This window comes from Streptomyces sp. NPDC051217, from assembly GCF_044455465.1.
GTDB lineage: Bacteria > Actinomycetota > Actinomycetes > Streptomycetales > Streptomycetaceae > Streptomyces.
On record NZ_JBITEV010000003.1, the window covers coordinates 549,540 to 606,563 of the forward strand.

The following is a 57,024-nucleotide window of genomic DNA, read 5'->3' on the forward strand; positions in this document are numbered from 1 at the left end:
CGAGCACCACCGTCACGGCACCCCCCAAGGACCCGGCGCCCGCGCCGGAAACCGCCCCCGCGCGGGCGGGCGGGTGCCGTCGCCCTGGTGGACAGCGGGACGTACGTGTACGGCTCCGCCGGTCACATCGCGGGTGTGCTCGGCGAGTACCGCGACGCCGGGGTGGACGAGGTGATCCTCAACTGCGGTGGTGTGCTCTTCACCGAGGGCCAGGAGGCCGCGCTCCAGGACGCGCGGGAGATCGTCGAGGCGGTCCGGCGACGGGACGGCCGTGGCTGACCGGGCGGACGCTCCGGCGGACGCTCCGGCGGTCCCCGCGGCGGTACGGCCCGCGGGGGCCGCCGGGTCGGTGACCGTACGCGAGTACGGCACCCGGTATCTGCGGATCAGCGTGCGGTACCACGGCGACGGCCGGTTCAGCTGGCTGCGGGTACCCGGGCCTGCCCACGACGGGCCGCAGTTTCCTCCCTCGCCCGCGGTCGGCGCGGCCCTGCGCCGGGTGAACGCCGCCGTCGCCTCCGGTACGGGCGCGGGCTCCGGCGCCCGGCACGCGCTCGGTGAAAGGGCCGCGGCGTCCGAGGAGGGCGGCGGGCTGGTGTACCGCGTGCCCGGCGCCGTCTCGGTGGCCCGGCTGCTGCCGTCCGGTGACGAGACCGGCTACCGGCTCTCCGTACGGGCGCTGTCGGAGGTGGGGCGGACGCTGCGGCAACTGCACGACGTGCCCTGGGAGTTCACGGAGCCCGCACCGCCGCACCACGGCGTACGGCGGCTCCTGGCCTGGATCTCGGGCGCGCCCGACGAAGGGGAGGACGGCGCCCGGCTGCGCGTCCTGGCCCACGACCGGCTCGGCCCGCGCCTGTGGACCCGGCTGACCGACTGGGCCGAGGCAGCGCGTCAACCACCCGGCAGGGGAGGTGCGGTCCTGCTGCACGGCGCCCCCAGCACCGGCTGGCTGGTCCCCTCCCCTGCCGGTGACCACAGCGTCCTGCTCACCGGCGAAGAGGTCACCGGCGGCGACCCGGCACTCGACCTCGGCTGGATCCTCGGTGAGCTGCACGAGCTGCGTTCCGCCGCCACGCGCGGTCTCGGCGCGGCCGGCCAGGGCCCGCCCGTGGACTACCCGGCCGCGGCGCGCGCCCTGCTCGCCGGCTACCTCCGTAAGGAGGACGCCGAGGACACCGGCGCAGCGCTCCCGCCGGGCACCGCGCGCGCGGCCACCCTCCGACTCGCCATCCATATGCGGGACTTCGCGTCCTTCGTCGGCTGGCACGAGGATCTGCGCCGCTACGCCGACCTCCTGGCGGAGACCCTCGACGCGGACGGCGCCCCCACCCTCCGGTGGTGAGCCCGCGCCGTCACGCCCCCGCGACGGTGGCCGTCTCCTCCTGAGCCTCCGCCTCGGGCTCCCCCTCGCCGATGAAGCTACGCCACAGCCGCGCGTACGCGCCGCCGTGCGTGAGCAGTTCCGCGTGCGTGCCGTCCTCCACGACCCGGCCGTGGTCCAGTACGACCACCCGGTCCGCGCGCGCGGCCGTCGTCAGCCGGTGCGCGACGACCAGCGTCGTCCGCCGCCCCGAAAGCCGGTCCGTCGCCTGGTTGACCAGCCCCTCGGAGGCGAGGTCGAGCGCGGCGGTCGCCTCGTCCAGGAGCAGTACGTCCGGGTCGACCAGCTCGGCACGGGCCAGCGCGATCAACTGCCGCTGACCGGCCGAGAGATTACGGCCCCGCTCGGCGACCTCGTGCAGATAGCCGCCGTCCAGCGTCGCGATCATCTCGTGCGCGCCGACCGCGCGGGCCGCCGCCTCCACCTCGGCGTCGGTGGCCCCGGGCCGCCCGTACGCGATGGCGTCGCGCACGGTCCCCGCGAAGAGGTACGCCTCCTGCGGTACGACGCCGAGGCGGTGCCGGTAGGCGGTCATGTCCAGGTCGCGCAGGTCGGTGCCGTCCGCCGTGACGCGGCCGGACGTCGGGTCGTAGAAGCGGGCGACGAGCTTGACGAGCGTGGACTTGCCCGCGCCCGTCTCACCGACGAAGGCGACCGTCTGACCCGCCGGTATACGGAGGTTGATACCCATGAGGGCGGTCTCCTCCCGGACGGGCGCCCTGGTCGGTACGACGGCCTCGCCCGGGTCACCGGCGCCGCCGGCCTCGGCCGGACCACCCTCCAGGGTCCCGTACGCGAAGTGCACGTCCTCGAAGGCGATCTCGCCGCGCAGCGACTCCACGGCGAGCGGTGTCCTCGACTCCTCGGTGGAGGTCGGCTCGCGCAGCAGCTCCTGGATGCGCCCCAGCGAGACCGCCGCCTGCTGGTAGCCGTCGAAGACCTGCGACAACTGCTGCACGGGCGCGAAGAACAGCTCGATGTAGAGGAGATACGCGACGAGCGCGCCGGTCGTCAGCGTCCCCGACTCCACCCGGGCCGCGCCCACGATCAGTACGGCCGCCGCGGCCACCGACGACAGCAGCTGGACGAACGGGAAGTAGACGGAGATCAGCCACTGGCCACGCACCCGCGCCTGCCGGTAGTGGTCGCTGCGGTCCGCGAACCGCCGCGCGCCGTCCTTCTCGCGCCCGAAGGCCTGGACGATGCGAAGCCCGGACACGGACTCCTGGAGATCGGCGTTGACGACGCTGATCCGCTCGCGCGCCAGCTCGTACGCCTTGACGCTCTTGCGCCGGAAGAAGACCGTTCCGACGATCAGCACGGGCAGCGTCGCGAAGACCACCAGCGCCAGCTCCACGTCGATGACCATGAGCACGACGAGGATGCCGAAGAAGGTGACGACGGAGACGAAGGCCGTGACGAGTCCGGTCTGCAGGAAGGTGGACAGCGCGTCCACGTCCGTCGTCATGCGGGTCATGATGCGACCGGTCAACTCGCGCTCGTAGTAGTCGAGTCCGAGCCGCTGGAGCTGCGCGAAGATCTTCAGGCGCAGCGAGTACAGGACCCGCTCGCCGGTGCGGCCGGTCATCCGCGTCTCGCCCACCTGGGCCGTCCACTGGACCACCACGACGACGAGACCCAGCAGGGACGCCGCCCACACCGCGCCGAGCGCGAGCTGTTCCACGCCTTCGTCGATGCCGTGCCTGATCAGGACCGGCAGCAGCAGGCCCATTCCGGCGTCCACGGCGACCATGGCCAGGCTGGCGGCCAGAGGCAGTCCGAAGCCGCGCAGCAGGCGGCGCAGCCCGTAGGACGACTCGGAGGCGACGGCGCGGGCCTCGTCGATCGACGGGACGTCGGTGGCCGGGGGCAACGCCTCCACCTGCGCGAGCAGTTCGGGTGTCGCGCCGGGCGCCGCCGACTCCTCGGCGGGCGCCTCCTCCCGTTCCCACAAGGTGGGGGTGATGCCCCGTTCGGCGTCGAACTCGGCGTCCATCTCCTCCTGGACGGTGCGGTCGTCCTCGGCTGCCGTACCGCCGACGACGGCCGGGACATGGCCCGGTGAGACGCCGCCGAGCTCGTCGGGGTCCGTGAGCAGCCGCCGGTAGAGGGCGGACCGTTCCTGGAGTTCGTCGTGGGTGCCGATGTCGGAGAGCCGTCCTCCGTCGAGCACGGCGATACGGTCCGCGAGGCCGAGGGTGGAGCGGCGGTGGGCGATCAGCAGCGTCGTCCGGCCGGCCATCACCGAGCGCAGCGCCTCGTGGATCTCGTGCTCGACGCGGGCGTCGACGGCGGACGTGGCGTCGTCCAGGAGCAGCAGACGGGGGTCGGTGAGGATCGCGCGGGCCAGGGCGATGCGCTGGCGCTGGCCGCCGGAGAGGGTCAGGCCCTGTTCACCGACGGTGGTGTCGTAGCCGGCGGGCAGTTCGGCGATGAAGCGGTCGGCCTGGGCCGCGCGGACGGCGCGCTCGATCTCCTCGTCGGTGGCGTCGGGCTTGCCGTAGGCGATGTTGGCGCGGACGGTGTCGGAGAAGAGGAAGCTGTCTTCCGGTACGAGCCCGATCGCTGCGCGCAGTGATTCGACGGTCAGTTCGCGTACGTCGTGGCCGCCGACGAGGACGGCGCCGTGCGTCACGTCGTAGAAGCGCGGCAGGAGCAGCGAGACGGTGGACTTGCCGCTGCCGGAGGAGCCGACGACGGCGACGGTCTCGCCGGGGCGGATCTCCAGCGAGAAGCCCTCCAGGACGGTGCGGCCGTCTTCGTAGGAGAACGTCACGTCGTCGAACTCGACGGACGCCTCGACGTCGGCGGGGAGCTCCTTCGTGCCGTCCTCGATCGACGGCTCGGTGTCGATGAGTTCGAGGACCCGCTCGACGCCCGCGCGGGCCTGCTGGCCGACGGTCAGGACCATGGCGAGCATGCGGACGGGACCGACGAGCTGTGCGAGGTAGGTGGAGAAGGCGACGAACGTGCCGAGCGTGATCTGGCCGCGGGTGGCGAGCCAGCCGCCGAGCGCGAGCATCGCGACCTGCCCGAGGGCCGGTACGGCCTGGAGGGCTGGTGTGTAGCGGGAGTTGAGCTTGATCGTACGCAGTCGGCCCGCGAACAGCTTGCGGCCCGCGGCGCGCAGTTTGCCGGTCTCCTGGTCCTCCTGGCCGAAGCCCTTGACCACGCGTACGCCGGAGACGGATCCGTCGACGACTCCCGCGACGGTCGCGGCCTGCGACTGGGCGTACCAGGTGGCGGGGTGCAGCCGGGTGCGGCTGCGGCGGGCGATGTACCAGAGCGCGGGGGCGACACCGAGTGCGACGAGCGTCAGGGGCAGCGAGAGCCACGCCATGATCACGAGGGAGATGACGAAGAGCAGGACGTTGCCGATGGTCATCGGCAGCATGAAGAGCAGGCCCTGGATGAGCTGGAGGTCGCTGGTGGCGCGGCCGACGACCTGTCCGGTGGAGAGCTCGTCCTGGCGACGGCCGTCGAGCCCGGAGATGGTGCCGTACATCTCCGTACGGAGGTCGTGCTGGACGTCCAGGGCGAGACGTCCGCCGTAGTAGCGGCGGATGTAGGTCATGGCATAGATGACGACGGCCGCGGCTATGAGGAGGCCGGTCCACACGCCGATGGACCGGGTGCCGGTGCCTATGACGTCGTCGATGACGACCTTGGTGATCAGCGGGACGAGGGCCATGACGGCCATGCCGACGAGGGAGGAGCCGAGGGCGAGGATGACGTTGCGCCGGTAGCGCCAGGCGTAGCCGATGAGACGCCGGGCCCAGCCGCCCTTGCCCTCCCCGGCCTCCCCGGCCTGGCTCACGCCGGCTTTGTCGTCCTCGGCCCCGGTCACTCCCGCCCTGCCCGCGCCGGCCTCGCTCACACCGGCCTCGTTCACTCCGGCCGTGCTCCCGCCCGGCCTTTCGCGCTCGGGGTCTGTTCGCTCCGCCGCCACTGTCTGCCGCCCTCCGTCTGCCCTGCCGCTTGTCGGTACGCGGGCGTCCCCCGTGGACCCCCTGCCGGAAGGCATCAACGCGCCCACGTGCGGAATTCATCCCGCTGCAACAAATACCCGTCGCGGGACCGAGGCGCTCGCCGGAGGAACCAGGACCAACGCCGTAGTGCGTCTGGCGATGGCCTGTGCTACCGCGCGGCGGGCAGATGTGTCGGGGCGAACAGCTTCAGGAGCGCCGGGAGTACCACCACCGACGGCCCGGGGGCCGCCAGCGCCTTCGACAGGTCCTCACGCAGCGACTCGGGGCTCGTGCGGGCCGCCGGCACTCCGAAGGACTCGGCCAGCGCGACGAAGTCCGGGCGGGTCAGCTCGGTGCCCGTGGTCTCGCCGTAGGCGTCCTTCATGTACTCGCGCAGGACGCCGTAGCCGCCGTCGTCCACGATCAGCCAGGTGACGGGGAGGTCGTACTGCCGGGCCGTGGCCAGCTCGGCGATCGAGTACATCGCGCCGCCGTCGCCCGAGACCGCGAGGACCGGCTTCGTGACGTCGGCCGCCGCCGCGCCCAGGGCCGCCGGGAAGCCGTAGCCGAGACCGCCGGCGCCCTGGCCGGAGTGCATCGCGCCGGGCCAGGCGGACCAGGCCCAGTAGGCGAGAATCGTCATGTCCCAGAAGCTGGGCGAGGTGGCGGGCAGCGCGTCCCGTACGGCGGCGAGCACCCGCTGCTCCAGCTCCAGGTCCTGGGCGCCGATCCGCTCCCGTACCTTCGCCAGCACCGTACGGACGGCGTCCCGCGCGGACTCGGCGGCGGCCGGGGCGCTCCGTGCCGTCACCGACTCCAGCAGCGCGGACAGCGCCTCCCGCGCGTCGGCGTGGATACCGAGAGCCGGGAGGTTGGACTCCAGTTTGCCGAGGTCGGCCTCGATCTGGATCACCCGGCCGCGGGGTCGGAACGTGTAGTAGTTGGAGGACAGCTCGCCGAGCCCGGAGCCGACGACCAGTACGACGTCCGCGTCCTCCAGGAAGTCGGTGGTGTGCCGGTCCTCCAGCCAGGACTGGAGCGACAGCGGGTGCTCCCAGGGGAACGCGCCCTTCCCGCCGAAGGTGGTGACCACGGGAGCGGCCAGCTTCTCGGCGAGGGTCCGAAGCTTGCCCGCGGCGTCCGCCCGTACGACTCCGCCGCCCGCGATGATCACGGGGCGCTCCGCGTGCGACAGGGTGTGTGCCGCCACGGCGATGAGCTCCGGGCGCGGCAGCAGTTCGCGCGGGGTGGCGTCGACGGCGGTGACGAGCGGCAGCGTCGTCTCCTTCAGGAGGACGTCCTGCGGGATCTCCACCCAGACGGGTCCGTGCGGTGCGGTGAGCGCGGACTCCCAGGCCGCCGCGATCGCGGACGGGATCTGGGAGGCCGTACGGACGAGGTGGACGGACTTGACGATGTCGCGGAACGAGGCCTGCTGGTCGACCAGTTCGTGCAGATAGCCGTGCCGGCCCCGGCCGAGGCCCGCCGACGGGATCTGGCTGGAGATCGCGAGTACGGGCGAGGACCCCGCGGCGGCCTCCTGGAGCGCGGCGAGCGAGGTCAGCGCGCCCGGCCCGGTGGAGAGCAGCAGGGGGGCGACCTCGCCGGTGACGCGGCCGTAGGCGTCGGCGGCGAATCCGGCGTTGTTCTCGACACGCAGCCCGACGTACTCCAGGTCCGAGCGGCGCAGCGCGTCGAACATGCCCAGCGCGTGCTGGCCGGGCAGACCGAAGACGGTGGTGGCGCCGAGGCCGTGCAGCGTCTCGACGACGAGGTCGCCGCCGTTGCGCCCGGCGGGCGGGTTCAGGGCCTGTGCGGTCTGCTCGGGGGTGTAGCGGGGGATCTCGTGGTGGTGATCGTGTGTCACTTCGCGCGGACCTCCGAGATCTGGCGGGACATGATCGTGGTCAGTTCGTACGCGGTGTGGGAGGCGGCGACGGAGGTGATCTCCGCGTGGTCGTACGCCGGGGCGACCTCGACCACGTCCGCCGAGACCAGGTGGCAGGAGGCCAGGCCGCGGAGGATTTCGAGGAGCTCGCGGGAGGTGAGTCCGCCGGCCTCGGGGGTGCCGGTGCCGGGCGCGTGGGCCGGGTCGAGCACGTCGATGTCGATCGAGATGTACAGCGGGCGGTCCCCGATGCGCTGCCGCAGCTGGTCGGCGACCTCGTCGACCCCGCGCCGCATGACGTCGGCGGAGGTGACGATGCCGAAGCCCATGCGGTGGTCGTCGTCGAGGTCCTTCCTGCCGTAGAGCGGCCCGCGCGTGCCGACGTGCGACAGCGCCTCGGTGTCGAGGATGCCCTCCTCGACGGCCCGCCGGAACGGGGTGCCGTGCGTGTACTCGGCGCCGAAGTACGTGTCCCAGGTGTCCAGGTGCGCGTCGAAGTGGAGCAGCGCGACGGGACCATGCTTCTTCGCGACCGAGCGCAGCAGCGGCAGCGCGATGGTGTGGTCGCCGCCGAGGGTCATCAGGCGCGCGCCCGTTCCGAGCAGGTCGTCGGCCGCCGCCTCGATCGTGTCGACGGCCTCGTTGATGTTGAACGGGTTGACGGCGATGTCACCGGCGTCGGCGACCTGCGCGAGCGCGAACGGCGAGGCGTCCTGGGCGGGGTTGTACGGGCGCAGCAGGCGGGACGCCTCGCGGATCGCGTTCCCGCCGAAGCGGGCGCCGGGCCGGTAGGACACCCCGCTGTCGAAGGGCACTCCCACAATGACGATGTCGGCGACATCGGCCCCGACCTCGTCCAGCCTGGGCAGCCGGGCGAAGGTGGCGGGTCCCGCGAACCGGGGCACGCGGGAGGAGTCGACGGGCCCCCGCGGTCCGCCCTCCCGGCTCTCGGCCACGCCTGGGCCGGGGCTCTCGGGTCCTGCTGCGCTGTTCATCGTCGAGGCCTTTCGTGGTGCGTGTTCGGATCCAGCATGACGCAGAGCACTGACAGAGCTGTCAGCGCTGCCGGTAGTGACAGCTCCGCCCGTCCTGGCAGACCCGCCGGTATGGGCCGACGAGGCCCGTCCGGCGATCGGGAACGAATTGTTCACGGGGCGGAGCCGTGAAGCGGGGCCAGGCTCAGCCCGAGCTTCCCGCGGGGACGGTGGTCCGCCGGCCGTCCCCCTCGGTACCGGCGGCGCCCTCCGCGCCCTCCGCACCCTCCGCGTCCTCGCCCGCGAGGCGGCGGCGCCACGCGGCGAGCACGGCCGCGTCCGTCGGCTTCGTCAGGAGGCTGACGACCAGGTAGACCGCCAGCGAGGCGAGCAGCCCGTAGTAGATGGGCTCGTTGGCCAGGATGCCGTAGGACGCCATCAGGCCGATGACGGTCAGCCCGCCCACGATCATCGCGGCGAGCGCGCCCTGCACGGTGCCGCGCCTCCACAGGAGGCCGCCGAGGATGGGCACCAGCAGCCCGCCGACGAGCAGGTTGTACGCGACGGTCAGCGCGCCGACGACGTCGTTCAGCGCGATGGCGATACAGATGACGGCGAGTCCCATGACCAGGATGAAGGCGCGGTTGTCCTTCACCTCGTCCCGCTCCCCCACGGCGTCCGGCCCGGCCGGCCGCTGTCCGACGAGCCCCCGCAGCCGCGCCCAGATGTCGTTGTTGGCGACGGTGGCGCACGCGATCAGCGCGCCGGAGGACGTCGACATCACGGCGGCCAGCGCGGCGGCCAGCACCAGCCCCCGTACGCCCGGCGGGAGTTCGTCCTTGACGATGGTGGCGAACGCGTCGTCGGCGCTCGGCAGCTTCGGGTAGAGGACCTTGGCCGCGGTGCCGATGACGGCTCCGGCGATCGCGTAGAGGAGACAGTAGGTACCGGCGACGGTGCCGCCCCAGCGCGCCGTGGTGTCGGTGCGCGCGGTGAAGACCCGCTGCCAGATGTCCTGCCCGATCAGCATGCCGAAGGTGTAGATCAGCACATACGTGAAGATCGTCTCGCCGCCGATGCCCAGCGGGTCGAAGTACTCCGTAGGAAGCTTCGCCTTCATCTCGCCGAAGCCGCCCGCCTTGACGACCGCGATGGGCAGCAGGAGCAGCAGCACACCGATCGTCTTGACGACGAACTGCACCATGTCCGTCAGCGTGATCGACCACATGCCGCCGAGCGCCGAGTAGGCGACGACGATCGCGCCGCCCAGGATGATCGCGAGGGTGCGGTGCATGTCGAACAGGACGTCGAAGATCGTGGCGTACGCGATGGTCGAGGTGACCGCGAGCATCAGGGTGTAGGCCCACATGACCAGCCCGGAGATGATGCCGGCGCGTCCTCCGTACCGAAGGTCGAGCATCTCGGAGACGGTGTAGACCTTCAGCCGGGCTATGCGCGCGGAGAAGAACACCGAGAGGGCCAGCAGTCCCAGCCCGATGGCGAAGACCATCCAGGCGCCGGAGAGGCCGTACTGGTAGCCGAGGCCGACACCGCCGATGGTGGAGGCGCCGCCGAGGACGATCGCGGCCATCGTGCCGGAGTACATCCAGGGGCCGAGCCGGCGGCCCGCCACCAGGAACTCGCTCTTGGACTTGGCACGCCGCATACCCCACCAGCCCATGGCGAGCATGCCGGCGAGATAGACGACGATCACCGCGTAGTCCAGGGCCATGGGGCTTCCTCCTGATCGACTCCGGGGATTCCGGGGGTCCGGTGGTGTGCGAGTCGACGGTAGGTGGCCGGAAAGAAACGCTGAAGTATACGTTTCATCCATTCTTCTCGCCGCCGATGGATGGACCGTCCATGCCGGAACCTTCCGCTCCGCCCACCCCGCCGGTACCTCTGGCCGCACTGCTCGCGGACGGCGCGCTCGGCCTGCGCCTGGTCGCGGGGCTCGCCGACGATCAGCCGCCGGTCGACATCCACTGGGTGCACACCTCGGAGATGGCCGACCCGTACCCGTATCTGCTCGGCGGTGAGCTGCTGCTGACGGCGGGCGTACAGCTCACGGACGCGCACGCCGACACCTACGTACGGAGGGTCGTCGAAGCGGGCGCCGCCGCGCTCGGCTTCGGGGTCGCGCCGGTGTACGACGCGGTCCCGGACAGCCTCGTCGAGGCGTGCGGCCGGCACAGGCTGCCGCTGCTGGAGATCCCCCGGCGCACTCCCTTCACCACCGTGGCGCGCGGGGTCTGGCGGCTGATGGCCGAGGCCCGACACCGCGAACTGCGCCGGGTCACGGAGGCCCAGCAGGGCCTCGCGGCCGCCGCCGCCCGCCCGGACCCGGTCCCGGCGGTACTGCGCCAGCTCGCGGTCCGGCTCGGTGGCCGCGCGGTCCTGTTCGCCCCCGACGGCGCCCAGTTGCTCACCACGGGCCGGGACCCGGCGCCCGGATCCCGTACGGCGCTGGCCCGGCTGGCCCGCGTGGTGAACCCGCCGCACGGCACGGCCACCGACACCGTCGGCGGCGCGCGCCTGGCCGCGTACGCGCTGGGCGGCGGCCAGGGCCTCGTCCTCGGCGTCGCCGCGAGCGGCCGGGAGGCCGGCGACCACACCGTCACGGGCATCGCCGTCGTCCTCCTGTCGCTGCTCACCGCGCCGCACCAGGGCGCGGCGGAGGCGGCACGCTCGGCGGCGCTCGTACGGCTCCTGCTGGGCGCCACACCCGCCGACGCGGCGCCTCTGCTCGGCCCCGGCCCCTGGACCGTGGTGCACGCCCACGGCGGCGACACCCCCTTCGCCCCGTCGGCGCTGGCGGCGGCTCTCGGCAGCGCCCTGGCCGAGTCGGACGGCACCACGGCGCGCGTCCTCACCGACCGCCCGGTCACCGCGCAGCCGGGCTGGACGCTCGGGGTGAGCGAGCCCGCCGCCCCCGCGGACCTGGTCGAGGCGGACACCCAGGCCCGGCGCGCACTGCGCCACGCGCGGGCCACCCGCGCCACCCTCGTGCGGCACCGCGCCCCCGGCCCCGACACCCTGACCGCGCTCCTCCCTCCTGAGGAGGCGTCCGCCCACGCCCGCGCCCTCCTGTCGCCGATCGCGGACTCCCCCGCACTGACGGAGACCCTGCGGACCTGGCTGTCCCTGCACGGCAGTTGGGACCGTACGGCGGTGGCCCTGTCGGTCCACCGCAACACCGTGCGTCAACGCGTCGCCCGCTGCGCGACCTTGCTGGAGACGGACCTGGACGAGGCGGACGTCCGGATGGAGCTGTGGTTCGCGCTGCGCCGACTGTGACGTGCGCCCCAGCTACACGATCTCGCCCATCCACATGCGCCGCCCCAGCTCGTCCAGTTCCATGCGTCGGTCCTCATATTCCGGTAGGGCCTGCCCCAAGAGCCGCCAGTAGTCGGCCCGGTGGCCGGGCACCTTCACGTGGGCCAGTTCATGCGCGATGACGTAGTCCACCAAATGCATGGGAAGCTGGAACAGCGGCCAGCCCAGACTCATCCGTCCGGTTCCGGGTACCTCGCCAGCCGGGCGGTACGAACCCCAGCGCTGACCAAGGTCACAGACGTCCAGCACCGGCTCCGAGACTCCCATCCTGGCGGCCCAGGGCTGGAGCCGCCCCGCTGCCCAACTCCGCCCCGTCCGGACGTACCAATCGACGAGAGCCACCCGGCCGCGGGACGAGTCCCCGGCCTCAGCCCTGCCAAGGATCAAGCGCCCGGCGATCAGGCGCACCCGCCCGTCTGTCGACACGTCGTCCGAGACCGTCAGCCGGTACGTCCGCCCGAGATAGCGGAAGACCTCTCCCTCGATCAAACGTTTGGCGGGGTTCAGCGGGCGCGTCCGCTCTCGTACTCCGCGTTTCGACAACAGCCACTTTCGGTGCGCGCGCACGAAGTCCTGTGCCTCCGCAGAGGGACTGCCCACTGGGGCGTGCAACGTGAGGCTCGCGTCAGACTCCACGGTCAGCGCGAACCGCTTTCTGCGCGTGCTGGCACTGACTCGCAGCAGCAGACCATCGACGGTCAGCTGATCCCCCTCGGCGAGGGACGGGGCGGCTTGATTGTCAGCGAGGGAGGTCACAGCCTTATTCTCCCCGCGCCCTCCTCAGGAACGCCGACCGGTTCTCCTGCGCGTACGAGGCGAGTCGCTGCGCGATGCTCTGCAAAGGCGCCCAGTCGGCGCCCGTGGGCCTGATTCCGCCCTGCACCAGCTGAATGTGGATACCCCCCGCCAGCTTGTTGAGGTCCTGATGCTGACCTTGGTACGAGGCCGACGCCATGGTGCGCGCCGCGCTGTCACACACGGCACCGACGAGCGGACGAAGATCCTCCCCGCCGGGCGTGACACCGGGGTCGTCCTCCACCAGCTGGTGGAGCAGCCGGTGCACCTTCTGTTCCAGTGGGCTCAGCCCTGCCAGCGCCGGGTCTTCCTCGTCCTGTCGGCGGGCCTGCTCAATCAGGTCACCGAACTGCTCCATCTGCTCCTCGAACCGCCCGGACAGATCGCGCAGAATCTCCTCCAGGCGCTGCGAGAGCCGGTCGTACCGCTCAGGGTCCTCTCTCTTGACCTGTTCCTCCAGGTGAAAACGGAGTGCGTGACCCATCTCGGCGGCGGCCTCGCGCGGCGGGAGACGGCGCACCGCGTCGTCGAAGGCGGGGGCGGTGAGCGAGACAGGCGGGATGGCCTGCTCGATCTCCGGCCCCTCCAAGTGGTCGGCGATCATTGCGCGGACCTTGCGTCCGTAGCGCCGCATCGTGAAAGTGCCGCCCGGCGCGTCCCGGTGCAGGCGCCTGATCCGTTTCTGGAGCAGTCCCCAGCGACGGGCGTCCGCCACGTACGGCAGGGCGTCTTCGTGCGGGAGCACACGCTCCAGTACCGCGAGGAACTCGTGCAACACCTCGTCGTAATCGAGCCGTACCGATTCGTCATCGAAGGACAGCACAGCCGACCGCAGCCGGACGGCGTCCGCGAGGTCGGCGTCGCCGATGCCCCGCTGAAGCAGGAAGCCCCGCACCGAGTCAGCAGCCGGTTCCAGCCCGCCGATCTCCTCGGAGAGACTGCGCATCGTGTCGGTGCGATCAGCCTCGCGGTATTCCGCCAGCGCGCTGGAGAGGTGCTCGAAGACTCCGTAGTAGTCGACGACGTAGCCGACTTCCTTGCCCGGCGCCGGACGGTTCACCCGGGCGACGGCCTGGAGCAGTTCGGCGTCCCGAATCGGCCGGTCCAGGTAGAGCACTTGCTCGCGGGGCGCGTCGAAGCCGGTGAGCAGCATCGACTTGACGATGAGGAACGCCACAGGACTCTCCGGATGCACCGGGTCGGGCTCGGAGGTTCGTGACGACTCCTTCGGCTGGCTGCCGGCGTCCGACCACGGGTTGCCACTCCCGGTGTCCCCCGGTGCGGGAGGCTCCTGCACCGGGGGATTGAAAGGTGTCGCGACGACCCAGTCCGGTTCGTGCGGCAGATGCGGGAACGGCTCCTCCTTGAAGCGCCTGATGTACGCCTTCTGCCGTACGGGGTCGGTCCAGTGAAGCCACTTCCGCAGTTTGCGCTCGGAGCCCGGGGATATCACGGGCACGAAGTCGATCCGCCGCAGCAGGGACCGGTGTTGGTAGGCGATGAAGTGGTAGCGCAGCCGCCGGGGAAGCTCGTCCAGGGGAATCCCCTGAACGGACTCCGGCTTGAATTCGACGAGGTCGGCCAGCAGCGCGTCACGCGCTTCCCGCAAGGCGTGGTGGTACTCCACCGCGGCCGCCCGGCTGACGGCCGCCACCTGTGCTTTGAACCCACCGCCGGGCAGCACCCAGCACACCCAGTGTTCCAGCATGTCCTCGGCCTTGGCCCGGATCATGGGACGCGACTCGGCCACATCGCGCTCGGTCGGCCACCGCTTCATGAGCGCGGCGCGTTCCTCCGGCGTGCGGTCTCGGATCAGGTCCTCGAAGTTGCGGTCCAGTCCGTCCTTGTCCTGAACAGTGCCCTCACCGGTGCGGCCCTCGTAGCGGATGCGTACGACGACGCCGTCGTGCTCGGCGTCCTCCATGCGATAGGTGTCGAGGAATCCCCGGTCCGGTCCGCCGCTGAAGATCCGCCGGGTGTCCTCCTCCCGCCCGGTGATGATCGGCGTACCGGTGAACCCGATCTTCGCCGCCCTCGGGATGGCCTTGCGCAGTGCCGCGTGCAGCGTCTTGGTGTGCGAACGGTGTGCTTCGTCAACGAGGACGAGAATCTCGTGCGAGGTGTTGCACTCCGGGAAGTCCGGGTCCGGCGGCGGTACATCCGCCCGCTTACGCTTCCTGGCCTGCTCAGCTTCCCGGTACTCTCCCGGCAGATCACGGTCGTCGTCCGTCGCCTCCGAGTCCTTGACGAAGGTGAGCCCGCCCCCGTACTTCTGGATCATCGCGAAGACGACCCGTCGGCCGCCGTCTCTCAGCAGTCCTTCCATCTGCGTACGGGTCTCGGCCGTCTCGACGTCCGACTCGCTCAGTTTGAGCGTGGCGGACAGCTGGTCCTGCAACTGGGTCCGATCGGTGACGACCACGACCATGAACTCATTGAGCCGGTGGTGCAGATGGATGCGGCGCACCAGGAAGGTCATGGTCAGGCTCTTGCCGGAGCCCTGCGTGTGCCAGATGACGCCGCCGCGCTCGTCTTCGAGGACCGCGCCGCCTCGGACGCGGCCGTTGAGCAGCTTCCGCACGGCCTTCTCGGCGGCCCGGTACTGCTGGTGCCGGGCGACCGCCTTGACGGTCCGCACGCCGCCGGTCTCGGTCTCGATCGGCAGCGGGATGACGTAGTGCCGCACGACCCTCAGGAGCCCGGCAGGGCGCAGAACAACGCCGACGAGCTTGTGCTGCTCGCTCAGCGGAACGGGAGTCCTGCCTTCGGGCACGTCCGGCAGCAACTGGGCGACGCGCAACTCCTGCCGGAGGGCAGGCTCGCTCTCCGGCTCGACACTGCGCCACGGGTGGAAATGCTCGGGCGTGGAGGTGACGGTGCCGAGGTGCGCGGTCTCGCCCGTGGCAGCCACCAGCAACTGCACGGTGCGGAAGAGTTCGGGTACGCCACCGGGGAGCGGGAGGTCGGTTCCCGAGCGCTCGTCGTCGTCGATCGGGTCGCCAGCGTAGTGCCGCAGATCGAGTACCGCACTGCGTACGGGGTCGGCCAGGTCGGGGTTCTTGCACTCGACGGCTACGAGCGGGATGCCGTTCACGAAGAGAACGATGTCGAGTATCGACACGTCGCCGGAACGATTCTTGACGCGCAGCTGGTCGACGACGGTGAAGTCGTTAAGTGCGAACCGATCCTCGTGCCAATCGATGTACTGCACGGTCGCGGAGGCGGCACCGTGAGCGGCGGAGGGGGCGGGGAGGACAAGACCACTGAGGAGCAGTTCGGTGGCGGCGAAGTTGGCGGTATCGATGCCCCTGCCGAGGGACACGGAAGCGAGTTCGGTGATGGAGCGGCGGATGTCCTGCTCGTCCATCCACGGCGTACGGTCCTCAGCCCGGACATTCATACGCCGCAGGGCCTCGCCGAGCTTGTCCGTCAGCAGGGGCGCCGAGACATCGAGGGTCCCGACCTCCGTACCGGGGAGGTGGGTCCACCCCATGGCCTCAAGCTGCGCGACGAACGGTCGCTCCACTTCGTCCCGCTCCACCTGCATGACCACGTGGCCGCACCCCTCCGCCGATCTCCGCTGATCGCTCAGGTGAGCCATTCTGCGTGAGGGGCGGGGCGGGTGGGAGAGATCCGGCCGATTGAGGGCGGCGTACCGGTGTGTGCCAGTACGCCGCCGGGGCCGGGTTCGCGGAGAGGTAGGGCCTGGCTCAGCCCTCCGGCTCGGGGTCGTCCGTGGCATCGTCCGCGTCGTCGTACGGCGGACGTTGGAAGGCGCGCGCCCCGGCTCTCCGCGATGCGGTGCACATCGCGCAGTGCCTCGGCCATGCGGGCCGCGAGGAAGCGGAACTGCGCGGGGGTGACCGTCCGGTCGGGGAGCATGTCGGCGGCGTGGTCGATGAGTTCGACGGCCATGGCGAGCTGAACGGTCTCGATGTCGTCGGCGGCGCGGGAGACATATCCGGTCCCGTCACCGATAACGTAGCAGGGCTTGCCTTCCGGTCCCGTCCACGGGAGCAGCCGCGTGTTGTCCGTCCGACCGCTGATCACGCGGTCACCTCCACGCCGTGGATGAGACGGGGCCCGATGTCGATGCCGTGCACGGCGAGCCATAGGGCGCGGCGGCGGGCGCGTTGTCGGCGGGCTTCATGGCTGGCGTGCTGCTCGTAGGCGACGAGGTACGGGCGGACGAGCGCGCTGTCCTCACCGCGTGGTAGGGGTACGCGGGGGAGTCGGCTCGTCGGAACGTCGAGGGGCGATGATGGGTTGAGGTGTAGCCGCCCAGCTGAGCGGTGGCGCCCGGCGGCGGGCCACACGACCCGTAGGAACGGCTCGAAGATACGGGCGATAAGGTGCAACACGTCGTCAACTCCTGGCAGTTGATGTCCACGCCCCCGGGCCGTCGATAGCGGTCGCGGGGGTCTTGCGTGGGCTCATGAGGGGGCGGCCGGCCGCGTGGCCGGGTCCTGAACGCGGGCAGCAGCCGACGTACGGACATCACTGTGTAGCGATCCGCTTACAGAGTGGGACGGTGCGGGCTAGGCTCGCCAGGGGGTTGGGAGTGACAGAGCTTTTGTCGCACGGGAGTTGACGATGAGTAACAGCTATGGGGAATGGTTCAAGGAGCAACGCGTCGCGGCGGGCCTCACGCAACAGCAACTGGCGGACGCGGCGGTGATGACGCGCTCGCACATCTCGCACATCGAGGCGGGCAGGCGAATCCCCTCCAAGGAGGACGCGCGGCGCTTGGACAAGGCGCTGAACACGGGGAATGTGCTGAGCAGCTTCCTTCCGCAGGATGACGGTGTGGTCGCCGACTACTTCGAGTCAGCGCGACAGCTCGAACAGCAGGCCACCGTCATCCGCGAGTTCGCCTTGACATTCGCACCCGGCATCCTCCAGACGCGGGCGTACGCGCGTGCCGTTCTACGTGTTGGCTTCCCTCCTCTGAGCGAAGAGGAGCGTGACAGGCTCGTTGTCACACGGCTTGAGCGATCACAGATCCTTACCGACCCGGTGACGCCCGTAGTGTGGGCACTGCTGGACGAAGCGGTGCTGCGCCGACCGGTCGGCGGTCCAGACGTCATGGCGGAGCAGATCATCCACATCGTCCGGTTGGTCGAGGACGAGCGAGTGCGCGTACATGTCGTGCCGTTCGGTTTGGGCGTACACCCACTCATGCAGAGCATGCTGACTCTGATGTGGTTCGAAGATCAGCCCCCTGTGGCCTATTCCGAAGGCCTTCAGATCGGCAAGGTGCACGATGCCCCGGCCATCGTTGAGCGCCTTCAGGGCGCATATGATCTGGCGCTAGGCGACGCACTGCCGCTGAAAGAGTCACTGGCCCTAATGCGGGCAACAGCGAAGGAATACGGACACCATGACTGAGCCCACCATCCCGAACGCTTCCACGCTGAGCGGCTGGCGCAAGTCGTCCCACAGCGGGAACGAGGGTGGCAGTTGCGTCGAAGTACTGGACGACTACCCGTCGGGCGTCCCCGTCCGCGACTCCAAGCATCCACAGGGCCCCGCACTGGTCTTCTCCGCGGCTGGTTGGTCATCGTTCGTCGCGGCCGTCAAAAGCGAAGATCTCGCCGCCTGAACTCAGCAGCAACCTGACCTGAGAACCGGTCTTTCAGCAGCACTTGGAACCAGTACTTACTCCAAATAGCCTTGCCAAGGTATTTGAGTATGACTTCCCTCTGCACCCTGTGACTTATCCGCCCGCGAGTAGATCACCAAGCAGCCCTTGCCTCACAGCCCGAAACTTGTCCAGCTCACTTTGCTCCTTCGCGATTTTCGCATCAAAGGCCGCGAGAGCGCCAAGGATTCGTTGTTGCTCGGCAGGGGAGGGGCACGGAAGCAGTACCGACTTGAGTTCGGATTGCGGCAACTGAAACTGCCCACTGGTACCGCGTAGTCGACCTACGATTTGTTCCCGCACTACTGGAGCCGAGAGAGCAAGGCCCAAGAAATCTGGAGTCATGACCCTACGATCTGCGACAAGTCTCATGACGAGGTCAGAGAGCATCAGTCGTGGTGGAGCACTATCAACGACACAGACAGAACCTACGAGTTCTGGGGAACCATTAACACGTACCATGAGTACGTCACCACTGTGAATTTCCAGTTCTGGACGTGGCGCAACAGACTTAGGAAGTCTCTTCACTTGAGTCGGCACAAATCTTCCTGCCGTCACTGCCCCTAGACGAATAACACCCCACTCGTCACGACCAGGGATGTCTTCAGGACCGGCAGAAGCCACCCCAACTTCAAGCCGCGCCAATGCACTGCCCAATGGAGTATTTCGATCGGTTTCTCGTAGCCATTCTGCGACCAACGCCAGCCGAACTGCCATCAACTTCGCGATTGACTTCTCGATCGCTCGCTCTTGCGCTGTCCCGGCCTCGACCACATCAACAATCCGCCGCTGCTCTCGAAGCGGTCGACAGGGAAAAAGCAAAGACCCGAAGCGGTTCGCACCCAGATGCGAAATGCTCGTCTTCTCCGCGATATTAGCAAATACGCCCCGGAGCCTCCACCACACGAAAATTTGCTGCGCATACTCGGGGAGCACATGAGGGCCGGGCCGGAACCTAATCAACGTGTTCTGAAAGCAATAGGCGCCAGGAGCTTCAGAATATAGAGCGCTTCTACCCACCACCCGAAGGTTCTCCTGCCCTTCATTCAGAAGAACATCCCCCGGAAGAAGCTGATACAGCTTACGCTCAGATGAGGAGAACCCCATGGTCTTTACGTCAGATAGATCAATACGCCCTTCAAATACGTTGGCGACCCGCAGATAAGGGAACTGGACAGCCGCCTCCCGACCAGCAGGCGAAAGCTGTTTACCCATACGCACGTCTCCAACTTCACGCACAGGAACCCAGCGCACATCACCATCAGCCTGCATAACCCAGCTCCCTCAAGAACTCGTCCAGCGCGGCCGACGCCCTTTCTCGCTCTGCCCGGATGTCTTCCAGCGACACCGCGTACTTGCCTTGCCAGCCACCATACGAATCCGCAAGCTCGCGGCATTTGCGCAGCACATGGCCATCCAGATTGCCAGCAAGATCGCCCCGCAACAACTCCATCACCACCCGCCGCTCCCCCTCCGCGTCCAACGCCCCCCGCGCCCGAAAAAGTCTAGGCAACTCCTCCCCCAGTTCGGACTGCCCACCCGGCTTCTGCTCGAACCAGAAATCTGCCTCAAGGCGCTTGATCAACGCCCCAACCTTCGTCCGCTCCTTCTTCACCCGCGCAAGCTCCGACAACTGCTCGACACTCAAAGCGACTTCCTCGCGCGGCGGAGCATCCTCACCCGGCTCGCCGTCCTCCCCTGCCTCCGCCTCCGGCTCCGCGTTCAGCTCCTTCCACCGCGCGTCCAGCTCCGCCTTTCGCGCGTCCGCCTCCGTCAGTTCGCCCAGGAAGTCCGGAGCGATCGCCGCGACCACCTTGTGGTCGTACGCTTGACGGCGCTCAGCGGTCGTACGCTTGCGCAACTTCTTTGTCTTCGGGTCCTGTTCAGGCGCGAGCATCGTGTCGACGTTCTCCACCCAGCCGTCCAGCACGCCGGCGAAACCGTTCTCCGACAGCGCGAGCAGGTCGTACTTCGCCTCGTACCACCAGCCGGCCACCGCCCCGGCGAGCGCATACCGGTCCAGCAGCCCCACCACGCCCAGCCGCGCCACGAACGACTCCATCAGAGAGCCCCGCACCGCCATCAGCGCCTTCTTGCGCTCCGACGGGGTCGAGGCCGCCAGGTACTCCGGCGTGGCGGCCACCGCCTCCAACTGCCGTGCTTCCGCCGCCCACCACTCGTCGAACGCCGCACGCAGGGCGTCCTCTCGCGGGCGGGCCAGCTCCGCCAACCGTGCCGCGTCCGGGCGCTGTCCCTCCGGTAGGAAGTCGACGTACTCCGCGTCCACCGGGTCCCGTTCCGCGAAAAGATCCGTCAGTCCGATCCCGTACGCGTCGAACAGTTCCTTCTTCGCCTCGATCTCCGCACGCGGCACCCCACCCACCAGATGCGCCCGCACATCCTGCGGCTCCGGTGGGGGCGTGTTGTCCACGTACCGGCGGATGTTGAGGTTGTCTCCGTTGTCGCGCAGTACCTCGCGGCTCACCACACGCGAGAAGCCCGGCACCTCGGCATACTCGTGAAAGGCGGAAATGATCTTTTCCGCGTGCTCGGGCAGCAGCACATTCTGTGCCGACTCCTTGCGGAACTCACGATCCGCGTTGATGAAGAGCACCTTGTCCTCGCGCGCCGGATCTTTCGTCCCCGGCGGGCGCAGCACCAGAATGCACGCCGGAATACCCGTCCCGTAGAAGAGGTTCGGGGCGAGACCGATGACCGCTTCGATCGCGTCCTCTTCCAGCAGCTCCGTGCGGATGTCCTGCTCGCCTCCCCCGCGGAACAGCACACCGTGTGGCATGACCGTGATGGTCATCCCTGTACGCTCCCCAGGCTTGGCCTCCCGCTTGGTCTCCCACAGCATGTGCTGGAGGAACATCAGGTCGGCCTTGCCGCGCTCACTCGTCGCCCCGTACTTCGTACGTTCCCCAGCGTGCTTGAGGTCCGTGAGCGAGTAGTCCATCGAGAACGGCGGATTGCTCAGTACGCCGTGGAAGCGGTCATCGTCCGTCCTCGGCACATGGGACGGCTCGGCCAGGGTGTCGCCGGTGGTCAGGTCGAAGCGGGTGCTCACCCCATGCAGCACCATGTTCATCGTGGACATGATCCAGGAACCGCTGTTGGCGTCCTGGCCGGCGAAGAACATGTTCGTACTGTCGCCGCCGTGCTCCTCCACGTACTCCTTGGCGTGGATCAGCATGCCGCCCGAGCCCACGCACGGGTCGTAGATGCGCATGCCCTGCTCCGGGCGAAGCAGCTCGACCATCATCCGAACCACCGCTCGCGGGGTGTAGAACTCACCTCCCTTGCGGCCGGCCGAGTCCGCGAACTCCTTGATGAGGTATTCGTACGCGGCGCCGATCAGATCCGGGAACTCGAAGTCGTCCGTACGCAGCCGGATGCGTCCGAAGTGCGCGATGAGGAGCTTCAACCGCTGATCAGCGAGCTTGGCGGCGCCCCCCGCGGTGCCGGAACCGCCGATGCGGTTGAAGTCGAGGTGGTCGAAGAGTCCCTTGAGCTTGGGGTTCTGACCTTCCAACGCCTGCAATGCCGGACGGAGACGATCCTCATTGATGTTGTGCGTGGCCGACGCGATCCGCGCCCAGCGAGCGTCTGACGGGACGAACAACACATCATGGTCGCTGTACGCCGACTCCAGGTCCAGGTAGCCGTCCAGCTGTTCCTCGGGAAGGCCCAGTTTCTTCTTCGCATGTTCCCGGACCCGTTCCCGCGCGGCTTCGAACTCGTCGTTCGCCCGCTTCAGGAACAGCAGACCGAAGATGTAGTCCTTGTACTCCGAGGCGTCCATCGTGCCCCGGAGGATGTCCGCGGCGGCGAAGAGGTGCCGCTCCAGTTGCGCGAGCGTGAGCTTGGCCACGTACGACTCCCTAAGACCTGAGATGACCCAGGGAACCCTATGGCGCCCGCGCGCCACGCGGAAATCGGCGAGCTCACACAGAGGAAGGCCGTACCGAACCTCAGTAGGAGGAGATGCCTAGTCCGTCCTCGATGAACTCGTGGACGTTGGTGTACGGGTCTCGTTGGGCGATCACGACATGGTCGGGGTGCGAGGCGTTCATCTCCCGAGCCCGCTGTCGTGCCTTCTCGAACCGCCCCTCGATCTGGCTCGGTACAACGGACTTGATACCGCCGGGCACCTGGTGCCAGTCGCTCGGCAGTCGCTGTTCCGCCATACCGCACACGCCGGCGAAACTGCCTGAAACCGCCTTCAGGTGCAGCACCCGCCAGATCTCGAAGCATGGGTGGGAGTAGGCCACCATCACGCCGGCCTTCCGCGCGCGGGACAGTGCGGTCTCCACTCCCTGATGCTGGTCCCTGTCGAACAGGCACCACACTTGGGGCCACATGGCCTTGGGTACACCGGCGCGTTTGGCCTCCCGGTGCTTCTCCCGGAGCGTGATGACCGCCTTCTCAACGAGGATCAGCGGCTTGCGCTGGGATCCCTCGTCCGAGGAGTTCGCGATATGTACGTCAACGGTCAGCTTGGGGTCCGCCAAAGTGCCGAGCTGACGGACGGCCCTGATGTACTCGGGCTCGGTGACCTTGCCTTCAGTGTAGACATGGACGACCCTCCGGCGTCCGCGCCCGTAACTCTTCGACGCGAACGAGGCGTTCCCCTTGGTGTTCTTCGCCATCAGACGTGTTCCGCCCCCTCGGCGGTCTCGGCCTCTTCCCAGCCTGCCCCCAGCCGCCGGACGATCTGCCCCTCCAGCAGCGACGGCACACCGCCGAACGCACCCTCCAGGTACGACTTGGTCAGGTCTTCGCCCGCCCCCGGCGACATCGCGCTCAACGGGTACAGCTCGGTCGCGCCATCCTTGTCCTTCTCCGTGAACCAGACCTGTCCCGGGTCGAGCAGGCGCTCCCCGCTCGGGGAGCTGAGCACTGTCGCGTCGTGAGAAGTGAAAATCAGCTGCGCTCCCTTCGGGTTGGAGAGCGGGTCTCTGAAGAGACGGACGACCTCAGCAGCGAATCGCGGGTGCAAGCTGGCGTCGAGTTCGTCGAGGAGCAGGACCGCGCCGTCGTCCAGAGCCAGCAGCAGCGGTCCGAGGAGCGCGAACCAGGAGCGGGTGCCGAAGGATTCCCGCTGCCAGTCGAGCGCCACATCTCCCGCAGCCGAACGGTGCAGCAGACGGACGGCGCCGGCGCCCTTCCCCGATGGGTCGAGCACGGCGTCCGTGATGCCGAGATCGGCGACCCGCAGGAGTTCCTTGATGCGGTGTCCTTGATCACCGGCGAGCTTCGAGGTGGTGAAGGCCTCGCGCTGCAGCCGCTCCGTCTCCGGCCCGATGTGCCACAGCCGCCGGAACCAGTGGAAGAGCGGGGACAACTGCGGATGATTGTCCGTTCCCGCTGTCGACAGCAGGAGGGCGTTGGGCCGCGTCCTGCGGACGAGTTGGGCACGGTCCTTGACCCGGCTGCTGGGCCATCGATAGACGTCCTTGCGAGATGTGTCCCGGTCCATCCACTCCTGTTGATGGCCCAGCGGATAGCTGTGCACCCATTCGGACTCGACACGGCTCTCGCCCAGCTCAAATCCGTACGTCCAACGCACACCATCGATAGCCACATCGACCTCGTAAAAAGTCGGTTCGGCCGCACTCTTCGCGTCGAGTGCGAAGACCTCTCGCTCAGTGCCCTCGTACGAGGCCCACTGCGCGTACGAGTTAAGGACCGCCCCGCGCATCGCGGCGAGGGAGTCGAGGACATTCGACTTGCCGGAGGCGTTGGCACCGAAGATTCCCACCAGCGGGAAGACGGAGACAGGTCCGTCCACCAGCTCCACCTCACGGGCGGCAGCCGTCGGCTCGTCCGGCGGCACGACGAAGGAGAGCTCCTGCTCATCACGCAGGGACCGCCAGTTGGCCACGCGGAATCTCAGCAGCACACAGTCCTCCTCCCGCACGCTTTCGCGGTCAGACTAATCGCCTGAACGCGCGCTGGCGTGCCTCGTGGCCAAATGGTTGATCATTTCTGTATCGACGGCACCTTGTGATGCCGCCGACATCCCATCTCTCTGGACACCCGTGCGAACCGCCGGGTAACTTTGACTGAGCAAGCGCTTAGCCAGTGCCCTTGGAGCGTGCGCTCGACAAGCGGGGCGACAGGTCGATACAGGAGGCTTCACGTGCGCCGTAGCGTGTACAACGAGGACCACGAGGCGTTCCGGGAGACCCTCCGCGCCTTCATCGAGGCCGAGGTCGTCCCCGTCTACGACGAGTGGTACGCCGAGGGGCTGGTCCCCCGCGAGTTCTACTACAAGCTCGGCGAGCTGGGCATCTTCGGTATCGAGGTGCCGGAGGAGTACGGCGGCGCGGGCGAGGAGTCGTTCAAGTTCCAGGCCGTCGTCTCCGAGGAGTGCGCCCGCGCGGGAGTCTCCTTCGGAGGGTCCAGCGTGCATGTCGCGCTCTGTCTGCCGTATGTGAAGGCGTACGCCACCGACGAGCAGAAGAAGCGGTGGCTGCCCGGCTTCGTGACCGGCGAGACCATGTACGCCATCGCCATGACCGAGCCCGGCACCGGGTCCGACCTCGCGGGCATGAAGACCACGGCCAAACTCTCCGCCGACGGCTCGCACTACGTGCTCAACGGCGCCAAGACGTTCATCACCGGCGGCGTGCACGCCGACCGCGTCATCGTCTGCGCCCGCACCGCACCGCCGAGCCCGGAGGACCGCAGGCACGGCATCTCGCTCTTCGTCGTCGACACCAAGTCCGAGGGGTACGCGGTCGGCCGCAAGCTCGACAAGCTGGGGCTGAAGTCCTCGGACACCGCCGAACTGTCCTTCAGCGACGTCAAGGTGCCCGTCGAGGACCTGCTCGGCGAGGAGAACAAGGGCTTCTCCTACCTCGGCCAGAATCTGCCGCAGGAGCGCCTGGGCATCGCCGTCGGCGCGTACGCGCAGGCGTCGGCCGCGATCCGGTTCGCGCAGAGTTACGTGCAGGACCGCACCGTCTTCGGCAAGACCGTCGCCTCCTTCCAGAACACCAAGTTCGAACTGGCCGCCTGCAAGGCCGAGGTCGACGCCGCCGAGGCCGTCTGCGACCGCGCCCTCGACGCCCACGACAAGGGCGAACTGTCCGCCGCCGAGGCCGCGTCGGCGAAGCTCTTCTGTACGGAGGTCGCGCACCGCGTGATCGACAAGTGCCTTCAGCTGCACGGCGGCTACGGCTACATGAACGAGTACCCCATCGCCCGCCTCTACGCGGACAACCGCGTCAACCGCATCTACGGCGGCACCAGCGAGGTCATGAAGATGATCATCGCCAAGTCCATGGGCCTGTGAGGCCGTAGGACCTCGCGCCAGGACCAGGGACACAATCAGCACATGAACGCACTGGAGTCCCTCCTCGAACTGCTCGACCTGGAGCGGATCGAGGAGGACATCTTCCGCGGCCTCAGCCGCTCGGCGGCGATCCCGCGCGTCTACGGCGGCCAGGTCGCCGCGCAGGCCCTGGTGGCCGCCGGCCGTACCGTCCCAGCCGACCGGTCCGCCCACTCCCTGCACTCGTACTTCCTGCGGGCGGGCGATCCGGGCGCCCCGATCGTCTACACGGTCGACCGCATCCGCGACGGACGCTCCTTCACCACGCGCCGGGTCGTGGCCGTCCAGCACGGCCAGCCGATCTTCCATCTCTCGGCGTCGTTCCAGGCGTACGAGGAGGGCCTGGAGCACCAGGCGCCGATGCCGGCGGCCCCTGATCCCGAGTCGCTTCCCACGGCGGCCGAGACGCTGCCGCGCTACGCGGACCGGTTCGTCGACCCGTCCGTGGCCGGCCTTCTGTTGGAGGCGCGCGCCGCGGTGGATCTGCGGTACGTGGACGCCCCGCCGTACGCCACGGCCGGGCAGCCGCGCGAGGCGCGCTCGCAGGTGTGGTTCCGCACGGTCGGCAAGCTCGCCGACGACCCGCTGCTGCACGTCTGTCTGGCGACGTACGTCTCCGACATGACGCTGCTCGACTCGGTGCTCCTCGCGCACGGCAGGGGCGGTTGGGCGACGGGCGACATCGTGGGGGCGAGCCTGGACCACGCGATGTGGTTCCACCGGCCCCTCCGGGCGGACGAATGGCTGCTGTACGACCAGACGTCGCCGTCCGCGTCCGGCGGCCGGGGGCTCGGCCAGGCCCGGATCTACACACAGGACGGGCGGCTGGCGATCTCGGTGATCCAGGAGGGCGTCATGCGCGTGCCCAGGGAGTCCGGGACCGCTGGCGGGGGCTCCGGGGCGGGGCGCGACTGAGCCCGGCCGCTGTCCTGTCCTCAGCGCCGGGCTGCTGTGGTGCCGTGGTGCCGCTCGTTCGTGCTCAGACGGTGTTGGTGAGACCGGCCTCGTGAAGGAGGTACTCCGTCATCGGGTCGTAGAAGCGGGGGTCCGTCACGTGGTCGTCCAGCGGGACCGTCACCTGGAGGGTGCCCTCGGCCTCGCCGATGAACAGCGCCGGGTCGTTGCAGTCCGCGTACCCGATCGAGTCGAGACCGCGCTGCCCCGCACAGCCCGCCCAGCCGTGGTCGGCGAGCACCAGGTCCGGCTGCGGTCTGCCGTCGCGCTCCAGGCCGTCCAGGATGGCGCGCATCGGCTCGGGCGAGTGGGTGTGCCAGAGGGTGGCCCCGCGCTCCAGCATCGCGACACCGGCGAACTGGAAGACCATGCCCTCGTCGGCCGTGAGCCCGCCGGGGATCCGGATGATCTCGCAGCCCGCCAGCCGCAGCGCGTCCGCCGTCTGCCGGTGCACGTCCAGCAGACCGCCGGGGTGGCCGGTGGCGAACAGCACGCTCTCGCGGCCCGCCGCCGCCTTGCGCAGCCGCGCCGCCATCCGCTCCAGGGCGTCGACCGTCAACTCGGGGTCGATGGTGTCCTGGCCGTGCCGGTGCTCCGGATCGTCGTTGACGCCGCACCGCTCGGCCATCACGGCGAGCACGTCCTGCTCGTCGGTCCAGCGGTCGCCGAGCTCAAGGCCCAACCAGAAGTGGCGGTCGCCGTTGGCGAGCTTGCGGTAGTGGGAGAGGTTGTTGTCCCTGGGAGTGGCCACGTCTCCGGCGATACGCGTACGGACGAGGTGGTCGACGAGAGCTTCGCGGCTGGGTATCGGCATGAGCCCATTGTGCCGTCAGATGTACGCGCGGTGCCGCTCGTCCCGGTGAGTGGACGTAACGGGCGTGATCGGGGGCTTCGTCCCCCGGCGGACGGCGACGAGAACAGCAGGAAGACCAGCGACATCAGAACCGACGAGGGAGCCTCTTGTGGCAGCGACACCAGGTCCAGGCCGTCCGGTGGAGAACTTCACCCTGCCCGGCGGGGTGCTCGGCGGGGACAACGCCTTCGTACGGAGGGAGTACCGCCTCGACGAGCGGCGGGGCCACCCGCTGGTCCTTGCCTTCTACCCCGGTGACGACACCAGCGTCTGCACCAAGCAACTGTGCTCGTACTCCAGCGGACTGGAGACGTTCACCGGGCTGGGCGCCGAGGTGTGGGGCATCAGTCCGCAGGACGTCGACAGCCACGAGGCGTTCGCGCGCAAGCACGGCCTGCGGATCCCGCTGCTCGCCGACACCGAGCGGGCGGTGGCGCGGGCGTTCGGGATCGCCGCCCCCGGGATCGGGCTGCGCCGCTCGGTCTTCCTGATCGCGCCGGACGGCACGCCGCGCTGGAAGCACGTGGCGCTGTTCGGTGCGACGTTCCAGCCGGTGGAGACACTGGCCAGGGAGTTGGCCGGGCTCAGGGTGTGACGTCCCGGGAGTCGCCGAGGGCGGCGAACGCTCCGTGCGCCAGGCGGCGCAGGAGCGTTTCCGCCACCGCGCGGCGGGGTGTGCCGCGCCCGGTGGGGCTCAGATGCGGCGTCGAGTTCAGCAGGCCGAAGACGGCGTGCACGGCGCCGCGCGCGACCGGCTCGGGGAGATCCTGGTGAATCTCGCGGACGACGCCGACCCACAGCTCCACATACTGCCGCTGAAGCTGCCGCACGAGCTTGCGGTCACTGTCCCGCAGGCGGTCCAGTTCGCGGTCGTGCAGCGTGATCAGCGGGCGGTCGTCCAGCGCGAAGTCGATATGGCCGTCGATCAGCGAGGCGAGCACGGCCGCCGGATCACCGGTCGTCGCCGCCACCCGCTTCCTGCCGCCGTCCAGCAGCCGGCCGCTGATGCCGACGAGCAGTTCGGCGAGCATGGCGTCCTTGCCCGCGAAATGGCGGTACAGGCCCGGCCCGCTGATACCGACGGCCGCCCCTATCTCGTCGACGCCCACGCCGTGGAAGCCGCGCTCCGCGAAGAGTCTGGCCGCCTCGTTGAGGATCTGCTCGCGGCGGGTCGGGGCCGCGGTCCTGGTGCTCATGGAAATCCATTCTAGACAGGACGGTTAGCGGTCGTTAACCTGAGAGGTAAACGTTAACGCTTATTAACCGTGCGAGGGAGCTCGACCGATGCAGCAGGCACCCGTGCTGGCGAGCGCCGCGGATCCGGCGGCCGAGGCCTGGCGCGTCAACGAGGCGGCGCATCAGGAGCTCTCCGGCGCCCTGCGCGACCGGCTCGCCGCCGCCCGGCTGGGCGGCGGCGAGAAGTCCCGCGCCCGGCATGTGGCGCGCGGGAAGCTGCTGCCCCGGGACCGGGTGGATACCCTGCTGGACCCCGGCTCGCCCTTCCTGGAGCTGGCCCCGCTCGCGGCGGAGGGCATGTACGGCGGCCAGGCGCCCGCGGCCGGGGTGATCGCCGGCATCGGCCGGGTCAGCGGCCGTGAGGTGGTCGTGGTCGCCAATGACGCCACGGTCAAGGGCGGGACGTATTACCCGATGACGGTGAAGAAGCATCTGCGCGCCCAGGAGGTCGCGCTGGAGAACAGACTGCCGTGCGTCTATCTCGTGGACTCGGGCGGCGCCTTCCTGCCGATGCAGGACGAGGTCTTCCCCGACCGTGACCACTTCGGCCGGATCTTCTACAACCAGGCGCGGATGTCCGGCGCCGGAATCCCGCAGATCGCGGCCGTCCTCGGCTCCTGCACGGCGGGCGGCGCCTATGTGCCCGCGATGAGCGACGAGGCCGTGATCGTCCGTGACCAGGGCACGATCTTCCTGGGGGGCCCGCCCCTGGTGAAGGCGGCGACGGGCGAGGTCGTCACCGCGGAGGAGCTGGGCGGCGGCGAGGTCCACTCCCGTACGTCGGGGGTCACCGACCATCTCGCCGAGGACGACGCGCACGCGCTGCGGATCGTGCGCACGATCGTCTCGACGCTCCCCGAGCGTGGCCCGTTGCCCTGGCAGGTCGAGCCGGTGGAGGAGCCGAAGGTCGACCCCATGGGGCTGTACGGGGCGGTACCGGTCGACTCGCGCACGCCGTACGACGTCCGTGAGGTCATCGCGCGTCTGGTGGACGGCTCGCGGTTCGCGGAGTTCAAGTCCGAGTTCGGTACGACCCTGGTCACCGGCTTCGCCCGGATCCACGGCCACCCCGTGGGGATCGTCGCCAACAACGGCATCCTGTTCTCCGAATCGGCCCAGAAGGGCGCGCACTTCATCGAGCTGTGCGACCAGCGCGGCATCCCGCTGCTCTTCCTCCAGAACATCTCGGGATTCATGGTCGGCAAGGCGTACGAGGCGGGCGGCATCGCCAAGCACGGCGCGAAGATGGTGACGGCCGTGGCGTGCGCGCGCGTGCCGAAGCTCACCGTCGTGGTCGGCGGCTCGTACGGCGCGGGGAACTACTCGATGTGCGGCCGGGCCTACTCGCCCCGCTTCCTGTGGATGTGGCCCAACGCCAAGATCTCGGTGATGGGCGGCGAGCAGGCGGCCTCCGTGCTCGCGACGGTCAAGCGCGACCAGATCGAGGGGCGCGGCGAGGAGTGGCCGGCCGGGGAGGAAGAGGCGTTCAAGGACCCGGTCCGCGCGCAGTACGAGACACAGGGCAACGCCTACTACGCGACGGCGCGGCTCTGGGACGACGGGGTGATCGACCCGCTGGAGACCCGTCAGGTGGTGGGTCTGGCGCTGACGGCCTGCGCGAACGCCCCGCTTCCCCAGAAGGACAGCAACGCTCCCGGCTTCGGCGTCTTCCGGATGTGAGTGACACATGACCTCCCTGCACACCACCACCGCGCACACGACCACCCCGCGCGCCACCACCGTTCGAACGGCCGCTCCGACCGGCATGTTCGACACGGTCCTGGTCGCGAACCGCGGCGAGATCGCGGTCCGTGTCATCCGTACGCTGCGCGCGCTCGGCATCCGTTCCGTCGCGGTCTTCAGCGACGCCGACGCGGACGCCCGGCATGTACGTGAGGCGGACACCGCGGTCCGGATCGGCCCGGCGCCCGCATCCCAGAGCTATCTCGTGAGCGAGCACCTGCTGGAGGCGTCCGCCCGCACGGGCGCCCAGGCCATCCACCCGGGCTACGGCTTCCTCGCGGAGAACGCGGCCTTCGCGCAGGCGTGCGCGGACGCCGGTCTCGTCTTCATCGGGCCGACGGCCTCCGCCATCTCCCTGATGGGCGACAAGATCCGCGCCAAGGAGACCGTGGCGGCGGCCGGTGTGCCGGTGGTGCCCGGCTCGTCGGGCAGCGGTCTGACCGACGACCAACTGGCCGAAGCGGCCAGGGAGATCGGGATGCCCGTGCTGCTCAAGCCGTCGGCGGGCGGCGGCGGCAAGGGGATGCGGCTCACGCGGCTGGAGTCGGCCCTGCGCGACGAGATCGCCGCGGCCCGGCGCGAGGCCCGCGCGTCCTTCGGTGACGACACGCTTCTGGTCGAGCGGTGGATCGACCGGCCGCGCCACATCGAGATCCAGGTGCTGGCCGACGGGTACGGCAATGTGATCCATCTCGGCGAGCGCGAGTGCTCGTTGCAGCGCCGCCACCAGAAGATCATCGAGGAGGCGCCGTCCGTCCTTCTGGACGAGAAGACGCGGGCGGCGATGGGCGAGGCCGCGGTGCAAGCGGCGCGCTCCTGCGGCTACCGGGGCGCGGGGACGGTCGAGTTCATCGTCCCGGGCGAGGACCCGGGCTCGTACTTCTTCATGGAGATGAACACCCGCCTCCAGGTGGAACACCCAGTCACCGAGCTGGTCACCGGCCTGGATCTGGTGGAGTGGCAGCTGCGCGTCGCCGCTGGTGAACGGCTCCCGTTCACCCAGGAGGACATCACCCTCACCGGGCACGCGATCGAGGCCCGGATCTGCGCGGAGGACCCCGCGCGCGGCTTCCTTCCCTCGGGCGGCCGGGTGCTGTCGCTGCGCGAGCCGGGGGGCGACGGCGTGCGTACCGACTCGGGCCTGAGCGAGGGCACGGAGGTCGGGAGCCTGTACGACCCGATGCTGTCGAAGGTGATCGTGCACGCCCCGGACCGCGCGACGGCGCTGCGCAGGCTGCGGGCGGCGCTGGCGGAGACGGTGACCCTGGGCGTCCCGACGAACGCCGGCTTCCTGCGGAGGCTGCTGGCCCACCCCGCCGTGGTGGCAGGCGAGCTGGACACCGGCCTGGTGGAGCGGGACGCGGAGTCGCTGGTGCCGGTGGGGGTGCCGCTGGAGGTGTACGAAGCGGCGGCGGCGGTACGGGAGTCGGAGCTGGCCCCCGCGCCCGCGAGCGCCCCGGGCCCCGGCTGGACCGACCCCTTCTCCGTACCGAACGGGTGGCGGATGGGCGGCATGAGCGTCCCGGTCACCCACCATCTGCGCGTCGCGGGACATGAACCCGTCGTACACCGGCTGCTCGGCACGGGACCGTCGCACGTGGAGCCCGGCCGCGTCACCGTCACGGTGGACGGGATGACCCACACGTTCCACCGGGCGGACGACTGGCTCGGCAGGGACGGCGACAGCTGGCACGTGCAGGACCACGACCCGGTCGAGGCGGCGCTGCTCGGCGCCGCCGGGGCGGGAGGGCTCGACGCGCTCACCGCCCCCATGCCCGGCACGGTCACGGTGGTCAAGGTGGCGGTCGGTGACGAAGTGGTCGCGGGCCAGGGCCTGTTGGTGGTCGAGGCGATGAAGATGGAGCACGTCATCTCGGCCCCGCACGAGGGCACCGTCACGGAGCTCGACGTCACGGCGGGCTCCACCGTCGCCATGGACCAGGTGCTGGCCGTGGTCGCGCCGGCCGCGGTCGCCGACACCGCCGCGCCCGCGGCGACCCCCGCGGCGGCCGAGGAGGAGAAATGACACTCCCGATGACGGTCGTGGACGAGGGTCTGCCGACCCGGATCCGTATCCACGAGGTCGGCGCGCGCGACGGCCTCCAGAACGAGTCGACGATCGTCCCGACCGAGATCAAGGCCGAGTTCATCCACCGCCTCGCCGCCGCCGGGCTCAGCACCATCGAGGCGACGAGCTTCGTCCACCCCAGGTGGGTGCCCCAACTGGCCGACGCCGAGCAGCTGTTCCCGATGGTGAGTGACCTGGAGAACGTACGGCTGCCCGTCCTCGTACCGAACGGGCGCGGACTCGACCGGGCACTGGCCCTCGGCGTCCGTCGGGTGGCGGTCTTCGCCAGCGCGACCGAGTCCTTCGCCAAGGCCAATCTGAACCGGTCCCTGGACGAGTCGCTCGCCATGTTCGAGCCGGTCGTCGCCCGCGCCCGCGCCGAGCGGCTCCATGTCCGGGGCTATCTGTCGATGTGCTTCGGCGACCCGTGGGAGGGGCCCGTCCCCGTCGACCAGGTCGTCGGGATCGTCAAGGCCCTGGTCGACATGGGCTGCGACGAGGTGAGCCTCGGCGACACGATCGGCGTGGCCACCCCCGGCCATGTGCAGAGCCTGCTCGCCACGCTCATCGAGGAGGGCGTGCGGATCTCCACGATCGGGGTGCACTTCCACGACACGTACGGCCAGGCACTCGCCAACACCTTCGCCGCACTCCAGCACGGAGTGACCACCGTCGACGCGTCGGCGGGCGGCCTCGGCGGCTGCCCGTTCGCGAAGAGCGCCACGGGGAATCTCGCCACCGAAGACCTCCTGTGGATGTTGCAGGGCCTCGGTATCTCCACCGGGGTCGATCTCGGTCTCCTCACCGCGACCAGCGTGTGGATGGCCGAACAGTTGGGACGACCCAGCCCCTCGCGCACCGTGCGCGCCCTCTCCCACAAGGAGTCCTAGCCATGTCCCTGGACCACCGGCTCTCCGACGAGCACGAGGAACTGCGGCGTACCGTCGAGGCGTTCGCGCAGGACGTCGTCGCACCCAAGATCGGCGACTTCTACGAGCGGCACGAGTTCCCCTACGAGATCGTGCGCGAGATGGGCCGGATGGGCCTGTTCGGCCTGCCCTTCCCGGAGGAGTACGGCGGCATGGGCGGCGACTACATGGCGCTCGGCATCGCCCTGGAGGAGTTGGCCCGCGTCGACTCGTCCGTGGCCATCACCCTCGAAGCGGGCGTCTCGCTCGGCGCGATGCCGCTGCATCTGTTCGGTACGGAGGAGCAGAAGCGCGAGTGGCTGCCGCGCCTGTGCTCCGGCGAGATCCTCGGCGCCTTCGGGCTGACCGAGCCCGAGGCCGGCTCGGACGCGGGCGGCACACGCACCACGGCCGTACGGGACGGCGACGAGTGGGTCATCAACGGCTCGAAGTGTTTCATCACCAACTCGGGCACGGACATCACCGGCCTGGTCACGGTCACGGCGGTCACCGGCCGCAAGGAGGACGGCCGCCCGGAGATCTCCTCGATCATCGTCCCGTCCGGCACCCCGGGCTTCACGGTCGCGGCCCCGTACTCGAAGGTCGGCTGGAACGCGTCGGACACCCGCGAGCTGTCCTTCTCCGACGTCCGGGTGCCGCTGGCGAATCTGGTCGGTGCGGAGGGCCGCGGTTACGCGCAGTTCCTCCGCATCCTGGACGAGGGCCGCATCGCGATCTCCGCGCTGGCGACGGGTCTGGCGCAGGGCTGTGTGGACGAGTCGGTGAAGTACGCGAAGGAGCGCCACGCCTTCGGCCGGCCGATCGGCGCGAACCAGGCGATCCAGTTCAAGATCGCCGACATGGAGATGCGCGCGCACATGGCCCGCCTCGGCTGGCGCGACGCCGCCTCCCGTCTGGTCCACGGCGAGCCCTTCAAGAAGGAGGCGGCGCTGGCGAAGCTCTACTCCTCGACGGTGGCGGTGGACAACGCCCGCGAGGCCACCCAGATCCACGGCGGCTACGGCTTCATGAACGAGTACCCGGTGGCCCGGATGTGGCGCGACTCCAAGATCCTGGAGATCGGCGAGGGCACGAGCGAGGTCCAACGGATGCTGATCGCCCGGGAGTTGGGCCTCTAGGGCATGTCCGCGAAGTAGCGCCGTCCGCCCGCAGGGCGGGGCCCGCGGCGGCTGGTGCGGGTCAACCGGGCATTACGGTGAGACACGAAGACCTCCGTGCGGTGAGTTCCCAGACAGCTCCCACCACACCGGAGGTCTTCGCCATGGGACGACGGTGGCCGAAACCCTGGAGGAGCTGAGCCGACGCGGGGTGCGGATGGCCGTGGTGTCGGACGCCTGACCCGGTCCGCCGCCGTCACGCCGTCCCGCGGTGGCTCAGCACATTGACGACCCGGCCGCTCGGGTCGCGCGCGAAGAAGCGGCGTACGCCCCACTCCTCGTCCCTCAGCGTGTGCACGATCTCCGCGCCGCTCGCGCGCACAGCCGCGTACGCCGCGTCCACGTCGTCCACCTCGATGCTCATGTCGGCGACGACGGGCCCGGTCACGTCCTCGGTCAGGAAGCTGACCTGCGCGCTCGGTGTGGACGGAGAGGCGAGGGTGAGGATCCAGCCCTGGTTCATGACCTCCTCGAAGCCCAGCAGGCCGTAGAACTCCCGGCTCCGCTCCTGCTCCTCGGGCCGCACATGGAGGTTGGGCACAACGCGGCGGACGGACATCGCTGACTCCTGCGGGACGAGGGAGTGGCTGCTCCCCCAACTCTCCCGCACGGCTCGGACACCCGCCCCCGTACGCGAGGGTAAGAAAGGTTAGGCTAACCTATCCGAACTGCCCACCGGCCGGTCTCCGGCGCGTACGAAAGCGGACATCGACATGCCCAACGCCCTCCATTCGCCCCTCAGCCGCCGCGGCGTCCTCGCCGCCGGTGGCGCCGTCGGCCTCGGAGTCGCGCTCGCCGCCTGCGGGAACAGCGACGACGACAAGGGGGAAAGGGACGCGGCCGGCGACGTGAAGGCGGGCCCCTGGTCCTTCAAGGACGACCGCGGCGAGACGGCCGAGGCCGACAGCGTCCCGAAGAACATCGTCGCCTTCACCGGCACCGCCGCCGCGCTCCACGACTACGGGATCGAAGTCAAGGGCGTCTTCGGACCGACCACCACCAAGGACGGCAAGCCGGACATCCAGGCGGGCGACCTCGATGTCACCAAGGTCGAGATACTCGGCAACGTCTGGGGCGAGTTCAACGTCGAGAAGTACGCGGCGCTCGCCCCGGAACTCCTCGTCACCGCCCAGTGGGTCGAAGGCGAACTCTGGTACGTCCCCGAGCAGTCCAAGGACAAGATCCTCAAGCTGGCCCCGAGCGTGGCGCTCCTGGCCGCGGAGACCACCGTGCCCAAGGCGATCCGGCGTCACGCGGACCTCGCCGAGTCCCTGGGCGCGGATCTGGGGGCCAAGAAGGTCACGGACGCGAAGGCCAGGTTCGAGAAGGCGGCGGGCCGGCTGCGGGCGGCCGCGAAGTCCAGGCCGGAGATCAGGGTGCTGGTCGGCTCGGCCAGTCAGGACCTGTTCTACGTCTCCCTCGCCAAGATGTCCGCAGACACCCTCTACTTCCAGGAGCTCGGCGTGAAGTTCGTGGAGCCGAAGGTCAACGCGCAGGGCTTCTTCGAGGAGCTGAGCTGGGAGAACGTCGACAAGTACCCGGCCGACATCATCATGATGGACAACCGTTCCTCCGCACTCCAGCCCAACGCCCTGGCGTCGAGGCCGACTTGGGGGCGGCTGCCCGCGGTCGAGGCGGGCCAGGTCGTTCCGCGCGTCACGGAGCCCATCTACTCGTACGACAAGTGCGCGCCGATCCTCGAAGATCTCGCCGCCGCCATCGAGAAGGCCAGGAAGGTCGCCTGATTCCGTCCCGTCAGACGCTTGCCCCGACGGCGACCGGCGGCGCCGTCCGACCCGCCGGTGCGCCGTGCGGGTGCGCGGCGCTCCACCACGCGGCGGTCACCGCGCGATGCGCCTGCGCCGTGGCGGTCGCCGGGTCGCCGGTCAGCCGCACCGGGGCGCCGATGTGCACCCGCAGGTCCGGGCGGCGCAGGGGCGCGGTCGCCAGACCCGCGAGCTGCCCGAGGACTCCGCCCGAGATGATGCGGCGGGCGCCGCTCTGTCCGAGGGGGACCACCGGGGCGCCGGTGGCGGCGGCCAGCCGGGCCAGGCCGGTACGGAAGGGGCGGGGAGGCAGTTCGGTGGCGTCCCCGCCGTCCGGGATGCCGCCCTCGCCGTAGATGAGGACGAGCCGGCCACGCGCGAGCGCGGCCGCGGCGTCGTCGAGGCAGCCGGCGGCCCCCGGGTCGCCGCGGCGGACGGGGACGTGCCCGTCGCGGACGAGCGCGCGCCCGAGGAGCGGTACGCGCCACAGTCCCGCCGCCGCCATCACGACGGGCTCGACGCCCAGTTGACGCAGCGCGGCGAGAACGATCGCCGGGTCGCTGAGCGAGGTGTGGTTCGCGGCGACGACGCTCCCGGGCGCCAACTCGCCCTCAGCGTCCAGCGTGACCGTGAGGCGGCCGAAGAACGGCACCAGTGCGGCGGCTGTACGGCTCAGCATGAGGTCCTCCGGTGCGGACTACGGGCGGTGTTTCCCATGGTCGCGAAGAGCGACGGCACCGGCGTGAGTATCCGTACTCAACCGGCCGCCCCGAACCACCCATCCCGGCCGGCGCGCGCAACGCCCCCAACCGGACAGCCCCGCCCTCCAGTTGGAGCCCGTCCGCGCCCCCTTCGCCGCCACCCGCCCCAGCGAGGGATCCGAGCCTCTCGACGCGCGGCGCGAGAGGGATGTTCACAGACATGCGCGGACCCCACCGAGGGTGACGAGACCGGCGGGCGCCCCCGGCCCCCCACGGGCGCCCGCCTCCTCGTCAGTGCCCTCGGCTCACCGCGCGGTCATCCGGCGGGCCACGGCACCACCGGCGAGGGGTAGTAGTCGATCCCCAGCGCCGTCATCCGCGGCCCCTGCGCCGCCAGCCGTACCTTGTACGTGTCCCAGTCCCGCGCCGACTGCGGGGACCAGCCGATCTCCGCGACACCGGGCAGCCTCGGGAAGGCCATCCTCTCGATGTTGTCGCTGGTCGACAGGGTCTCCGACCAGAGCGGCGCCTCGATGCCCAGCACCGCGCCCGGGGCGACCCCCGCGTCGGCGAGATAGGCCGCCGGGTCCCAGTCGTACGAGCGGTCCACCTCCACCAGACCGGCCCAGGACTGGCCCAGGTCGGTGTTCCGGTCGTACTTCATGTCGAGATAGACCCGGTCGGCCGGCGACAGGATCAGCTTCGTGCCGGCCTTCGTCGCCTCGGCGACCTGGGCGCGCTCGGCGGCGCCCGTGGCGTCGTAGCCCCAGTACTGCGCGACCGCGCCCTTCACCTGCTCGGCGCCGGTCAGCTGGTGCCAACCCACCACAGTCTTCCCGTACTTGGCCACGACCGCCTGCGTCCGCCGCATGAACTCCACATAGTCCTCATGGCTGGTGGAGTGCGCCTCGTCGCCGCCGATGTGCAGATATCTGCCGGGCGTCAGGGCGGCCAGCTCGCGCACCACGTCGTCCACGAAGTCGTACGTGATCTCCTTCGTCGCGCACAGCGAGCTGAAGCCGACGGACGTGCCGGTGTAGAGCGGCGGCGCGACGCCGTCGCAGTTCAGCTCGGCGTACGAGGCGAGCGCCGCGTTCGTGTGGCCCGGCATGTCGATCTCCGGGACGACTTCGAGATGGCGCGAGGAGGCGTAACGCACCAGCTCGCGGTACTGGGCCTTGGTGTAGTACCCGCCGGGGCCGCCGCCGACCTGGGTCGAGCCGCCGTACGTGGCGAGCCGCGGCCAGGAGTCGATCGCGATGCGCCAGCCCTGGTCGTCGGAGAGGTGCAGATGCAGGGTGTTGATCTTGTAGAGGGCCAACTGGTCGATGTAGAGCTTGACCTGGTCGACGGTGAAGAAGTGCCGTGAGACGTCGAGCATCGCGCCGCGGTAGGCGTAGCGCGGCTTGTCGGTGATGGTGCCGCCGGCGACCTTCCAGGGACCGCGCTGCCGGCTGTCACGCTCCACCGAGGCCGGCAGGAGCTGGCGCAGCGTCTGGACGCCGTGGAAGAGCCCGGCGGGCTTGCGGGCGGTGAGGGTGACCCCGTCACGGTCCGACTCCAGACGGTAGCCCTCGTCGCCGAGCGCCCGGTCCCGGTCGCCGGACGTCAGCTTCAGCCGGATCCCGTCGTCACCACGGCCGTGATCGTGGTCGCGGCCCCGATGGTCGTCGCGGCCCCGGTCGTCGTCGGTGATCCGCAGGTCGTAGCCGGTGGAGGGCCGCAGCAGCCCCGCCAGATAGGTGCCGACGCGCCGTGCCTCGTAGGAGTCCTCCTCGACCCGGATCCGGGTCGAGGAGGTGATGGAGTACGGCGAGCCGCCCGGCCGCACCGAGGCGGGCGCCGGGACGACGTCGCCGAGCGGCCTGACCGTGGAGCCGGAACCGGAGCCGGAGGCGGACGCGGACGCGGATCCGGCCGCCGTTCCCGTGCGCTCGGGAGCCGCGACGGCCCCTGACGCGGCCACGCACGAGAACAGGGCGACGCCGACGAGCAGCGGGCCGAGGCGGCGCGCGGACGAAGGCCGGGTGGACGCGGACCGGCGGGACGGAAGTCGGGGGAAGGTGGGGGATGTTCCGTGCTGTCTCACAGACTTGCCCCTTCGACGGAGTTCAACTGTGGTGTGGAGCGACCGAACCTCCCCATCGGACCCCCGTGTCCCATCCGTGGTCAAGGTGTAGACCATTCTTCGGCGCCTCGATGGAACAATCGGCCTCATGGCGGAAATCATCCAGAGGGACGGCACTTGGACCTTCGACGGCGACACGGTGCGCATCGTGCCCGGCAGCGACAAGCGCGTGAGTCTGCTGCGCAAGTCGCTCGGCGAAATCGCCGTGCCGCTAAGGGCGTTGGCGGGCATCACTTTCGAACAGGGCCGTAAGTCGGGGCGGCTCAGGCTACGGCTGCGCGAGGGCGCCGACCCGCTGACGAGGGTCGCCGGGGGCAAGCTGGACGACGGCTCGGACCCGTACCAGCTGACCGTGGAGAGCGACCGCACGGGCGTCGCCGAGTACGTCGTCGACGAGGTGCGCAACGCCCTGCTGCTGGACGAGGTCGAGTCGGGGCCGACCGACCGCTATCTGCTGCCCGGCCCCTCCCTGCCGATCACGATGGGCGCCGGGGACGGGACCGTGACCTTCGACGGGGAGCAGATCCGGCTGGAGTGGAACTGGAAGACGGAGGAGTCCAAGTCCTCGCGGGGGATGACCACCCTCGCGATCCGCGATGTGGACAGCGTCGAGTGGCGGCCGAGCGCCGGGATGGAGAACGGCTTCCTGCGCTTCGTGGTCGGCAAGGGCAATTCCCCGGCGCCCAAGTACGACCCGCTCTCCGTGGAGCTGTACGGCTTCCGGAAGGACCCGCTGATGGCGCTGGTCGCCGCCGCCGTGGTCGCCCGGATGCCGCACCCGAACGCGGCGCCCGCCGCGGTCCCCGACCTCACCAAGACCGCCGACGGCGCCGACGTGCCCCCGCAGCCGGCCGCGAGCGGCGACGATCATGACGCGCTGCTGCGCAGGCTGCGTGAGCTGGGCGAGCTGCACCAGGCCGGGATCCTCACGGAGGAGGAGTTCACGACCGCCAAGCAGGCCGTACTGAAGCGCCTCTGAACAGCGCCACGACAGAGATCATGGATACTCCTGCCCGGATTCGGGCAGGATTCTTGCAAAGAGCCGCCAAGCACCCGCAGTATCTACGGGTGCTCGAACGCCGTTCACCCTCGTCCCACGACGACCTCGTCGACCATCTGGTCCGCAGCACCGCGCTCCCGCGCGGCGAGGCGGCCCGGGTGATCCTGGACGTCCTGGCGTACTTCGACGAGACCGCCGAGGAGTTCGTCCGGCGCAGACACCGCGAGCTCCAGGCCGGCGGCGCCGCGAACCCGGAGATCTTCGAGCGGATCGCGGCGGAGCTGCCGCACCGCTCGGTGGCGCCGCCTGAGCTGTCCCTCAGACAGCTCCGGCGGATCGTCTACGGCTGAGCCGCGGTGAGCCGCGGAGCTTATGGCCAACCGTCCACGGACGGCGGCCGGGCACACCACTGAACATTGGCGGAGAGGCAGAGACTGATATGTGCGGAATCGTCGGTTACATCGGACGGCGTGACGTCGCTCCACTGCTGCTGGAGGGCCTGCAGCGGCTGGAGTACCGGGGCTACGACTCCGCGGGCCTGGTCATCACCGGCAAGGCGGCCGCCGGCAAGTCCGCGGCGCTGAAGATGGTCAAGGCCAAGGGCCGCGTCCGTGAGCTGGAGTCCCGCGTCCCCAAGCGCTTCGCCGGCACCACCGGCATCGCGCACACCCGCTGGGCCACCCACGGCGCCCCGAGCGACCACAACGCGCATCCGCACCTCGACCCGGAGAACAAGGTCGCCGTCGTCCACAACGGCATCATCGACAACGCCACCGAACTGCGCGTGAAGCTGGAGGCCGACGGTGCCGTCTTCCTCTCCGAGACCGACACCGAGGTCCTGACCCATCTCATCGCGCGCTCGCAGGCCGAGACGCTGGAGGAGAAGGTCCGCCAGTCGCTGAAGCTGATCGAGGGCACGTACGGCATCGCCGTCCTGCACGCCGACTTCGCGGACCGTATCGTCGTCGCCCGCAACGGCTCGCCCGTCGTCCTCGGCATCGGCGAGAAGGAGATGTTCGTCGCGTCCGACGTCGCCGCGCTGGTCTCCCACACCCGCCAGGTCGTCACCCTCGACGACGGCGAGATGGCCACCATCAAGGCCGACGACTTCCGTACGTACACCACCGAGGGCTCGCGCACCTCGGCCACGCCGACCACCGTGGAGTGGGAGGCCGAGTCGTACGACATGGGCGGCCACGACACGTACATGCACAAGGAGATCTCCGAGCAGGCCGACGCCGTGGACCGGGTGCTGCGCGGCCGGATCGACGACCGGTTCTCGACCGTGCATCTGGGCGGCCTGAATCTGGACGCGCGCGAGGCCCGGGGGGTGCGGCGCATCAAGATCCTCGGCTGCGGCACCTCGTACCACGCGGGCCTCATCGGCGCCGGGCTCATCGAGTCGCTGGCCCGGATCCCGGCGGACGCGGAGCCCGCGTCCGAGTTCCGTTACCGCAATCCCGTCGTGGACCCCGACACGCTCTACATCGCCGTGTCGCAGTCGGGCGAGACGTACGACGTCCTGGCCGCCGTGCAGGAACTCAAGCGCAAGGGCGCCCGGGTGCTCGGCGTCGTCAACGTCGTCGGCTCGGCGATCGCCCGCGAGACCGACGGCGGCGTGTACGTGCACGCGGGCCCGGAGGTCTGTGTCGTCTCCACGAAGTGCTTCACCAACACGGTGGTGGCCTTCGCGCTGCTCGCGCTGCATCTGGGCCGGATCCGGGACCTCTCGGTCGCCGACGGCAAGCGGATCATCACGGGGCTGCGCGACCTGCCCGCCCAGATCGCGCGGATCCTGGAGTCCGAGGCGGAGATCAAGAAGGTCGCGGACGAGTACGCGGACGCGAAGTCGATGATGTTCATCGGCCGGGTACGCGGCTATCCGGTGGCACTTGAGGCCTCCCTGAAGCTCAAGGAGATCTCGTACATCCACGCCGAGGCGTATCCGGCCTCCGAGTTGAAGCACGGACCGCTCGCGCTCATCGAACCGGCGCTGCCGACCGTGGCGATCGTGCCGGACGACGACCTGCTGGAGAAGAACCGCGCGGCGATGGAGGAGATCAAGGCGCGCAGCGGCCGCATCCTCGCGGTCGCGCACCAGGAGCAGCCGAAGGCCGACCATACGATCCTGGTCCCGAAGAACGAGCCGGAGCTGGACCCGATCCTGATGGGGATTCCGCTCCAACTGCTCGCCTACCACACCGCGTTGGCGCTGGGCCGGGACATCGACAAGCCGCGCAACCTGGCGAAGTCCGTGACGGTGGAGTAGCCGTGACGGCGCGTCAGCCCCGCCACCACGGATGATGGCGGGGCTACGGAATGACCACGACGGGCCGCCTGGCCCGTCGTGCCAGCCGGCCCGCCACCGAGCCGAAGATGCGTCCCACGATGCCGTGCGTGGAGCCGACGACGATCGCGTCGGCCGAGTACTCCTGGCCGACCTCCTCAAGCTCGTGGCAGATGTCGCCGCCGCGCTCGACGAGGATCCACGGCACCTCGGTGAGGTAGTCCGCGCAGGCCAGTTCGAGACCGAGCACCTCGGTGCGATGGTCCGGGACGTCCACGAAGACCGGCGGCTCACAGCCCGCCCACACGGTGGTGGGCAGCCGGTTGGCCACATGCACGATGATCAGGGCGGATCCGAGTCTGCGGGCCATTCCGATGGCATAAGCGAGCGCGCGCTCGCTGGACGTCGACCCGTCGAAACCGACGACCACTCCGTGCCGGAAGGCCGGGTCGCAGGAGTGGCGTGTCTCTTCCGCCGCTTGCAGGTCCGACGCGTGGTCGGTCAACTGCTCGCGGTCAGCGGGTTCGGGGATTTCGTGACCGGCCATCGATGTCTCGGCGAGGAAGGTCCTTGTGTGAAGGAGCAACAATTGACGGGGCAACGGAGCTGTGTCTGGGAATCATCTTCCCAACCCCTTACCCGCAAGGGTACGGCGACACTCCTTTTCTGCCCAGGCGTGGCCGCCGCACACGCGACGTATCAGGGGAGCATGCCCGAGCCCGTCGGGGATCGCAACGCCGGATGGCACGTACACAAGGACACGAGGGGCGGGCCACCCGGGGGGTGCTAAGTGACCGGACGGCCGGACGCCTCGTTGATCATGGGTCCCCCCGTGGTCGACGCAGCCGCTCCAGTCACCACAGCCACCCCCGTCACCAGGGAGCCCACGTGTCCGTACGACCGCACCACCACGCCTCCCCCTCGGGGCCCCAGACCGCGCCGGCCGCTCCCGCCGAGTCCGCGAGCGATGTGGTTCGCTGGGCCGCGTTCAGCTGTGTACTCGTGCCGGTGGTGCTCGTCGTGTTCGGGACGTCCGTCGGCGGGGCCGCCGTCCCCGCGCTCGGGCTGCTCGCCGTGACGGCGGTCTGCCGGCTCCTGCTGCGCCGCTCGGAGCGCTCGCTCCGTGCCCAACGTACGGCGGGTAACACCAGGCCCCAGGGGGCGCATCGGGGCGCGCATACGCGTGACTGAAGCGCGCCGGGTGACTGACGGGTCCGGGCCCGCACACCCGTAAGTTTTCAGCCAACTTCACCCCTGCGACCGATCCTTGGCGAAATGGCCTGCCAACCCCCTTGTCACCAGGGCAGAGAGGTCCTTTCCGGCCGCGAAGTGCCTACGGGGACGGGCCATGCGCGCGAGGCGCACTTCCCTGTGAGCCGTGTGAGTGGAACGCTTCGTGATCGAATGCTTCGCGCCAAGTTGCCTTGTCGACATAGCGCCGGATGGAGAACTTGTCACGCCGGCACCACGGGACACAGTAGATTCGATCATGAGTAGCGAACAGTGGGGTCCCGTGCAAAACCGAGGGGAATCGTGCAGGAGCGAAAGACCCGACACGAACGGGGAGACGCGAACACCGAGGGGGGCTTAGCGCCATGAGCCAGGACTCCATTGCCGCACCGGAGTCAGCACGGAAGCTTTCCGGCCGCCGCCGCCGGGAAGTTGTCGCAGTGCTGCTGTTCAGCGGCGGGCCCATCTTCGAGAGCTCGATCCCGCTCTCCGTGTTCGGCATCGACCGCCAGGATGCCGGGGTTCCGCGATATCGGCTGCTCGTGTGCGGTGGGGAGGAAGGTCCGCTCCGCACCACCGGCGGGCTCGAACTCACCACGCCCTACGGCCTGGAGGCGATCGGCAGAGCGGGCACGGTGGTCGTCCCGGCGTGGCGGTCCATCACCTCGCCGCCGCCGCCCGAGGCGCTCGACGCACTGCGCCGCGCGCACGAGGAAGGCGCCCGGATCGTCGGACTGTGCACGGGCGCGTTCGTGCTCGCCGCGGCCGGCCTCCTGGACGGCCGGCCGGCGACCACGCACTGGATGTACGCGCCGACGCTCGCCAAGCGGTATCCGTCCGTCCATGTGGATCCGCGAGAGCTGTTCGTCGACGACGGCGATGTGCTCACCTCCGCCGGCACGGCGGCCGGAATAGATCTGTGTCTGCACATAGTGCGTACGGATCACGGAACGGAGGCCGCCGGGGCACTGGCGCGCAGGCTCGTCGTTCCACCGCGGCGCAGCGGCGGTCAGGAGCGCTATCTGGACAGGTCTTTACCAGAGGAAATCGGCTCCGACCCGCTCGCCGAGGTCGTGGCCTGGGCGCTGGAGCATCTGCACGAGCAGTTCGACGTGGAGACTCTGGCCGCCCGCGCCTATATGAGCCGCAGGACGTTCGACCGCCGTTTCCGTTCGCTCACCGGCAGCGCGCCGTTGCAGTGGCTGATCACGCAGCGCGTGCTTCAGGCGCAGCGGCTGCTGGAGACCTCCGACTACTCGGTGGACGAGGTCGCCGGCCGCTGCGGCTTCCGCTCGCCGGTGGCGCTGCGCGGGCACTTCCGGCGTCAGCTGGGCTCGTCCCCCGCCGCGTACCGGGCCGCCTACCGGGCCCGCCGTCCGCACGGGGAGCAGCTCGCGCCGGCGCCGGTGGAACAGGTCGTACCGCCCCAGGCCGCCCCGGGGGCGAGACGGACTGCGGCGGCGTCCGCGCCGTCCGGTTCTCCGACGGCCTCGTCGTCGGTGCCGGAGCCGGTCAAGTCCTACTCGGAGGCCTTCGCCTCCGGCCAGGGCCGCCCGAGCCTGCCCGGTCAGCGGAGCGCACCGTAGGGTAAGGCGCATGAACGATCGAATGGTGTGGATCGACTGCGAGATGACCGGGCTCTCGCTGACGGACGACGCACTCATCGAGGTGGCCGCCCTGGTCACCGACTCGGAGCTGAACGTGCTCGGCGAAGGGGTCGACATCGTCGTGCGTCCCCCGGACGCGGCGCTGGAGACCATGCCCGAGGTGGTGCGGCAGATGCACACCGCCTCGGGCCTGCTCGACGAGCTGGCCGACGGCACCACCCTGGCCGACGCCGAGGAGCGGGTGCTGGCGTACGTACGCGAGCACGTCAAGGAGCCCGGGAAGGCGCCGCTGTGCGGCAACACGGTCGGCACCGACCGGGGCTTCCTGCTGCGGGACATGCCGGAGCTGGAGGGCTACCTCCACTACCGGATCGTCGATGTCTCGTCGGTCAAGGAACTGGCGCGCCGCTGGTACCCGCGCGCCTACTTCAACAGCCCGGAGAAGAGCGGCAACCACCGGGCGCTGGCGGACATCCGCGAATCGATCGCGGAGCTGCGCTACTACCGCGAGGCGGTCTTCGTGTCGCAGCCCGGCCCGGACTCGGACACGGCGAAGGCGATCGCGGCGAAGCACGTGCTCTGACCCACGGGAACGCCCCCTGGCCCCCGGCATAACTCGGGCGCGAGCACCCTCGCGGAGGCTGTACACTTTTTCTCGGCCGGTCGGGTGCAGGATTGACCGGGCGTGGTGGGTATAGCTCAGCTGGTAGAGCACCTGGTTGTGGTCCAGGATGTCGCGGGTTCAAGTCCCGTTACTCACCCTGACGAATGAAGGGCCGGTTCGCGCGAGCGGACCGGCCCTTCGTCGTGTCGCCGCCCTGTCCCTTGACACCCCTCAGGTGAGCGGGGACGCTCGACCCACTCATGGGAGCGCTCCCATGCCCGGTCGAGGAAGGACGTCATGCGCACACATTCCCGTGCGTCCCACCGGCTGGTGGGTCTCGTGGCCGTCGTCGTGCTCGGGGCCGGGGTGGCGGCCGGGTGTGCCGAGGACCCGCCCGAGTCGTCCGCCGGAGTTACGGGCGGCGGTGGTACGAGCGGGGGCGGCACGAGCGGTGACGTCGACGGCGGGAGTGGGGGGACCGCGCTCACCGTGGGGGTCTTCGGTGCCTTCGGTCTCCAGGAGGCCGGGCTGTACGACGAGTACATGAAGCTCCACAAGGACGTCGTCATCAGGCAGACCTCCATCGAGCGGAACGAGAACTACTACCCGCAGCTCCTCACCCATCTCGGCAGCGGCAGCGGGCTCGCCGACATCCAGGCCGTCGAGGTCAACAACATCGCCGAGATCACCGCCACCCAGGCGGCCAAGCTCATGGACCTGGGCCGGACCGAGGGCGTACGGAAGGACAGCTTCCTGCCCTGGAAGTGGTCGCAGGCCACCACCGCCGACGGGAGGACCGTCGGCCTCGGCACGGACATCGGGCCACAGGGAATCTGCTACCGCAGGGACCTCTTCGCCGAGGCCGGGCTGCCCACCGACCGTACGGCCGTCGGGAAGCTGTGGGCGGGCGACTGGCGGAAGTATCTGGCGACGGGGAAGCGGTACAAGGCGAAGGCGCCCGAGGGGACGGTCTTCGTCGACTCGGCGTCGGGGGTGATGGCGGCGATCACCGGCGGGAACGAGAAACGGTTCTACGAGGCGGGCGGCAAGGTCGTCTACAAGACCAACCCGGCCGTACGGCGGGCCTGGGACACCGCGGCCGAGTTCGCCCGCGAGGGACTGACCGGCAAGCTCCAGCAATTCACACCCGCGTGGGACCAGGGCTTCGCCAACGCGACCTTCGCGACCGTCTCCTGCCCCGCCTGGATGCTCGGCTACATCCAGGACAAGGCGGGCGCCGCCGGCAAGGGCAAGTGGGACGTGGCGACGGCGCCCCGGCCGAGCAACTGGGGCGGCTCGTTCCTGACCGTGCCCAGGGCCGGGAAGAACACGGCGGCTGCCGCCCGGCTCGTCGCCTGGCTGACCGCGCCGGAGCAGCAGGCGAAGCTGTTCGAGAGGCGCGGCAGCTTCCCGAGCGCGCGGGCCGCGTACGACCTGCCGGCGGTCTCCGAGGCGCGGCACCCGTACTTCGGCAACGCGCCCATGGGGCGGATCTTCGCCGCCGCGGCACAGGGCGTGCCGGTCCAGATCGTGGGCCCGAAGGACCTGATCATCGCCCAGAACCTCGCGGACGTCGGCATGCTCCAGGTCGACCAGAAGGGCCGGTCGTCCAAGCAGGGCTGGGACGCGGCGGTGAAGGCGATCGACAACGCGCTGGACCGGTGAGCGACATGGCGGGTGTGGCGGGTGACGCGACCACGGCGGTCCCCTCCGAGCGGGAGGAGGGCCCCGCGGCGTATCCGGCGCCGCCCGGCGCCAAGGGCGGGGACCGGGATAGGCAAGAGCGCGACGAGCGCGAGCGGGAGCGGCGCCGGCGATGGCACCGCGGGGACCTGCGGTGGAGCCCGTACGCCTTCGTCGCCCCGTTCTTCCTCTTCTTCGCCGTCTTCGGGCTCTTTCCGCTGCTCTACACCGGCTGGGCCTCGCTGCACCGGGTCGAGCTCACCGCGCCCGACGACATGGAGTGGGTCGGGCTGCGCAACTTCTCGCGGCTGCTGCACGACGACTTCTTCTGGAACGCGCTCCAGAACACGGTGACCATCGGGCTGCTCTCGACCGTCCCGCAGTTGCTGATCGCGCTCGGCATCGCGCATCTGCTCAACTACCGGCTGCGCGGCTCGATGTTCTTCCGGGTGGCCGTCCTCACGCCGTACGCGACGAGTGTCGCGGCGGCCACGCTGGTCTTCGTGCTGCTCTTCGGCCGGGACCACGGAATGATCAACTGGGGTCTGGGGCTGGCCGGGTTCGACGCGGTCGACTGGCAGAACGGCACGTGGACGTCCCAACTGGCCGTCTCCACCATCGTCGTGTGGCGGTGGACGGGCTACAACGCGCTGATCTATCTGGCGGCGATGCAGTCGATCCCGCACGAGCTGTACGAGTCGGCCGCGCTCGACGGGGCCTCGCCACGCCAGCAGTTCCTGCACGTCACGATCCCGTCCCTGCGACCCACGATCCTCTTCACCTGCGTCGTCTCGACGATCGGCGCGACCCAGCTCTTCGGCGAGCCGCTGCTGTTCAACGGCGGCGCGGGCGCGACCGGCGGCTCCGACCACCAGTTCCAGACGCTGGGGCTCTATCTGTACGAGCAGGGCTGGGTGAATCTGCATCTCGGCCGGGCGTCGGCGATCGCCTGGTCGATGTTCCTGATCCTGCTGCTCATCGGCGCGGTGAACTGGCTCGTCGCCCGCCGGCTGCGGAGGAGCTCATGACGCCAAAGATCAGAAGCGCCACGACGCGACGCGGCGCCGGGCAGCACCGGCACGCGGGGCGGATCACGTACGCCGTACTGGCCCTGTTCGCCGCCGGCTCGCTGTTCCCGCTCCTGTGGACGGCGATCGCCGCGTCACGCAACACCACCCGGCTGGCACAGACTCCTCCGCCCTTCTGGTTCGGCGGCAACCTCGTCCGTAATCTCCGAATCGCCTGGACCGACGCCAACATGGGTACGGCCCTGGTCAACACGGTCCTGGTGGCGGGCACCGTGGCCGCCGGGACGGTCCTGTTCTCGACGCTCGCGGGCTTCGCCTTCGCCAAGCTCCGCTTCCGGTTCAAGAGCCTGCTTCTGCTGCTGGTGATCGGCACGATGATGGTGCCGCCGCAGCTCGGTGTCGTACCGCTGTACATGCTGATCGCCGAGCTGTCCTGGACCGACCGGCTCCAGGCCGTCGTCCTGCCCACCCTGGTCAGCGCGTTCGGGGTGTTCTTCATGCGGCAGTATCTGATCCAGGCGCTGCCGACCGAGCTGATCGAGGCGGCGCGGGTGGACGGCGCGAGCAGTTGGCGCGTCGTGTGGCACGTCGTCTTCCCGGCGGCGCGGCCGGCGATGGCCGTGCTGGGGATGCTGACCTTCGTGATGGCCTGGAACGATTTCTTCTGGCCGATCATCGCGCTCACGCAGAACGGCAACCCCACCGTGCAAGTGGCTCTCACCGGTCTCGGCCGCGGCTACATTCCCGACCAGTCGGTGATCATGGCAGGTGCCCTCCTCGGTACGCTGCCGCTCCTGCTGGCCTTCGTGATCTTCGGCAAGCATATTGTCGGTGGCATCATGACTGGTGCGGTCAAGGGCTGACCGCGCGTTTCTCCTCGACCCGGAGCGCACCCATGTCCCTCAGTTTTCCGTCCGACTTCATATGGGGCACCGCCACCGCCGCCTATCAGATCGAGGGCGGCGCGCGGGAGATCGGCCGTACCCCGTCGATCTGGGACACCTTCAGCCACACCCCCGGCAAGGTCGAGAACGGCGACACCGGTGACACCGCCGCCGACCACATCCACCGCCGGGCCGAGGACGTGCGCCTCATGGCGGACCTCGGTGTGAACGCGTACCGCTTCTCGGTCTCCTGGTCGCGCGTCCAGCCCATCGGGCGCGGGCCGGCCGTCCAGCGCGGTCTCGACTTCTACCGCAAGCTCGTCGACGACCTCCTGGAGCGTGGCATCCGGCCCGTCCTCACCCTCTACCACTGGGACCTGCCGCACGATCTGGAGACGGCGGGCGGCTGGCCGGTGCGCGAGACGGCGTTCAGATTCGCGGAGTACGCGCGCATCCTCGGCGACGCGCTCGGCGACCGCGTCGACCGCTGGGTGACCCTCAACGAGCCCTGGTGCAGCGCGTTTCTCGGGTACGCCTCCGGTGTGCACGCACCCGGCCGTACGGATCCGGTGCTCGCTCTGCGGGCCGCGCACCATCTCAACCTCGGCCACGGTCTCGCCACGCAGGCGCTGCGCACCGTGCTGCCCAGACGCGCCCAGGTGACCGTCTGCCACAACGCCGCGGCGATACGGGCCCGTTCGCAGTCGCCGGAGGACCTGGACGCGCGGCGCCGTATCGACGCGCTGGCGAACCGGATCTTCACCGGGCCGATGCTGGCGGGCGCGTACCCCGAGGACCTGTTCAAGGACACCGCACGGATCACCGACTGGTCGTTCGTGAAGGCCGACGACACGGCGACGATCAACCAGCCGCTGGACTGGCTGGGCATCAACTACTACACGCCGCACCTGGTGTCGGCCGCGACGGGCACCGGCGCGGACGCGTCACGCCGCGACAGCCACGGGCACGCGCACGGCGCGGGCGAGAAGTCCCCCTGGCCGGGCGCCGAGTCCGTGACGTTCCATCAGCCGCCGGGCGAGGTCACCGAGATGGGCTGGTCGGTCGATCCGACGGGGCTGTACGACGTGCTGATGCGCTACACCCGCGAGGCGCCGGAGGTGCCTCTGGTGATCACGGAGAACGGCGCGGCGTACGACGACAGGCCGGACGCGGAGGGCGTGGTGCACGACCCGGACCGCATCCGGTTCCTGCACGGGCACCTGTCGGCGGCGCACCGCGCGATGGCCGAGGGGGCGGACGTACGCGGCTACTTCCTCTGGTCGCTGCTGGACAACTTCGAGTGGGAGCGGGGCTACGGGAAGCGGTTCGGCGCGGTGCACGTCGACTACGAGACGCAGTCCCGTACACCGAAGTCCAGCGCCCGCTGGTACGCGCGGCTGACGGAGACGGGCGTGCTGCCCGACCCGTCGGCGTAGGGGGTGTTCTCGGGGCGCGCCCCGGCCGGGTGGGGGGCAGGGCGTGTTTCAGAAGTCCCGTCTGGCTCACGACGCCTGGCACGCACGCTCGCCGCGTTGTCGGAGTCTCCCAAGTACGCCCAGTACGAGGGCGATCCTCCGCCTTGCGATCGCACGCACCAGACGCCGTGAGCCCCGCCCTGCGGGCGGAACGACGCTACTTCTGAAACACGCCCTGGTGGCCGGCCGGGACGCGGTGGGGTGGCGACCGGTGGGGGACGGCAGCCGTGTGGCGGTTGGTGCGGTCTCGCGACAGCACGCTAGCCGCCCCGATTCGGACAAGGCGCCTATAGCGGGCGGGCGTTGGCGTTCTTGAGCTTCCCTTAAGGAACCATTGGGAGCGGATTAATGGTTGGCCCGCCGCCGCAGCCGGTGTCCGCGGCTCTCCCCGGCGGAGCGCGTGGCGCGCTGTCCGCCGAGTCCGATCCAGATCCGTACCTCCGTGCCGCCGAGCACGGAGCGCCCGATACGTACGTCTCCGCCGGTCGACTCGGCGACCCGGCGCACGATGTCGAGCCCCAGTCCCGTCGAGCCCTCGCCCGCCCCGCTGTTGCCCCGTACAAGAGCCGCCTCGGGGTCCGCGATCCCCGGGCCCGCGTCCGAGACGAGGACGATCACCGCGTCGTCGGCGTGGTGGACGTCGACCGCGAAGGCGGTGCCCTCCGGGGTGTGCCGGAAGACGTTGCCGAGCAACGCGTCCAGCGCGGCGGCCAGTTCGGGCCTCGCGACCGGGATCCGGGCCGGGCGGCCGACCCCGGCCAGCCGTACCTTCCGGCCCTCGTCCTCCGCCAGGGCCGACCAGAAGTCCATACGCTCGCGGATGACCTCGGAGACGTCGCAGCCCACGCCGGGCGTCGTCGCGCGGGTCTGCGGCTTGGCCTTGCGGGCGGTACGGATGATGGTGTCGACCTCGCGTTCCAGCTGCGCGACGGCCGCCCGCGTCTGGTCGGCCGCCGGACCCTCCCCCAGCGACGCGGCGTTGAGGCGCAGCACGGTGAGCGGTGTGCGCAGCCGGTGCGAGAGGTCGGCGGCCAGTTCCCTTTCGTTGGCGAGGAGTTGGACCACCTGGTCGGCCATCGAGTTGAAGGCGATCGCCGCCGACCGCAGCTCCGTCGGGCCCTTCTCCGGGACCCGCGCGCCGAGTCTGCCCTCCCCCAGTTCGTGGGCGGCGCCCGCAAGCCGCTGGGCGGGCTGGACCATCCGTACGCCGAGCCGGTCGGCGACGGCGACCGAGCCCACGATCAGCGCGACGCCCACGCCCGCGAGCACCAGCCAGGCGGTGGCGACACCGTTGGAGACCTCGTCCTCGGGGACGAACACCTCGATGATGGCGACCTTCCCGGTGGAGATCGCGATCGGCTGGAGGAGCGCGGAGCCGCCGCTGACCTCGGCGATGGAGGCCCTGCCGAGCCGCTCGGTGGCGAGCAGGTCTCTCTGCGCGGCCCGGCGGGTGCCGATCTCCATGGGCACGCTGCCCGGCTCGCCGGAGGCGGGCACATGGACGGCCAGCTGTCCCGTGTCACCGATGGGGCTGGACTGGACGGCCCATTCGAGCTGTTCGCGGCCCTGGGCGATGGAGAGCACGGGGCCGAGGGTCGCGGCCTGCCGTTCGGCGTTGGAGAAGGCCCGGTCCTTGGCCATCTCCTTGATGACGAGCCCGAGCGGTACGGCGAAGGCGAGCACGACCATCGCGGTCACCGCCAGCGAGACCCTGACCAGTGCCCACCTCATGACAAGGGCTCGTACGCGCCGGGGCCGGACGCGGACGCCCGAGGAGCCGGCGGCTCCAGCTTCACGCCGACGCCGCGCAGGGTGTGCAGATAGCGGGGCCGGGCCGCCGTCTCCCCCAACTTCCGCCGCAGCCAGGAGAGATGGACGTCGATGGTCTGGTCGTCGCCGTACGACTGCTGCCACACCTCGGCCAGCAGCTCCTTGCGCGCGACCACGACCCCCGGCCGGCCCGCGAGGAAGGCGAGCAGGTCGAACTCACGCCGAGTCAGATCCAGTCGCGCGCCGTCGAGTTCGGCCTGGCGGCGCAGCGGGTCGATGGCGAGACCGCCGACACGGATGACGCGCGAGGGCGGGTCCTCGGCGGCGGTCGCGCGCGAGCGGCGCAGCACGGCGGCCATCCGGGCGGAGAGATGCTCCACCGAGAAGGGTTTGGTGAGGTAGTCGTCGGCGCCGTCGTTCAACAGCCGTACGATCTCCGCCTCGTCGTCCCGCGCCGTGGCGATGATGACCGGCACGTCGGTGATCCCGCGCAGCATCTTCAGCGCCTCGGACCCGTCGAGATCGGGCAGCCCGAGGTCGAGGATAACCACGTCGAACCGGAAGTGGGCGACCTCACGCAGCGCCTCCAGGGCGGTGCCGACGCTCCGTACCGTGTGGGAGGCCTCGGTCAAGTGCCTGATGAGGGCGGAGCGCACGAACTGGTCGTCCTCGACCACGAGCACACTTGGCATGGGCGGCACCGTACGCCATCCGGGCGGCCTCGGGTCCGTCGTTCGGCAACGCGGACGGGAAAGCGGACGGCAACGCGGACGGAAGGACAGACGCGGGGCGGGTGGTGCAGTATGGCCCCGTGCGCAGAGGACTCGTACATGCCATGGCGTGGACGCTGGCGACCGGGGCGGCGGTCACGCTGTCCTGGTGGGGCGTGCACACCGTCGTGGTGGGCACGGTGTACGACCGGCCGCGGGCGCTGCCGATCACCGGGGAGAACGCGACGACGCAGCGCGCCCGGCCGCAGTCCTCGTCGACGCACCGCCCGCCGAGCCCGCCGCCCTCGCCCTCGCCCTCGTCCCCGGCGTCCGCGGCGTCCTCCCGGGCCCCGGACTCCTCGAAGACGCCTGACGACAAGCCGTCGGCGACCCCGCCCGCGGAGCCGAAGGAGCCGAGCAGGTCTTCGGACCCGGGCCCGGACCCCACGGCGGACGGCAATGTGAAGAGCTATCCGGTCGACGGCGGGCGGGTGGTCTTCGACCTCGGCCCCCACTCGGCCGAACTGGTCTCGGCGACGCCGGAGGCCGGCTGGCAGATGCAGGTGTGGAAGCAGGACTTCTGGATCCGGGTGACGTTCACACGGGACGACCGGGAGGTCTCGGTCTTCTGCACCTGGCACGACTCGGCGCCCCGGGTGCAGATCGACGAGCGGTAAGTCCCCTACGGCGCAGAGGCGTTCAGTCGAAGGAGCCGGCCGGGGGTACGGGTGAGGGCCTGGCGTTCGCGTCGGTGACGGGCGCCGCGCCGCCGGTGAAGTCCGTGAGGGACCGCCCGTGTTCGACCCGGCCCGGATGCGGGTCACCCGCGACCCGGCGCGTCAGCTCGGCGACCGGCAACTCCCGGTCGGACGCGAGGAGTACGGCGTTGCCGAAGCGCCGGCCGCGCAGCACCGCCGGGTCGGCGGCGAGCGCCAGCTCCGGGAAGACGGTGGCGGCCGTGGCGATCTGGGACCGCAGATGCGCGAGCGGGGGCCCGTCGGCGAGGTTGGCCGCGTAGCCGCCGCCGGACCTGAGCACGCGCCGTACGTCGGCGAGGAATTCGGCGCTGGTGAGATGCGCCGGGGTGCGGGCTCCGTCGAAGACGTCCGTGATCACCAGGTCCGCCCAGTCGTCGGGCATCTTGGCGAGCCCGGCCCGCGCGTCGGTGGAGCGGACCCGGATCCGGGCGCCCGGGTCCAGTGGGAGTTCCCTGCGCACGAGTTGGATCAGCGGCGCGTCGAGCTCCACGATCCGCTGGGTGGAGCGGGGGCGGGTCGCCGCGACGTAACGCGCGAGAGTGAAGGCGCCACCGCCGAGGTGCGCGACGTGCAGCGGCCGGCCCGTGGGCGCGACGAGATCGGCGAAGTGACCGAGCCTGCGCTGATAGGAGAAGGAGAGATGCGCCGGGTCGGCGAGATCGACATGTGACTGCGGGGCGCCGTCGATCAGCAGCGTCCAGGCACGGGAGCGTTCGCGGTCGGGCACCAGCTCGGCGAGACCGCCGTCGACCGGCTCGGTGACGCTCTCGGATCCAGCTCCCGGTCCGGCCCCGGCTCCGGCCCCGGCTCCGGCGACACCTCGTCCACGTCGCCTGTTCTTCGCCGCCGGTTTCTTCGCCACCGGTCCATTATCGCCCGGCGGCGGTCACCGGCCTTCGCGCAGGGGCCTCGCGCACGGGCCCTCGCGCACCCGTCTTCGCTAGGGTCTGTCGTTTGGATCAGGCTGGATCAGGGGGCGCCCGCCGCGGCAGCGGCTGATGTCCCGGTGGGCGCCGTGGATCGCAAGGCGGAGGAGGGGAGGCATGGCGGAGCCATGCCGACCGACGACAACGCGGCGAGGTGCGGCACCAGGGCCCGCGAGCCCGGCCTGACCCAAACGACAGGCCCTAGCGGTGGCCGTCCGCGGCCTCGATCAGCCGGGCCGCCTCGCCGAGGGCCTCGCGCAGCACCGCCGGGTCCGTGACCTCCCCGGTCCCGGAGTCCGGCGGCAGCAGCCACGCGCCGCCGATGACGGGCGGCTCGGCCGGGATACGCAGCCCCCGGCCGGCCGTCTCCGTACACGCGCTGCCGGGCAGGTCCCAGCACGCCGCCGTGCCGGGCGGCACCAGGAACCCGAGGTTGTCGCAGTTGACGTCGAGGAGCACGGGCCCCACCGAAGGAGCCTCGCCCGCGCCGCGGCGCAGGATGTCGACGGCCTCCAGCCCCTGCCGGGCCGGCACGGTCACCAGGTCGCAGGGCCCGCCGTGGTCCTTGGCGGTGTCACCGGGCGGCGACTCGCTCGCCTCGGCGGTGGGCGTGTGCTGAGCAGTCGTCCATGAGCTGTCACCGGTCTTCATACCGACCTCCAACTCCAACAAGGGAACCCTCCTCGTCGAGTGCGGACACGTGGCGCGTCTGCGCGTGGTTCAACGCGTCGCGGCGTCAACAGCTACGGCGGCAGTCCGCCGCAAAGGGTGGCAGTTCATGGCAGATCGTGGGTGAGATATCCGGTTTGTAGCCAAACACTGCGTAGGCAACTCGTCACAACCGGTACGTTCTTGGACGCCGGAGCGCCGGAAACCCGGTCAGCAGGTGGACCGGCACGCAGGACCAAGGTGTTCCAAGGGAGGTCTCGGCCATGGTGTCGACCCGGGCAGTTCCCAATCTCACCTTCCGCCGGCTGCGCGGCCGTCGCTCGCCGGGGGAGTTCGCGGCGGCGGTGCGCAGGGCCGCCCGGGAGATCGGTGAACAAGTCGCTTGCGACGCACGCTATATCGGAAGGGTGGAGGCCGGCGAGATCCGCTGTCCCAACTACGCGTACGAGCGCGTCTTCCTCCACATGTTCCCCGGCCTCACCCTGGCCGACCTGGGCTTCTCGGCGCGCGAGAGCGTGCGCGGCCGGGCGTCCAGAGCCACGGCCGACGCCGCTCCGGCGCAGGTCGCCCTCCCCAACCCGACCCCGATGTACAGCGACACAGGTGACATCAGCGAGGAGAGCGACGTGCGGCGTCGCGCATTCATGACCGGCGGCACGGCCTCGGTGGCGGCCGCCTCTTTCGGCATCGGCGCCGCCCCCACGGCCGCCGTTCCCGGCCCCCGGCGGGTGGGTGAGGCCGAGGTGAGCGCCCTGGAGGAGGCGGTGCGCCGGATCCGGCTGCTGGACGACCGGCACGGCGCCGACGGGCTGTACCGGCGGGCGGCGCAGCCGCTGCGGACGGCGTACGCGCTCCTCGACGCGGGCACCGCCACGCGCGGCGCGACGGCCGGCCGGCTGCACGCGAGCGCGGGCGAACTCGCGATCTCGGTGGGGTGGCTGGCGCACGACTCGGGCCGCTTCGACGACGCGCGTTCGCATTACGCGGAGGCGCTGGCGACCGCACGGGTCGCCAATGACCCGGGAGTTGAGGCGCACGCGTTCTGCAACACCTCGTTCCTGGCGAGGGACGCGGGCAGGCACCGCGAGGCGGTACGCGCGGCGCAGGCCGGCCGGCGCGCGGCCCGGGACCTCGGCTCGCCGCGGCTGCTGTCCCTCCTCGCGCTGCGCGAGGCGGGCGGCTGGGCCGGGCTCGGGGACCGTACGGACTGCGAGCAGTCGCTCGGCCAGGCGCACACGCTCTTCGAGCGCGGTCCCTCGGACAGTGATCCGGAGTGGATGTCGTTCTTCGGCGAGCCCGAGCTGGAAGCGCTGGAGGCGCAGTGCCGCGCGGCGCTGGGCGACTGGTCGGCGGCGACCCGGCACGCGTACCGGGCCACGGTCCTCCAGGACCCGCACTTCACCCGTAATCTCGCGCTCTACCGGGCGGAGTTGGCCGTGGACCTGGCGCGCTCGGGCTCCCTCGACGAGGCCGCCGCCGCCGGGCACCGGGTGCTCGACCTGATGGACGAGGTCCAGTCGTCCCGTATCC

Annotated in this window: 46 protein-coding genes, 1 tRNA gene and 1 pseudogene (2 of these 48 running past the window's edge); 26 read left to right on the top strand and 22 right to left on the bottom strand. The window is 70.1% G+C overall.

Annotated features, from left to right (window positions below; genetic code table 11):
- Together ACIBBB_RS10600 and ACIBBB_RS10605 are read left to right on the top strand one after the other, a co-directional pair.
- Window positions 1-353, top strand: the 3' end of a protein-coding gene (locus ACIBBB_RS10600) for an ATP-binding cassette domain-containing protein (protein ID WP_398980618.1). It extends 1,030 nt beyond the left edge of the window; the window shows 353 of its 1,383 coding nt (coding positions 1,031-1,383); its start codon lies off the left edge, out of view; the stop codon is at window positions 351-353.
- On the top strand, window positions 350-1,345 hold the full coding sequence (locus ACIBBB_RS10605; RefSeq protein WP_398980619.1) for a hypothetical protein: 996 nt from the start codon (window positions 350-352) through the stop codon (window positions 1,343-1,345). Before ACIBBB_RS10600 ends, ACIBBB_RS10605 begins: the two co-directional genes overlap by 4 nt.
- Window positions 1,346-1,355: 10 nt before the next feature.
- Here ACIBBB_RS10605 and ACIBBB_RS10610 read toward each other — a convergent pair whose 3' ends face one another.
- The 4 genes from ACIBBB_RS10610 to ACIBBB_RS10625 all read right to left on the bottom strand — a co-directional run bounded on the left by ACIBBB_RS10610 (window position 1,356) and on the right by ACIBBB_RS10625 (window position 9,946).
- Complete coding sequence (locus ACIBBB_RS10610; RefSeq protein ID WP_398980782.1) at window positions 1,356-5,201, bottom strand: ABC transporter ATP-binding protein; 3,846 nt, start codon at window positions 5,199-5,201, stop codon at window positions 1,356-1,358.
- Window positions 5,202-5,521: 320 nt separating this feature from the next.
- On the bottom strand, window positions 5,522-7,219 hold the full coding sequence (locus ACIBBB_RS10615) for a thiamine pyrophosphate-binding protein (RefSeq protein WP_398980620.1): 1,698 nt from the start codon (window positions 7,217-7,219) through the stop codon (window positions 5,522-5,524).
- Window positions 7,216-8,235, bottom strand: a complete 1,020-nt coding sequence (speB, locus tag ACIBBB_RS10620; protein ID WP_398980621.1) for an agmatinase — start codon at window positions 8,233-8,235, stop codon at window positions 7,216-7,218. The genes ACIBBB_RS10615 and speB overlap by 4 nt, the downstream gene beginning before the upstream one ends.
- Before the next feature lie 184 nt (window positions 8,236-8,419).
- Window positions 8,420-9,946 carry a sodium:solute symporter gene (locus ACIBBB_RS10625; RefSeq protein ID WP_398980622.1) on the bottom strand — a complete coding sequence of 509 codons (1,527 nt, stop codon included), beginning with the start codon at window positions 9,944-9,946 and terminating at the stop codon, window positions 8,420-8,422.
- 131 nt (window positions 9,947-10,077) lie between these two features.
- Between ACIBBB_RS10625 and ACIBBB_RS10630 the strand changes: the two genes are divergently transcribed.
- A complete protein-coding gene (locus ACIBBB_RS10630; RefSeq protein WP_398980623.1) occupies window positions 10,078-11,511 on the top strand; it encodes a PucR family transcriptional regulator in 1,434 nt (477 codons plus the stop codon).
- A 12-nt stretch (window positions 11,512-11,523) separates the two neighbouring features.
- On the opposite strand, the gene ACIBBB_RS10635 is transcribed toward ACIBBB_RS10630, so the two are convergent.
- The 4 genes and pseudogenes from ACIBBB_RS10635 to ACIBBB_RS10650 form a co-directional block, all read right to left on the bottom strand.
- Entirely contained in the window at window positions 11,524-12,306 is a 783-nt protein-coding gene (locus ACIBBB_RS10635; RefSeq protein WP_398980624.1) for a M48 family metallopeptidase, read from the bottom strand.
- A gap of 4 nt (window positions 12,307-12,310) precedes the next feature.
- Window positions 12,311-15,892, bottom strand: coding sequence for a type I restriction endonuclease subunit R (locus tag ACIBBB_RS10640; RefSeq protein ID WP_398980783.1), 3,582 nt, complete (start codon window positions 15,890-15,892; stop codon window positions 12,311-12,313).
- A 224-nt stretch (window positions 15,893-16,116) separates the two neighbouring features.
- A pseudogene (locus ACIBBB_RS10645) lies at window positions 16,117-16,395 on the bottom strand (hypothetical protein); the annotation flags it as partial.
- A complete protein-coding gene (locus tag ACIBBB_RS10650) occupies window positions 16,392-16,706 on the bottom strand; it encodes a hypothetical protein (RefSeq protein ID WP_398980625.1) in 315 nt (104 codons plus the stop codon). The pseudogene ACIBBB_RS10645 and the gene ACIBBB_RS10650, both read right to left, overlap by 4 nt.
- A 232-nt stretch (window positions 16,707-16,938) precedes the next feature.
- On the opposite strand from ACIBBB_RS10650, the gene ACIBBB_RS10655 reads away from it, so the two are divergent.
- Complete coding sequence (locus tag ACIBBB_RS10655) at window positions 16,939-17,733, top strand: helix-turn-helix domain-containing protein (RefSeq protein WP_398980627.1); 795 nt, start codon at window positions 16,939-16,941, stop codon at window positions 17,731-17,733.
- Entirely contained in the window at window positions 17,726-17,947 is a 222-nt protein-coding gene (locus ACIBBB_RS10660) for a DUF397 domain-containing protein (protein ID WP_398980628.1), read from the top strand. The genes ACIBBB_RS10655 and ACIBBB_RS10660 overlap by 8 nt, the downstream gene beginning before the upstream one ends.
- A 114-nt stretch (window positions 17,948-18,061) precedes the next feature.
- On the opposite strand, the gene ACIBBB_RS10665 is transcribed toward ACIBBB_RS10660, so the two are convergent.
- The 4 genes from ACIBBB_RS10665 to ACIBBB_RS10680 all read right to left on the bottom strand — a co-directional run bounded on the left by ACIBBB_RS10665 (window position 18,062) and on the right by ACIBBB_RS10680 (window position 23,891).
- Window positions 18,062-19,258, bottom strand: coding sequence for a restriction endonuclease subunit S (locus ACIBBB_RS10665; protein ID WP_398980629.1), 1,197 nt, complete (start codon window positions 19,256-19,258; stop codon window positions 18,062-18,064).
- Window positions 19,248-21,860: an N-6 DNA methylase gene (locus ACIBBB_RS10670; protein ID WP_398980630.1), complete on the bottom strand. Its 2,613-nt coding sequence runs from the start codon at window positions 21,858-21,860 to the stop codon at window positions 19,248-19,250. Before ACIBBB_RS10670 ends, ACIBBB_RS10665 begins: the two co-directional genes overlap by 11 nt.
- A gap of 100 nt (window positions 21,861-21,960) precedes the next feature.
- The gene (locus ACIBBB_RS10675) at window positions 21,961-22,638 is read right to left on the bottom strand and encodes an RloB family protein (protein WP_398980631.1); all 678 of its coding nucleotides are present in this window, start codon (window positions 22,636-22,638) and stop codon (window positions 21,961-21,963) included.
- On the bottom strand, window positions 22,638-23,891 hold the full coding sequence (locus ACIBBB_RS10680) for an ATP/GTP-binding protein (protein WP_398980632.1): 1,254 nt from the start codon (window positions 23,889-23,891) through the stop codon (window positions 22,638-22,640). Before ACIBBB_RS10680 ends, ACIBBB_RS10675 begins: the two co-directional genes overlap by 1 nt.
- Before the next feature lie 240 nt (window positions 23,892-24,131).
- Between ACIBBB_RS10680 and ACIBBB_RS10685 the strand changes: the two genes are divergently transcribed.
- Entirely contained in the window at window positions 24,132-25,289 is a 1,158-nt protein-coding gene (locus ACIBBB_RS10685) for an acyl-CoA dehydrogenase family protein (protein WP_398980633.1), read from the top strand.
- A gap of 42 nt (window positions 25,290-25,331) precedes the next feature.
- Entirely contained in the window at window positions 25,332-26,243 is a 912-nt protein-coding gene (locus tag ACIBBB_RS10690) for an acyl-CoA thioesterase (RefSeq protein WP_398980634.1), read from the top strand.
- Window positions 26,244-26,307: 64 nt separating this feature from the next.
- On the opposite strand, the gene ACIBBB_RS10695 is transcribed toward ACIBBB_RS10690, so the two are convergent.
- Complete coding sequence (locus ACIBBB_RS10695) at window positions 26,308-27,096, bottom strand: phosphatase (protein ID WP_398980635.1); 789 nt, start codon at window positions 27,094-27,096, stop codon at window positions 26,308-26,310.
- A 148-nt stretch (window positions 27,097-27,244) separates the two neighbouring features.
- Here ACIBBB_RS10695 and ACIBBB_RS10700 point away from each other — a divergent pair, with 148 nt between their 5' ends.
- Window positions 27,245-27,730, top strand: coding sequence for a peroxiredoxin (locus tag ACIBBB_RS10700; protein ID WP_398980637.1), 486 nt, complete (start codon window positions 27,245-27,247; stop codon window positions 27,728-27,730).
- On the opposite strand, the gene ACIBBB_RS10705 is transcribed toward ACIBBB_RS10700, so the two are convergent.
- Entirely contained in the window at window positions 27,720-28,331 is a 612-nt protein-coding gene (locus ACIBBB_RS10705; protein WP_398980638.1) for a TetR/AcrR family transcriptional regulator, read from the bottom strand. The genes ACIBBB_RS10700 and ACIBBB_RS10705 overlap by 11 nt on opposite strands.
- Before the next feature lie 88 nt (window positions 28,332-28,419).
- Between ACIBBB_RS10705 and ACIBBB_RS10710 the strand changes: the two genes are divergently transcribed.
- The 4 genes from ACIBBB_RS10710 (at window position 28,420) to ACIBBB_RS10725 (ending at window position 34,229) form a co-directional block, all read left to right on the top strand.
- A complete protein-coding gene (locus ACIBBB_RS10710; RefSeq protein WP_398980639.1) occupies window positions 28,420-30,051 on the top strand; it encodes a carboxyl transferase domain-containing protein in 1,632 nt (543 codons plus the stop codon).
- 85 nt (window positions 30,052-30,136) lie between these two features.
- Window positions 30,137-32,140 (top strand): acetyl-CoA carboxylase biotin carboxylase subunit, encoded by a 2,004-nt coding sequence (locus ACIBBB_RS10715; protein WP_398980784.1) that lies wholly within the window; start codon window positions 30,137-30,139, stop codon window positions 32,138-32,140.
- A complete protein-coding gene (locus ACIBBB_RS10720; protein ID WP_398980640.1) occupies window positions 32,137-33,072 on the top strand; it encodes a hydroxymethylglutaryl-CoA lyase in 936 nt (311 codons plus the stop codon). Before ACIBBB_RS10715 ends, ACIBBB_RS10720 begins: the two co-directional genes overlap by 4 nt.
- Before the next feature lie 2 nt (window positions 33,073-33,074).
- On the top strand, window positions 33,075-34,229 hold the full coding sequence (locus ACIBBB_RS10725; protein ID WP_398980641.1) for an acyl-CoA dehydrogenase family protein: 1,155 nt from the start codon (window positions 33,075-33,077) through the stop codon (window positions 34,227-34,229).
- Window positions 34,230-34,464: 235 nt separating this feature from the next.
- Here ACIBBB_RS10725 and ACIBBB_RS10730 read toward each other — a convergent pair whose 3' ends face one another.
- Window positions 34,465-34,827: a VOC family protein gene (locus ACIBBB_RS10730; protein WP_398980642.1), complete on the bottom strand. Its 363-nt coding sequence runs from the start codon at window positions 34,825-34,827 to the stop codon at window positions 34,465-34,467.
- A gap of 154 nt (window positions 34,828-34,981) precedes the next feature.
- Between ACIBBB_RS10730 and ACIBBB_RS10735 the strand changes: the two genes are divergently transcribed.
- On the top strand, window positions 34,982-36,013 hold the full coding sequence (locus ACIBBB_RS10735; protein WP_398980643.1) for an ABC transporter substrate-binding protein: 1,032 nt from the start codon (window positions 34,982-34,984) through the stop codon (window positions 36,011-36,013).
- 10 nt (window positions 36,014-36,023) lie between these two features.
- Here ACIBBB_RS10735 and ACIBBB_RS10740 read toward each other — a convergent pair whose 3' ends face one another.
- Both ACIBBB_RS10740 and ACIBBB_RS10745 read right to left on the bottom strand, forming a co-directional pair.
- Window positions 36,024-36,713 (bottom strand): lysophospholipid acyltransferase family protein, encoded by a 690-nt coding sequence (locus ACIBBB_RS10740; RefSeq protein WP_398980644.1) that lies wholly within the window; start codon window positions 36,711-36,713, stop codon window positions 36,024-36,026.
- Between the two features lie 338 nt (window positions 36,714-37,051).
- Window positions 37,052-38,824: a beta-N-acetylhexosaminidase gene (locus tag ACIBBB_RS10745; RefSeq protein ID WP_398980645.1), complete on the bottom strand. Its 1,773-nt coding sequence runs from the start codon at window positions 38,822-38,824 to the stop codon at window positions 37,052-37,054.
- Window positions 38,825-38,951: 127 nt separating this feature from the next.
- Between ACIBBB_RS10745 and ACIBBB_RS10750 the strand changes: the two genes are divergently transcribed.
- The 3 genes from ACIBBB_RS10750 to glmS all read left to right on the top strand — a co-directional run bounded on the left by ACIBBB_RS10750 (window position 38,952) and on the right by glmS (window position 42,132).
- The gene (locus ACIBBB_RS10750; protein WP_398980646.1) at window positions 38,952-39,842 is read left to right on the top strand and encodes a DUF4429 domain-containing protein; all 891 of its coding nucleotides are present in this window, start codon (window positions 38,952-38,954) and stop codon (window positions 39,840-39,842) included.
- Between the two features lie 89 nt (window positions 39,843-39,931).
- Entirely contained in the window at window positions 39,932-40,213 is a 282-nt protein-coding gene (locus ACIBBB_RS10755) for a hypothetical protein (protein WP_398980785.1), read from the top strand.
- An 89-nt stretch (window positions 40,214-40,302) separates the two neighbouring features.
- Window positions 40,303-42,132 carry a glutamine--fructose-6-phosphate transaminase (isomerizing) gene (gene glmS / locus ACIBBB_RS10760; protein WP_398980647.1) on the top strand — a complete coding sequence of 610 codons (1,830 nt, stop codon included), beginning with the start codon at window positions 40,303-40,305 and terminating at the stop codon, window positions 42,130-42,132.
- A gap of 43 nt (window positions 42,133-42,175) precedes the next feature.
- Here glmS and ACIBBB_RS10765 read toward each other — a convergent pair whose 3' ends face one another.
- Window positions 42,176-42,697: a universal stress protein gene (locus ACIBBB_RS10765; protein ID WP_398980786.1), complete on the bottom strand. Its 522-nt coding sequence runs from the start codon at window positions 42,695-42,697 to the stop codon at window positions 42,176-42,178.
- Between the two features lie 341 nt (window positions 42,698-43,038).
- Between ACIBBB_RS10765 and ACIBBB_RS10770 the strand changes: the two genes are divergently transcribed.
- The 8 genes from ACIBBB_RS10770 to ACIBBB_RS10805 all read left to right on the top strand — a co-directional run bounded on the left by ACIBBB_RS10770 (window position 43,039) and on the right by ACIBBB_RS10805 (window position 50,622).
- Window positions 43,039-43,341, top strand: a complete 303-nt coding sequence (locus tag ACIBBB_RS10770; RefSeq protein WP_398980648.1) for a hypothetical protein — start codon at window positions 43,039-43,041, stop codon at window positions 43,339-43,341.
- Between the two features lie 404 nt (window positions 43,342-43,745).
- Window positions 43,746-44,966 (top strand): GlxA family transcriptional regulator, encoded by a 1,221-nt coding sequence (locus ACIBBB_RS10775; RefSeq protein ID WP_398980649.1) that lies wholly within the window; start codon window positions 43,746-43,748, stop codon window positions 44,964-44,966.
- Window positions 44,967-44,976: 10 nt separating this feature from the next.
- On the top strand, window positions 44,977-45,570 hold the full coding sequence (gene orn / locus ACIBBB_RS10780; protein WP_398980650.1) for an oligoribonuclease: 594 nt from the start codon (window positions 44,977-44,979) through the stop codon (window positions 45,568-45,570).
- Between the two features lie 105 nt (window positions 45,571-45,675).
- Window positions 45,676-45,748: transfer RNA gene (locus ACIBBB_RS10785), tRNA-His, on the top strand.
- 140 nt (window positions 45,749-45,888) lie between these two features.
- Window positions 45,889-47,256 carry an extracellular solute-binding protein gene (locus tag ACIBBB_RS10790; RefSeq protein WP_398980651.1) on the top strand — a complete coding sequence of 456 codons (1,368 nt, stop codon included), beginning with the start codon at window positions 45,889-45,891 and terminating at the stop codon, window positions 47,254-47,256.
- Window positions 47,257-47,261: 5 nt separating this feature from the next.
- On the top strand, window positions 47,262-48,302 hold the full coding sequence (locus tag ACIBBB_RS10795; RefSeq protein ID WP_398980787.1) for a carbohydrate ABC transporter permease: 1,041 nt from the start codon (window positions 47,262-47,264) through the stop codon (window positions 48,300-48,302).
- Complete coding sequence (locus ACIBBB_RS10800) at window positions 48,299-49,165, top strand: carbohydrate ABC transporter permease (RefSeq protein ID WP_398980652.1); 867 nt, start codon at window positions 48,299-48,301, stop codon at window positions 49,163-49,165. The genes ACIBBB_RS10795 and ACIBBB_RS10800 overlap by 4 nt, the downstream gene beginning before the upstream one ends.
- A gap of 32 nt (window positions 49,166-49,197) precedes the next feature.
- Window positions 49,198-50,622, top strand: a complete 1,425-nt coding sequence (locus ACIBBB_RS10805; RefSeq protein WP_398980654.1) for a glycoside hydrolase family 1 protein — start codon at window positions 49,198-49,200, stop codon at window positions 50,620-50,622.
- 384 nt (window positions 50,623-51,006) lie between these two features.
- Here ACIBBB_RS10805 and ACIBBB_RS10810 read toward each other — a convergent pair whose 3' ends face one another.
- Window positions 51,007-52,392, bottom strand: a complete 1,386-nt coding sequence (locus ACIBBB_RS10810) for a sensor histidine kinase (RefSeq protein ID WP_398980655.1) — start codon at window positions 52,390-52,392, stop codon at window positions 51,007-51,009.
- A complete protein-coding gene (locus ACIBBB_RS10815) occupies window positions 52,389-53,123 on the bottom strand; it encodes a response regulator transcription factor (protein WP_398980656.1) in 735 nt (244 codons plus the stop codon). Before ACIBBB_RS10815 ends, ACIBBB_RS10810 begins: the two co-directional genes overlap by 4 nt.
- A gap of 143 nt (window positions 53,124-53,266) precedes the next feature.
- Between ACIBBB_RS10815 and ACIBBB_RS10820 the strand changes: the two genes are divergently transcribed.
- Window positions 53,267-53,818 (top strand): hypothetical protein, encoded by a 552-nt coding sequence (locus ACIBBB_RS10820; protein ID WP_398980657.1) that lies wholly within the window; start codon window positions 53,267-53,269, stop codon window positions 53,816-53,818.
- A 22-nt stretch (window positions 53,819-53,840) separates the two neighbouring features.
- Here ACIBBB_RS10820 and ACIBBB_RS10825 read toward each other — a convergent pair whose 3' ends face one another.
- Both ACIBBB_RS10825 and ACIBBB_RS10830 read right to left on the bottom strand, forming a co-directional pair.
- Entirely contained in the window at window positions 53,841-54,761 is a 921-nt protein-coding gene (locus ACIBBB_RS10825) for a spermidine synthase (RefSeq protein ID WP_398980658.1), read from the bottom strand.
- Window positions 54,762-55,026: 265 nt separating this feature from the next.
- Window positions 55,027-55,476 carry a hypothetical protein gene (locus tag ACIBBB_RS10830; protein WP_398980788.1) on the bottom strand — a complete coding sequence of 150 codons (450 nt, stop codon included), beginning with the start codon at window positions 55,474-55,476 and terminating at the stop codon, window positions 55,027-55,029.
- Between the two features lie 281 nt (window positions 55,477-55,757).
- Here ACIBBB_RS10830 and ACIBBB_RS10835 point away from each other — a divergent pair, with 281 nt between their 5' ends.
- Window positions 55,758-57,024, top strand: the 5' portion of a protein-coding gene (locus ACIBBB_RS10835) for a tetratricopeptide repeat protein (RefSeq protein WP_398980659.1). Its footprint extends 113 nt past the window's final position; 1,267 of the gene's 1,380 nt are visible here — the first part of the coding sequence; the start codon lies at window positions 55,758-55,760; its stop codon lies off the right edge, out of view.

What these genes read in the sequence shown, in the direction of transcription:
- speB (WP_398980621.1), bottom strand. Translation starts at nt 8,235, where the DNA reads ATGAACAGCGCAGCAGGACCCGAGAGCCCCGGCCCAGGCGTGGCCGAG.
- ACIBBB_RS10625 (WP_398980622.1), bottom strand. Translation starts at nt 9,946, where the DNA reads ATGGCCCTGGACTACGCGGTGATCGTCGTCTATCTCGCCGGCATGCTC.
- ACIBBB_RS10630 (WP_398980623.1), top strand. Translation starts at nt 10,078, where the DNA reads ATGCCGGAACCTTCCGCTCCGCCCACCCCGCCGGTACCTCTGGCCGCA.
- ACIBBB_RS10640 (WP_398980783.1), bottom strand. Translation starts at nt 15,892, where the DNA reads ATGCAGGTGGAGCGGGACGAAGTGGAGCGACCGTTCGTCGCGCAGCTT.
- ACIBBB_RS10655 (WP_398980627.1), top strand. Translation starts at nt 16,939, where the DNA reads ATGAGTAACAGCTATGGGGAATGGTTCAAGGAGCAACGCGTCGCGGCG.
- ACIBBB_RS10660 (WP_398980628.1), top strand. Translation starts at nt 17,726, where the DNA reads ATGACTGAGCCCACCATCCCGAACGCTTCCACGCTGAGCGGCTGGCGC.
- ACIBBB_RS10665 (WP_398980629.1), bottom strand. Translation starts at nt 19,258, where the DNA reads ATGCAGGCTGATGGTGATGTGCGCTGGGTTCCTGTGCGTGAAGTTGGA.
- ACIBBB_RS10675 (WP_398980631.1), bottom strand. Translation starts at nt 22,638, where the DNA reads ATGGCGAAGAACACCAAGGGGAACGCCTCGTTCGCGTCGAAGAGTTAC.
- ACIBBB_RS10690 (WP_398980634.1), top strand. Translation starts at nt 25,332, where the DNA reads ATGAACGCACTGGAGTCCCTCCTCGAACTGCTCGACCTGGAGCGGATC.
- ACIBBB_RS10695 (WP_398980635.1), bottom strand. Translation starts at nt 27,096, where the DNA reads ATGCCGATACCCAGCCGCGAAGCTCTCGTCGACCACCTCGTCCGTACG.
- ACIBBB_RS10705 (WP_398980638.1), bottom strand. Translation starts at nt 28,331, where the DNA reads ATGAGCACCAGGACCGCGGCCCCGACCCGCCGCGAGCAGATCCTCAAC.
- ACIBBB_RS10710 (WP_398980639.1), top strand. Translation starts at nt 28,420, where the DNA reads ATGCAGCAGGCACCCGTGCTGGCGAGCGCCGCGGATCCGGCGGCCGAG.
- ACIBBB_RS10715 (WP_398980784.1), top strand. Translation starts at nt 30,137, where the DNA reads ATGTTCGACACGGTCCTGGTCGCGAACCGCGGCGAGATCGCGGTCCGT.
- ACIBBB_RS10720 (WP_398980640.1), top strand. Translation starts at nt 32,137, where the DNA reads ATGACACTCCCGATGACGGTCGTGGACGAGGGTCTGCCGACCCGGATC.
- ACIBBB_RS10725 (WP_398980641.1), top strand. Translation starts at nt 33,075, where the DNA reads ATGTCCCTGGACCACCGGCTCTCCGACGAGCACGAGGAACTGCGGCGT.
- ACIBBB_RS10730 (WP_398980642.1), bottom strand. Translation starts at nt 34,827, where the DNA reads ATGTCCGTCCGCCGCGTTGTGCCCAACCTCCATGTGCGGCCCGAGGAG.
- ACIBBB_RS10735 (WP_398980643.1), top strand. Translation starts at nt 34,982, where the DNA reads ATGCCCAACGCCCTCCATTCGCCCCTCAGCCGCCGCGGCGTCCTCGCC.
- ACIBBB_RS10740 (WP_398980644.1), bottom strand. Translation starts at nt 36,713, where the DNA reads ATGCTGAGCCGTACAGCCGCCGCACTGGTGCCGTTCTTCGGCCGCCTC.
- ACIBBB_RS10750 (WP_398980646.1), top strand. Translation starts at nt 38,952, where the DNA reads ATGGCGGAAATCATCCAGAGGGACGGCACTTGGACCTTCGACGGCGAC.
- glmS (WP_398980647.1), top strand. Translation starts at nt 40,303, where the DNA reads ATGTGCGGAATCGTCGGTTACATCGGACGGCGTGACGTCGCTCCACTG.
- ACIBBB_RS10765 (WP_398980786.1), bottom strand. Translation starts at nt 42,697, where the DNA reads ATGGCCGGTCACGAAATCCCCGAACCCGCTGACCGCGAGCAGTTGACC.
- ACIBBB_RS10775 (WP_398980649.1), top strand. Translation starts at nt 43,746, where the DNA reads ATGAGCCAGGACTCCATTGCCGCACCGGAGTCAGCACGGAAGCTTTCC.
- orn (WP_398980650.1), top strand. Translation starts at nt 44,977, where the DNA reads ATGAACGATCGAATGGTGTGGATCGACTGCGAGATGACCGGGCTCTCG.
- ACIBBB_RS10790 (WP_398980651.1), top strand. Translation starts at nt 45,889, where the DNA reads ATGCGCACACATTCCCGTGCGTCCCACCGGCTGGTGGGTCTCGTGGCC.
- ACIBBB_RS10795 (WP_398980787.1), top strand. Translation starts at nt 47,262, where the DNA reads ATGGCGGGTGTGGCGGGTGACGCGACCACGGCGGTCCCCTCCGAGCGG.
- ACIBBB_RS10800 (WP_398980652.1), top strand. Translation starts at nt 48,299, where the DNA reads ATGACGCCAAAGATCAGAAGCGCCACGACGCGACGCGGCGCCGGGCAG.
- ACIBBB_RS10805 (WP_398980654.1), top strand. Translation starts at nt 49,198, where the DNA reads ATGTCCCTCAGTTTTCCGTCCGACTTCATATGGGGCACCGCCACCGCC.
- ACIBBB_RS10810 (WP_398980655.1), bottom strand. Translation starts at nt 52,392, where the DNA reads ATGAGGTGGGCACTGGTCAGGGTCTCGCTGGCGGTGACCGCGATGGTC.
- ACIBBB_RS10815 (WP_398980656.1), bottom strand. Translation starts at nt 53,123, where the DNA reads ATGCCAAGTGTGCTCGTGGTCGAGGACGACCAGTTCGTGCGCTCCGCC.
- ACIBBB_RS10820 (WP_398980657.1), top strand. Translation starts at nt 53,267, where the DNA reads ATGGCGTGGACGCTGGCGACCGGGGCGGCGGTCACGCTGTCCTGGTGG.
- ACIBBB_RS10830 (WP_398980788.1), bottom strand. Translation starts at nt 55,476, where the DNA reads ATGAAGACCGGTGACAGCTCATGGACGACTGCTCAGCACACGCCCACC.